The sequence below is a fragment of the Aureimonas altamirensis genome (assembly GCF_001463885.1).
Lineage (GTDB): Bacteria > Pseudomonadota > Alphaproteobacteria > Rhizobiales > Rhizobiaceae > Aureimonas > Aureimonas altamirensis.
In genome coordinates this window covers 112,424-167,407 of record NZ_BBWQ01000001.1, presented here as the reverse complement: position 1 = coordinate 167,407, position 54,984 = coordinate 112,424, and the positions used below count along the sequence as shown (strand labels likewise).

Sequence of the window (54,984 nt, the reverse complement as noted above, 5' to 3'; positions counted from 1 at the left end):
GCTACCGCATCAGCGGCGCCAAGATGTGGATTTCCAATTCGCCCATCGCCGACGTCTTCGTGGTATGGGCCAAGTCCGACGCCCATGACGGCGCCATACGCGGCTTCGTGCTGGAAAAGGGCATGGCGGGCCTTTCCGCGCCCAAGATCAACGGCAAGCTGTCGCTTCGTGCCTCCGTTACCGGCGAGATCGTCATGGACGGGGTCGTCGTTCCCGAAACCGCGCTCCTGCCGCATGTCAGCGGGTTGAAAGGGCCCTTCGGCTGCCTCAACCGGGCCCGCTACGGCATCTCCTGGGGCGTGCTGGGGGCTGCGGAAGACTGCTGGCATCGCGCCCGCAACTATACGCTGGAGCGCATCCAGTTCGATCGTCCGCTGGCGGCCACGCAACTGGTCCAGAAGAAGCTAGCCGACATGCAGACCGAGATCACGCTGGGCCTGCAGGCCTCGTTGCGCGTCGGGCGCCTGTTCGACGAGGATGCCCTGGCGCCGGAAGCGATCAGCCTCGTCAAGCGCAACAACTGCGGCAAGGCGCTGGACATCGCCCGCATGGCGCGTGACATGCATGGCGGCAACGGCATCATGGGCGAGTACCACGTGATGCGCCACCTGCAGAACCTCGAGACGGTCAACACCTATGAGGGCACGCACGACGTGCACGCCCTTATCCTGGGTCGCGCCCAGACGGGATTGCAGGCCTTCGCCTGATCGGCACAGCCTTGGCCGGCCGGGCCGCAGATTTTTTGCCCGGTCGTCGCCACTGCGCCCTATCTGGACCGGATAGAGCAGAAGGACGCGATCCATGGACACACCCATTCCCGATCTTAAGCTGAATGACGGCACGCAGCTTCCGGCTATCGGCTTCGGCACTTACAAGTTGAACGGCCAGGCTGGCGTCGAAACGATCGTGCGGGCCATGCGCAACGGATACCGCCTGCTGGATTCGGCGTTCAACTACGAAAACGAGGGGGCCGTCGGCGCCGCCGTCAGGGCTTCCGGCCTTGCACGCGACACGATCCGTGTCACGTCGAAGCTGCCCGGCCGCAGGCATCGCTACGCGGAAGCGCGCGCCACGGTCGAGGAATCCCTGTTCCGCACCGGCCTCGACCATCTGGATATCTACCTTATCCATTGGCCCAACCCGAAGACGGGCCTTTACGTGGAAGCGTGGCAGGCCCTCGTGGATGCCCAGAAGGCCGGCCTTATCCGCACCATCGGCGTCTGCAACTTCCTGCCGGAGCATATCGAGCGCATCATCGCGGAAACCGGGGTGGCGCCGGCTATCAATCAGGTAGAACTCCACCCGTATTTTCCACAAGCCGGGCAGCTTGCCTTCGATCGTTCGAAAGGCGTCGTGACACAGGCATGGAGCCCGCTCGGGCGCGCCAACGACATCATCACCAACGAAACGATCGGCGAGATCGCCGGGCGGCACGGCAGAACCATTCCGCAGATCATCCTGCGCTGGCAGGTGCAGCAGGGAGCCGTCCCGCTGCCCAAGGCGACATCGGATGAGCGCCAGATCGAGAACCGCTCCGTCTTCGATTTCGACTTGTCGCAAGGCGACATGGAAACGATCGCATCGCTGGCGCGGCCGGATGGCAGGCTGGCCGATCAGGACCCTGCCCGCTACGAAGAGTTCTGAGCGCCATGGCGGAAGAGGCCGCCGCATGCTGGCTGTGCGGCCGCCCGCTGGGCCGCCGCGTGGAGTGGCATCACCCCGTCCCGAAAAGCCGCGGCGGCCGGCAGATCGTGCCGGTCCATCCGATCTGCCACCGCACCCTGCACGCGCATTTCACCAACACCGAACTGGCGCGGATGGAGTTGGAAGGGCAAAGCCTGCGCGAGCGGCCCGAGCTTGCCGGCTTCCTGAAATGGATTGCCCGCCGCCCGCCCGACTTCCATGCGCCGACGCGCCGTAAGGTCTAGCGCGCAGCCGCCTGCCGGGCGGCCGCGAAGGTTTCGTCCAGCGCATAGCCGGCACCGCGGACGGTGCGGATAGGATCGCGCTGGCGGCCGCGGTTGATGGCCTTGCGCAGGCGGCCGACATGCACGTCGACCGTGCGCTCGTCGACATAGATGTCCCGGCCCCAGACGCCGTCCAGCAACTGCTCTCGCGAGAAGACCCGACCGGGCGCCTGCAGCAGGAACTCCAGCAGCTTGAACTCCGTCGGCCCCAGCTTCACCTCGCGGCCGGCACGGCGCACGCGGTGCGTCTCGCGGTCGAGGTCTATGTCGCCGGCCGTCAATTGCGACGAGATACGCTCCGGCTTCGCCCGGCGCAGAAGGCCCTTCACGCGGGCCATCAGCTCCGGGGTGGAGAAGGGTTTCACCACATAATCGTCGGCGCCGACCGACAGGCCGCGCACGCGCTCGCTCTCTTCGCCGCGCGCGGTAAGCAGGATGATCGGCATGCGCTCGGTTTCCGGCCGCAGACGCAGGCGGCGGCACAGCTCGACACCGGAGAGGCCCGGCAGCATCCAGTCGAGAATCAGGAGGTCGGGCACCTCTTCCTTGAGGCGCAGATCGGCTTCGTCACCGCGCATGATGGTGTCGACGGTGAAGCCCTCGGCCTCCAGATTGTAGCGCAGGAGGACGCTGAGGGCCTCCTCGTCTTCGACAACGGTAACCCTGGCGTTCATCCCGGCGTCCTCACTTGTCCGTAGCGGCGTTCACCGGCAGCACCATGGAGGTGGTGCGGTCGCCCTTCGGACGCTCGTCCTCGATCTGCTGGCCTGTCTTGATGTAGTAGATCGTCTCGGCGATGTTTGTCGCGTGATCGCCGATGCGCTCGATATTCTTGGCGCTGAACAGAAGATGCGTGCAGGCCGAGATGTTGCGCGGATCTTCCATCATGTAGGTCAGGAGCTCGCGGAAGATCGACGTGTACATGGCGTCGATATCTTCGTCGCGGGCACGCACCGCTTCGGCGCGGTCGGTATCGCGCGTCGCATAGGAGTCCAGCACGTCCTTCAACTGGTCGAGGGCCAGCTCGGCCATATGCTCGATGCCGCGCGTCAACTGGACCGGCTGCCCGAACTCGTGCACCGCCATGACGCGCTTGGCGATGTTCTTGCCAAGGTCGCCGATGCGCTCCAGGTCGGAGGCGATGCGGATCGAGCCGACGATCTCGCGCAGGTCCTGCGCCATCGGCTGGCGCTTGGCGATCGTCAGGATGGCGCGCTCTTCCAGCTCCCGCTGGGCTGCGTCCAGGAGAACGTCGTCCGCCACCACCGATTGGGCAAGCGAAAAGTCGCTGCGGGTCAGGGCGCGCACCGATTGCTCCACCATGCGCTCGGCCTGGCCGCCCATCTCGGAGATGCGGCGCATGATGTATTTCAGCTCTTCATCGTAAGAGCGTACGATATGGTCTTCCATGGTTTTCCCTCCCCCGGTCAGCCGAAGCGGCCGGTGATGTAATCCTGCGTGCGCTTGTCGTCCGGGTTGGAGAACATCTTCTCCGTCGGTCCGACTTCCACGATCCGCCCGAGGTGGAACATGGCCGTGCTTTGCGATACGCGCGCCGCCTGTTGCATGGAGTGCGTCACGATGACGATCGTGAAGTTCTGCTTCAATTCGTCGATCAGCTCTTCCACGGTCGCGGTCGCGATCGGGTCGAGCGCCGAGCACGGCTCATCCATCAGGATCACCTCGGGCGACACGGCGATGGCGCGCGCGATGCAGAGGCGCTGCTGCTGGCCGCCCGACAATCCGGTGCCGGCTTCGTGGAGGCGATCCTTCACCTCCTCGAAAAGGCCTGCCCGCTTGAGGCTGGTGACGACGATTTCCTCAAGGTCGGCCTTGTTGCGGGCCAGGCCATGGATCTTCGGTCCATAGCCGACATTTTCGAAGATGGACTTCGGGAAAGGGTTCGGCTTCTGGAACACCATGCCGACGCGGGCGCGCAGCTCCACCACGTCGAGATCGCGGTCGTAGATGTCGTCGCCGTCGAGCGTGATCCGCCCTTCGACGCGGCAACCCTCGATCGTGTCGTTCATGCGGTTGAGTGTCCGCAGGAAGGTCGACTTGCCGCAACCGGACGGGCCGATCAGCGCCGTCACCTGCCGCTCCGCGACATCCAGGTCCACCTCGTACAGCGCCTGCTTGGCGCCATAGAAGACCGAGACTTTCTCACCGCGCATCTTGATGGGCATGTCGAGCTTTCCTGCTGGCCGGGCGGCCGTGATGTGAAGATGTTCCATCATGATCTGCTCCTGCCGCTCCTACCAGCGACGTTCGAACCGGCGGCGCAGAAGCACCGCAGCGATATTCATGAATGCAAGGAAGGCAAGCAGCACGATGATCGCGCCGGAGGTGCGCTCCACGAAGGCGCGGTCGGCCTCGTTGGCCCACATGAAGATCTGCACGGGCAGCGCCGTCGCCGGGCTCATCGGACCGGACGGGAAGTCGGCGACGAAGGCAACCATGCCGATCAGCAGCAGCGGCGCCGTCTCGCCCAGCGCCTGGGCAAGGCCGATGATGGTGCCGGTGAGGATGCCGGGCGCGGCAAGCGGCAGGACGTGTTGAAACACCATCTGGTTGCGTGAGGCGCCAAGGCCCAGCGCGGCCGCGCGGATGGAGGGCGGCACCGCTTTCAACGCCGCGCGTGTGGCGATGATGATCGTCGGCAGGGTCATCAGCGTCAGCACCAGCCCGCCCACCAGCGAGGCCGAGCGCGGCAGGCCGAACCAGTTGATGAACACGGCAAGACCGAGAAGTCCGAAGACGATCGATGGCACCGCCGCCAGATTGTTGATGTTCACCTCGATGAGATCGGTCAGCTTGTTCTTCGGCGCGAACTCTTCGAGATAGATCGCCGCGGCGACGCCGATGGGCAGCGACAGCACCAGCACGATCAGCATCATGTAGAGCGAGCCGAGGATGGCGACGCCGACGCCGGCCGTTTCGGCACGGCTCGAGGCGCCGTTGGTGAAGAAGTCCGTGTTGAAGCGCTGCGCAAGGTCGCCGGCCTGCTCGAGCTCGTCCATCCAGCGCAACTGCATGTCGTTCAGCGGCCTGCGGCCTTCCTCCACGGACAGGTCGAACTGGCCTTTCAGGGCGCTGTCTACCGTGGAGTTGGCGAATATCCAGACATCCTGCGTGGTGCCGATGATGGAGGGATCCTCCAGCACCATCTGGCGGAGCTGCAATCGAACGCCCTGCGATACAAGCCCCGCGGCGCGCTGCACCTCCGGCCGGTTGGACGGGTCGATGCCGAGGCGCTGCACGATGGCGTCCTGCGCCAGGCGCGGATAGTTTGCGCGCATCAGGGCTGAAGCGTCCTGGCCTCCCGTATTGTCGGGGTCGATCACCTCCTGCGAGAAGCTGATCGGCAGCCGGATCTCGGTCTGCCAGAAGGCCGTATAGCCCTGCGAGATGACCGTCCAGAGCAGCGTGCACAGGAAGATCAGGCCGATGGCGATGGCGGTGATGCCGTAGGCCTTGAACCGGCGTTCGGCGGCATAGCGACGCTTGATGCCGATGTCGCGGCGCGGGGGCGCCTTGCTGACGGCGCCGGCCTTGTCCATGGAAATGTCGGTCATCAGTCGTACTGCTCCCGGTATTTGCGCACGATGTAGAGGGCGACGACGTTGAGGATCAGCGTCATGACGAAAAGCGTGATGCCGAGCGCGAAGGCGACGAGGCTCTGCGGCGAGGTGAAGTCGAGATCGCCCGTCAACTGGCTGACGATCTTGATCGTCACCGTCGTCATGGCCTCGAAGGGGTTGATGGTGATGTTGGCGGCGATGCCCGCCGCCAGCACCACGATCATGGTTTCGCCGATGGCGCGTGACGCGGTCAGCAGCAAGGCCGATACGATGCCCGGCAGCGCCGCCGGCAGGACGACGCGCTTGATCGTCTCCGACCGCGTCGCGCCCAGCCCCAGCGATCCATCGCGGAGCGAACCCGGAACGGCGGTGATGATGTCGTCCGACAGCGACGACACGAAGGGGATCAGCATGATGCCCATCACCAGGCCCGCCGTCAGCACGCTCTGCGCCTGGATGAAGGCGGTGTAATCACCGGTCGCCAGCCCGGCAAGCTGCGCCGACAGGTCGCGCAGGAACGGGCCGACGGTGATGAGGGCGAAGAAGCCGTAGACGATGGTGGGAATGCCGGCCAGCACCTCCAGCAGCGGCTTGACGAAGGCGCGCACGGGGTTGCTTGCGTATTCCGCCATGTAGATCGCCGCGAACAGGCCCACCGGCACCGCGAACAGCATGGCCACGAAGCCGATGTAGAGCGTGCCGAGCAGCAGCGGGATGAGGCCGAACTGCCCCTGCACGGTGGAGCCGGCGGCAGCGAAGCGCGGCTCCCAGACCGTTCCGAAGAAGAAGTCGGCCGGCGGAATGCGCGAGAAGAAATCCAGGGATTCGAACAGCATCGAGAACACGATGCCCACCGTCGTCAGGATGGCGAGCGACGAGGCGAGGATCAGAAATCCCCGGACGACGCCCTCGACCGCGTTGCGCGCCCTCAGGCGCCGATGGATGCGCGACAGCGCGAAGACAAGACCCGCCACGGCGACGGCCAGCACCGCGATGCTCATGCCGAGGCGGCTGTAATCGTCGAGGGCGATCTGCCGCAAGGCCAACGGAACCATGAAATCCTGCGTCTCGGCGGCCAGCGGAATGCCGCGGCGCTGCAGGATGGGGCGCAACTCGGCCACCGTTGCCGTATCGAGGTTCTGCTTCTCGTCGTCCGGCAGTACGCGGATACCCGCGGCAAGCGAACTCACCATGTTTGCCGCCAGATGCGGCGGCAGGGTGGTCTCGACCTCGGCGAGGCGGCCGGAAATGTCGTTGGCGGTCAGCACCGGCGCGAAGGCCACCCAGGCGGCCAGAAGCGCGATCGCCGGAACGGCCACGAAACTGAAGACATAGGAGCCATGGTAGACGGGGCGCGAATGAAGCTTGACGCCCTCTTCGCCCGACAGGCGCATGGCGCGGGCCCGGCCCATGAAATATCCCGCCAATGCAATCAGCAGGACGGTAGCAACGATCGAAAGTGTGGACATCGTTTCACGCTCGTCGAAGGCCGGGAGAGCGCGCGGGCAGAATTGCGCCGCGGGCAGGCGATGACCGGGCGCGTGAGCGCCCGGTCGTTATGCGGGCATCAGCCTTCGATGATGGTGCCGGCCGTGAACTTCTCGCGGACGGCGTCACGCTCGGCGTCCGGAGCCGGAACCAGGCCGTACTGCGCCAGCGGGCCGTCGGGGCCGACCATCTGGTCGTCGAGGAAGAATTCGACGAACTCCTGCAGGCCCGGCACGACGCCGACATGCGCCTTCTTGACGTAGAAGAACAGCGGGCGCGAAACCGGGTATTCGCCGGCCGAAATGGTTTCGACGCTCGGCGTCACGCCGCTGATCGTCGCAACCTTCAGGCGATCCTGATTCTGCTCGTAGAAGGCGAGACCGAAGACGCCGACGCTCTGCGGGTTTGCGTCGATGCGCGACAGGGTCTCGGTGTAGTCGCCGGAGATGTCCGTGGTGATGTTGCCGCCGCGGACCGAGATGCACTGGTCGTGCGCGGCCTTCTTGTCCATGCCGGAAGCCGTGAAGGCCTCGAGCGCGCCGGAAGCTTCGCAGCCTGCGGCCAGCAGCTTTTCGTCGAACACTTCGCGCGTGCCGTGGTTTTCGGCCGGGATGAAGGCCGAGATCGGCTGAGCCGGCAGCGAGGCGTCGACGTCGGCCCAGGTGGCGGCGGTGTTGTCGACGATCTGGCCGTCCTTCACCACCTTCGCGGCCAAAGCGTTGAAGACCAGCTCGGGCGTCAGGGCGAAGTCGGGGCCGGAAGCGGCCGAGGCGAAGACGATGCCGTCATAGCCGAACTGCACTTCCTGGATATCGGTTACGCCGGCGTCCTGGCAGGCCTTGCGCTCGCTGTCGCTGATGCGGCGCGAGGCATTGGCGATGTCGACCGTCTGCGAACCGACGCCCTGGCAGAACTGGCGGAAACCGCCGGACGTGCCGCCCGATTCGACGATCGGCGTCGGGAAATCGGGGTAAACCTCACCGAAGTTCTCGGCGACGATCTGTGCATAGGGCAGTACGGTAGAGGAGCCGGCGATCTGGATCTGTTTGACCGACTGGGCATGCGCCCCGGCGGACATGAAGAAGGCTGCGCCGAGCGCGAGGCTCGCTAGGGTCTTGGTCGTCACGGGTTCTACTCCTTCGGGAGTTGTCTTTGGAATTTGCCTCGACCCGCGCAGTGCTGTCGCGCCGCCGTCTTCGGGTCGGCTAACCCTCTACCGGTTTGCCGCGAATGATATATGACGGCTGGGTTTCCAATTTATGACAGCGCAATATACTGAACTATAACGATTTTTACGTTATGTGCGATTCTTCGTCATGCTCGGGAAGCGCATTGCGAAGGTGGAACCCTCGCCAGGGCGCGACTGAATCAGCAGTCGCGTGTTGTGGCGCTGCAGGATATTGCGCACGATCGACAGACCAAGACCCGTCCCATCCGCCTTCGCGGCCTTCCCCTCTTCGACGCGGTAGAAGCGTTCCGTCAGGCGCGGAACATGCTCGGCGGGGATGCCCCGCCCGAAATCCTGCACGAAGGCTTCCACGGTCGACTGCATCTTCGGCACGGGACGTATCCCGAGGATGATGCGTTCGCCGCCGCCGGCATATTTGATGGCGTTTTCGACGAGGTTCGAGAAGACCTGCGCCAGTTCGTCATGGCTGCCGTTCACCTCGACGGCGGTGTCCGGCACGTCGAGTTCCAGTGTCAGGCCGGCCGCGCGGGCACGTGCCTCGAGCGCATCCCGAACCTCCTGCAACATGCGGCACAGATCGACGCGCTCCGCCGGGCCGAGCGCGGGCCGCGTCTCGATCCGCGACAGGGACAGAAGGTCGTCGATCAGCCGGGACATGCGGCCGGCCTGCTCCCGCATGATGGCCAGGAAGCGCTCGCGGGCGGCGGTGTCGTTGCGCGCCGGGCCCTGAAGCGTTTCGATGAAGCCGATCAGGGATGCCAGCGGCGTGCGCAACTCATGGCTGGCATTGGCCACGAAGTCGGTGCGCATCCGCTCTATCTGACGCTCGGCGGTGCGGTCCTGCATGGTGAACAGCAAAAGCTCCGGCGCGCCATCGGACGTCTTGCGGATGCCCACGATCTCCACCCCGAAGGAGCGTGCGCGCGGCGCCCTCTCGGCCAGTTCCACCCGCTTCGGAGTGCCGGTTTCCAGCACCGACTGCGCGGCCGACAGAAGTTCCGGAGCCCGGAACCGGATGGACAGGGGGTCGCCGACCGCCATGGGCCCAAAGGTCGCCTGGGTCGTCGAATTGCAGAACCGTATGACGAGCGCCTTGTCCACCAGCAGGGCCGGTTCCTGCATGGCCTCCAGAACGGCCTTCATCCCTGCGTCCGGCCACTGGGCCTGCGCGCGCGGCTTGCCCGGACCGCCGTGCCCTTCCGCACCGAGGCGCGAGGCCAGGCGGGCCGTGGCGCGGGACAGGAAGGAGCGGTCGTCCGCCATGAAAAGCCGGCCTTATCCGATAACGCGCATCCGCACGGCGAAGAGATCGAGGTCGGAGCCTTCGCCGCCGACACCCGGGGCAATGGCCAGCGTGGCCGGGCTGGCGGCATCGCCAGGCACGGCGATATCGAAGACGAAGGCCTCTTCCTGCATGCTGGTCACGAATCGCTGCCGGTCGCAGATGCTGTTGCTGGCGAAGAGGCAGCGCACGCTGAACTCCCGCGCGCGGGAATCGGGCGAGCCGGCCGTCAGCTCCACCCGCACGGTTGATCCGGCGATCTCGCCGACGAGCCCTGGCCCGACGGCCAGCATCACTTCGCTGGTCTGGCCGCTGGGAGATTGCATGCGCACCGCCTCGCGCCCATTGGCGGTGATGGCCTCGACGCGGCCGCCCTCGGGCGTCGACAGCGTCTCGATATTGGCGCCGGAGAAGACATTGATCCACGAGATGTTCGTCGGCGACGCGGCCTCGCCGGTCTGGGCCGCATTGCCGCCGTCGCCCGCCGGGACGGTTTCGCCGGACTGGAAGATCGTGCTGAGGACATAGAGCGCGATGACGAGGAAAAGCGCGACGCCGATGCCGATGAGGGTCGGCATCGATACAAGGCCGCGCCGGGGCGGATGCCTGTCCAGGCTGGACTCGTAATCGGCATGCTGGTCCGACGGCCGGTGGCCGGCGTCTTCATCGGCGAAGTCGATATCGTGGGCGTCATGCGCCGGGGCAGAGCCGTCGGCCTGTCCGGCCGGCAGGGCGCCGGCCTCGAAATCGTCCTCGATGCGCGAGATCGCTTCGGCCAGCGCAAGACGGCGCTCCTGCGCCTCGTTTCCCGGCACGGCCTTCTCGGCCAGCATCTTTTCGAGGGCGCGCTCGGATGCCTGATAGATGGAAAGCCTGTACTCGGGGTCGGCTGCGTCGCCAAGGTTCAGCGCGCGCCGCAGGCTTTCTTCCAATGCACTCATTACACCTCCGCTCGGGCTTGCAGCCCAGCGCATCATGCACCACCGGCATGACACGAACCTTGTGTCTCATAGCCGACACCGGCTTGCCAAGTCGGAACTGCCCACGGCGAAGAAGCTTTATTAGGGTGCAATGCGTGGGTCATCCGCGCGCCCGTCCTTCCGCACCGTCCCGTCCAGTCCGCGAGGCACTCCGCATCATGAACGCAGCATCCAGCGCCACCGTGCCCAACCGCATCGCAGACCATGGGATAATCGGCGATATGCGGACGGCGGCGCTGGTGGCGGTCGACGGCACCATCGACTATTTCTGCCATCCGGATCTGGACTCGCCCAGCCTGTTCTGCAGCCTTCTGCATCCGGGCGCCGGCTTCTTCAGCCTTTGCGTGGACAATGATGGGTTCGATACCCGGCAGATCTACCTGCCCGACACCAACATCCTCCTGACCCGCTTTCTGGATGACGGGGCCATCGGCGAAGTGTCGGACTTCATGCCGACCGATGGTTCGGGCCGTATCGTGCGCCGTGCGAAGGCCGTGATCGGCAAGGTCACCTTCGCGCTCAGGATCGTACCCCGCCCGGATTACGGACGGATCGTGCCGGCGCTGGAACCCATCGAGGGCGGATTTTCGGTTTCGTGGACACAGGACGGCAAGGACCACCAACTCTATTTCTACAGCGACCGTCCGATGACGATCGAAGACGACGGCGCAACCGGCCGATGGACCCTTCAAGAAGGCGAAACGGTTCACGTCGTCTTCTGCCCCGGCCGGGCCGACATGCCGAAGATCGACAAGGTCTATGTGCGCGAGGCCTTCCAGCAGACCAGCGAGTACTGGCACAAATGGGTTGGGCAGGGCAGCTACCCCGGCAACTGGCGCGAGCTCGTGGTGCGCTCGGCCCTGACACTGAAGCTTCTGACCTCGCAGAAGCACGGGTCCATCGCAGCGGCCGCCACCTTCGGCCTGCCGGAGGTTCTGGGCGGGGAACGCAACTGGGATTACCGCTACTGCTGGGTCCGCGATTCGGCCTTTACGCTCTATGCCTTTTCGCGCCTGAACTATTACGACGAGGCGGAGGCCTTCACCCATTTTCTGCTGGAGCGGATGATGGAACAGCCGGAAGACGGCGGGCCGGGCCTGCAGATCATGTATGCGATGGACGGCAACGACCATCTGCACGAAACCACCCTCGACCATATGGACGGCTTCGAGAACTCGCGCCCGGTCCGGATCGGCAACGAGGCGTATACCCAGCGGCAGATGGACATTTTCGGCGAGTTTATGGACGCCGTCTACATTTCCACCAAGGCGCGCGGCAAGCCCACCACCAGTGCCTGGAAGAAGATGCGCCGCATGCTGGACTGGGTCGCGGCCAACTGGCACCTGCCGGACAAGGGTATCTGGGAAAGCCGCGGGGAAGACGAAGACTATCTCTCGTCTCGCCTGATGTGCTGGGTTGCGCTGGACCGCGGCCTGCGCATCGCCATGCGGCAGTCGCTTCCGTGCGACATGGAGACGTGGCGCAAGGCGCGCGACACCATCCAGGAAACCATCCTGGAAGAGTTCTGGAACCCGGATATCGGCGCCTTTACCCAGGTCAAGGGCGGTGTCGCGCTGGATGCGGTGGTGCTGTTGATGCCGCTCGTACGCTTTATCAATCCGCGCGATCCGATGTGGGTGTCGACGCTCAAGGCGGTGCAGGAAAACCTTGTCCATGACTGCCTCGTCCACCGCTACAACAACGACGAGGCCAGCGATGACGGCCTTGAGGGACGCGAAGGCTCATTCACCATATGCTCCTTCTGGTATGTCGAGGCCCTGGCACGCACCGGCCATGTCGCGGAAGCGCGCCTGATGTTCGAGAAGCTGCACTCCTACGCCAACCATCTCGGCCTTTATGCCGAGGAGCTCTCTTCCTCGGGCGACCATCTCGGCAATTTCCCGCAGGGGCTGACGCATCTGTCGCTGATCTCGGCGGCCATCTGGCTGGATCGCGCTTTGGGTGACGGCAGCGGCGGCGAGCATAGGCACATTTTGGAGGATCCGGATGGCATATCCTGACTTGCACATGTTGAAGGGGCAATCCGCCCTCGTCACCGGTGCTTCGTCCGGCATCGGGCGCGCCGTCGCACTTGCGCTGGCCGAGGCCGGCGCACACGTGGCGGTCAACTATCATGGGTCGCAGGAAGGCGCGGAACAGACGGTGGCGATGGTTCAGGCGATCGGCGGCAAGGCTGTCGCCATAAAGGCCGACGTCGCCTCCGAAAGCGATGTGAAGGCGATGTTCGATACGGCGGAGCAGGCGTTTGGGCCGCTGGATATCGTGATATCCAATGCCGGGCGTCAGAAGGACGCCGCCATCGGCGACATGACCCTGGACGACTGGAACGCGGTCATCTCCACCAATCTGACGGGCGCATTCCTTGTCGGGCGGGAAGCGATCCTGCGCTTTCGCAGGAAGGGAATGAGGCCCAATGTCAGCCGGGCACTCGGCAAGCTGATCTTCAACTCATCGGTACACGAGCGGATTCCCTGGGCCTTCCGCGTCAATTACGCGGCATCCAAGGGCGGCCTCAAGCTCTTGATGGAATCGCTTGCCCAGGAAGTTTCGCAGGAGCGGATTCGCGTCAATGCCGTCGCGCCCGGTGCCATCGCCACCGAAATCAACAAGGCCGAGCGTGAAAAGGACGGTGGGGAACAGGCGATGCTGGAGCTGATCCCCTACAAGCGGATCGGCGATCCGGAAGATGTCGGACGCACCACTGCATGGCTTGCGTCCGACGCTTCGGATTATGTCGTGGGCCAGACGCTGTTCATCGATGGCGGCATGACCCTGTATCCCGAGTTCCGGGGCAACGGCTGATCGGCCGGCCCCGTCACCCGTTTGCGGCAGGACAGCTCAGTAGCTGTCTTCCTCTTCGTCTTCCTTCGGCGCATTGCGCATCGAGCTGAGCTTGGCGAAGACGGCAGCGGCGTCCAGCTCTTCGCTGTCGGCGCCCGAACGGCCATCCTGATAATCCTGCGTCTGGGCGGCAGCCAGCAGACGCTCTTCCTCGTCCTGCTCGGGGCGGGGCAGCCCGCGCGATGCCTTCTCCACCTCGAGGTCCAGGTCGATCTGCGAGCAGAGGCCCAGCGTCACGGGGTCCATCGGCTGCAAATTGGCCGAGTTCCAGTGGGTCCGCTCGCGGATCTGCTCGATCGTGTGCTTGGTGGTGCCGACCAGGCGGGAAATCTGCGCGTCCTTCAATTCCGCATGGTTGCGCACCAGCCATAGAATGGCATTGGGCCGGTCCTGCCGCTTGGAAACCGGCGTGTAGCGCGGCCCCTTCTTCTTGGCTTCCGGCACACGCACCTTCGGGGGCGCCAGCTTCAGGCGGTAATTCTCGTCATCTTCGGCGCGCTTGATCTCCTCGCGGGTCAGCTGGCCGGTGATGATGGGGTCCATGCCCTTGATGCCTTGCGCCGACTCGCCATCCGCGATCGCCTTGATCTCGAGCGGATGCATCTTGCAGAATTCGGCGATTTGGTCGAACGACAGGGCGGTGTTGTCCACCAGCCAGACTGCGGTCGCCTTCGGCATCAGAAGCTGCTGGGCCATGGGATAAAGGTCTCCTGTTCGCCCGCTCGGTCGAGCGGGCCGTGGTCAAGCGCCACATGTAGGGAAATTCGGGCGTAGTATAAGCATGCGGTTGCCGCTCCGCAAGGAAGCGTCGGCGAATTCCGCAGCAACGCTTAACGATCGGCGTGCCGCGCCGTGGTCAGCACGATCTTGCCGAAATGGTCGGCGTCGATGGCCCGGTGCGCGTCCGCCGCCTGTTCCAGCGGGAAGGTCCGGTCGATGATGGGGCGCACCCTTCCCTCCTCCACCAGCGGCCAGACATGCGTTTCGATCGCCTGGGCGATACCGGCCTTGAAGGCTGCGTCCCTTGCTCGCAGCGTCGATCCCGTAACCGTGATGCGCCGTGCCATCAGAAGCGCGATGTCGAGTTCGGCTTTCTGGCCGCGCAGGAAGGCGATCTGGACGATCCGCGCATCGGCGGCGGCAGCTTTCAGGTTCCGTGCCAGATAATCGCCGCCCACCATATCCAGGATGACGTCGGCCCCGCGCCCGCCGGTTGCTTCGCGCACGACCTCGACAAAATCCTGCGTGTGGTAGTCCACCGCCCTGTCGGCGCCAAGCTCCACCAGCCGCGCACATTTTTCGGCGCTACCGGCCGTTGCCACCACGCGCGCGTTGCGGGCGCGGGCCAACTGGATGGCCGTCGTGCCGATGCCGGAAGAGCCTCCATGCACGAGCAGGGTTTCCCCCGCCATAAGGCCGCCGCGCTCGATGACATTGTGCCACACGGTGAAGAAGGTTTCCGGCATGGCCGCCGCCTCGACCATCGAAACGCCGGCCGGCACAGGCAGGACGGAGCCTGCCGGCGCCACGGCAAATTCGGCATAGCCGCCCCCCGGCAGAAGCGCCATGACCGGTTCGCCCTCGGCGAAGCGGTCGACGCCCTCGCCGAGTTCCGCGACAAGGCCGGCCACTTCCAGGCCCGGCCAAGCGGGTGCGCCGCTGGGCGGCGGATAGGCCCCCATGCGCTGCAAGACATCCGGCCGGTTCACCCCGGCAGCGTGAACCTCGATGAGGACTTCGCCGGGGCCGGGCCGTGGCCGCTCAACCTTGGCCGGCTTCAGAACCTCGGGCCCACCGAACCCATCCAGTACGACCGCCGTCATCTCTGCCACGAGTGCCATCTTCCCCTCTTGTCCGCAGAAGCTTAACGTGAATTAACCAAGGACATAGTCCATCCTTGCCTTATGGACAGCATCGCCGCACTTTCCGTGCCAGGTCGATGGCGATTCCGCCAGGCGGCTGCAACTTTCAACACGAGTTTGCCGTTTTCGACACCATGAACACTGGCTTCCACGACGACCGTTCTGTCCAAGGCCCGATCCGGCTTGCGGAGCGGCATGCCTGCGGTCAATCTTTCCAGAGCCTTTTCCGCGAAGGCATGGCTCTCGTGGACGAAACGGCCACCTATCTGGATGGAGAGGGCCGCCGCGACAGCGAGAAGCTGAATCGCTCGGGCGCCACGCTCTATGCCGCGGAATCGATGCGGCTTACGACGCGGTTGATGCATCTGGCCTCGTGGCTGCTTTTGCAGCGCGCGGCGATCCAGGGCGAGATGTCGGCAGAGCAGGTCGCGGCAGAAAAGGCCAAGGTGCGGCTGGACGGGACGTCCGCGGCGCAGGATTCGGCAAACTTCGCGGAACTGCCGGAGCCCTTCCTGCATCTGGTGCGCCGCACCGACCGGCTCGAAGACAGGGTCCGCCAGCTCGACGCCGGCCTGACCGGGCACGCGCAGCAGCGCGAGGCGCCCCGTAACGCCGTGGCCGAGCAGATCAACCTGTTGAAGACCGCGTTCTCCTTCTAGATCGCCTGCCTTCCCTGACCATTCATCGCCGACGATGATTCGATCCGGCGCCCGTACCCTTGCGAAAACGCGTTGCGACGCCTGCCCCGACAATTCCTGCCCATACACGCAAAAGGCCCCGTCGACGGAGTGACGGGGCCTTTTGACGAAATGGATGCAGGTAGTGCGGAGGCTTAGATGCCCAGGCCTTCGTAGCGCTTCTTGAAGCGCGACACGCGGCCGCCGCGGTCCATAAGCTGCTGATTGCCGCCCGTCCAGGCCGGATGGCTGGTCGGGTCGATGTCGAGGTTGAGCTTGTCGCCCTCGCGGCCATAGGTGGAGCGCGTCTGGTACTCGGTACCATTGGTCATCACCACGGTAATGGTGTGGTAATCGGGATGAATCTTGGCTTTCATGCTTCCTGATCCTTTAGGCGTCGGCAGTGCGTCATGACCTGGTGCCACCCGGTGGCGGCAAAAGGCCGGCTCCCGAAGAACCATTGCGCAAATGCTTCCAAATTCGAGGGTGAGCCTATACATCAGCGGCCCATGGGGCACAAGGGTCTGATACAGGAGAGTTGAGCTTGGCTGAAACGTCCGTGGCGCCGGGAGGGGCGAAACGTCGAAACCTGCGCCCGTTGCGCAAGCTGTTGCCCTATCTTGCCGCCAATCGCGGCCTGGTCGCGGGCGCAGTCTTCTTCCTGGCCCTCGCCTCGCTGACCACCCTGTCCCTGCCACTGGCCGTGCGCCGTGTCATCGACCTCGGCTTCGATACGCCGGACACCCGCTTCGTCGATACCTATTTCGCCATGCTCGTCGTGCTGGCCGGGCTGTTGGCCGTGGCCAGCGCCGGCCGCTATTACTTCGTCGTCACGCTGGGCGAGCGCGTCGTCGCCAGCCTGCGCAAGGACGTCTTCGCGCAGGTGACCCGGCTCTCGCAGGATTTCTACGACAGGACGATGTCCGGCGAAATCGTCTCGCGACTCACCGCCGATACGACGCAGGTCAAATCCGCCGTCGGCTCGACGGCGTCGCTGGCCTTGCGCAACGCCATTCTGGTCACCGGCTCGCTGGCGATGATGGTGTTCACCGCGCCGGCGCTTTCCTTCATCGTCATCGCGGTCATCCCGGTCATCGTGGTGCCGCTGATCGCCATCGGCCGCCAGGTTCGACGCAAGTCCCGGGCGGCGCAGGATACGCTGGCCCATGCCAGCGCCTATGCCACCGAAGCGATCGGTGCGATGCGCACGGTGCAGGCCTTCACCGCCGAGGATATGGCGACGAGCCGCTATACGCAGGCGGTGGACGATGCATTCGAAGCCGCGCGCGGCACCATCAAGGCGCGGGCCTTCCTGACGGCCTTTGCCATCTTCCTCGTCTTCTCGTCCATCGTGGCGGTGCTCTGGATCGGCTCGCAGCAGGTGATCACCGGAGAGATGACCGCCGGCACGCTCGGCCAGTTCATTCTGTACGCCGTCTTCGCCGCCAGCGCGCTCGGGCAGTTGTCGGAAGTCTGGGGCGATCTCGCGCTGGCCGCAGGCGCAACGGAGCGCCTGACCGAATTGCTGGTCGAGGAGCCGTCGGTGCCGGAAGCCGTTCCGGCGCTGCCCATGCCGCAACCGGCGCGCGGCGCCATCGCCTTCCACGATGTCAGCTTCGCCTACCCGGCGGGCGGCATGCCGGCCGTCTCGGGCCTTTCCTTCACGATCCGGCCGGGCGAAACGGTGGCCATCGTCGGGCCTTCCGGTGCCGGCAAATCCACCGTCTTTTCGCTCATCGAACGGTTTTACGACCCGACATCCGGCCATATCGAGATGGATGGAAGCGATATCAGGACGGTAAGCAAAAACGCGCTCAGAAGCCGGATCGCGCTGGTGCCGCAGGATGTCGCCGCCTTTGCCGCAAGCATCGCCGACAACATCGCCTTCGGCCGCGCGGATGCGACGCGCGACGAGATCGAGTCGGCGGCGCGTTCGGCCATGGCGGAAGGCTTCATCCGCGATTTGCCGGAGGGCTACGATACCAAGGTGGGAGAGCGCGGCGTGACGCTGTCCGGCGGCCAGCGGCAGCGGCTGGCCATCGCCCGCGCAATCCTGCGCGATGCGCCCGTGCTGCTTCTGGACGAGGCGACGTCCGCGCTGGACTCGCAAAGCGAGCGGGCCGTACAGGAGGGGCTGGAAACGTTGATGCGGGGTCGCACCACGCTTGTCATCGCACATCGGCTGGCAACCGTCCTGAAGGCGGATCGCATCCTGGTCATGTCCGGCGGCCGCATCATCGAGGAAGGCACCCATGCCAGCCTGTCCGCTTCGGGTGGCCTCTATTCGGAGCTTGCACGCATGCAGTTCCGCGATGCTGCAGAGCGGCCGTTGCGCGGGGCGGCCGAGTAACGAACCTGATTATCGAGGCTCTGCCGTCTGAATGCCGCAGTCTTGGATAGTATGCCCGTCGGATACGAACGACAGGGTGACATGGCGGTTTCGACCAAGCCTCTCCAATTCTGCTTGCTAATGGCTTTGCTGGCGCTGACCGCGCCGGCGCGCGCCGACGACTCGATGGCCATCGCACGGTGCGAGGCGGGCGTGGTCGCCGCAATCCAGAACCCGGCCAGCTACCGCCGTGGCGCGGTGGAAAGCAAGCGCGAACCCGGTTCGGACAATTACGTGATGGTGGTCAATTTCGAGGCCGCCAACATCTATGGCGAGCCCATCGCGGCCAAGGCCTACTGCTTCTTCCGCCAGATGCCGCCTTCCCCGCGCGAGAAAGAGAATTGCCCGGAATGCCAGGTTTATGTCCTGGACGGGCTCAGCATCGCTGGCGCCTTCCGGCCCGGCGACACCGAAGAACCCAGGATCGTGTCCGGCGGATCGTAACGTTCGTCAGGGCGCCCTCTTGCCCCTGCCTGAGCCGCCGGGCTTGTTTCCGCCCCCGTCCTGCTTGTTGACGGTCGCCCAGGCGCGGCGCTCCGCTTCCTTTTCCGACAGGCCCTTGTCTTCATAGCCCTCGGCGATGTGTTCCGCCTTGCGCTCCTGCTTGTCGGTATATTTGGACTTGTCGCCCTGTGGCATCGCAACCTCCCGAGCCGATGGCCTGTCTTACATCAACGAGAGCCCATGGCAGGTCGTTCCCGCCGGTCAGCCCTGCCGCCCTGCCTGGCCCATGCGGCGGGCGACCAGGCGTTCGGCTGCCGATAAAAGATCCGACAGAAGCACCGCAAGCACGGCGACGATCAGCCCGCCCTGCACGATATAGGCAAGGTTGTTGGACAAAAGCCCGGCAATGATGACCTCGCCCAGCGTGCGCGCCGCCACGGTGGAGCCGATGGTGGCGGTGGCCAGCCCGATGATGACCGACAGCCGGATGCCCGCCAGGATGACAGGCAGCGCAAGCGGCAGTTCCACCCGCCATAGCCGCTGCCAGTTGGTCATGCCCGTGCCGCGTGCCGCTTCCACCACGGCGGGCGGCAAGCCGGTCAGGCCTGTCATCGCATTCTCGAAGATCGGCAGCAGTCCATAGAGAAACAGCGCGATCAGCGTCGGCGCCTCGCCGAAGCCCACCGCCGGCACAGCCAGCGCCAGCACGGCAACGGGTGGAAAGGTCTGGCCGATGTTCACCACGCTGCGCGACAGCGGCAGGAAATCCCGGCCACCCGGCCGGGTCACCAGGACAGCCAGCGACAGGGCAACCAGCGTTGCCGCAAGGGTGGCGATGGCGACGGTGCGCAGATGCAGCAAGGTGAGCTGCATGAGGCTGCCCTGCGCGTAGATCGCCGGGGCTCCGTTCTGCGTCAGCGGCCGCAGCAGCGGTGCGAACATGTCCGGCCGCAGCAGGAAGGCCAGAAGCAATCCCAGCAGGCAGACACGCCAGAGAAGGGAGGCCAACCGCCTCATGCCGGACGCGCCGCCTCCGCGATCAGCCGCGCGCGCCGGATGATGCCCAGCGTCGCGCCCGCGCTGTCGGCCACCGGCGCAACGTCGCGGCCCGACCACAGAAGTTCGGCCAGCGCATCCCTGCGGCTGGCGTCGCGCGCAATGGGCGCGCCGCTGGCTTCTCCCTGCTCGACAAGGTCGCCGACGCCGCTGAGCGACAGATATCGGAAGGGCCTGTCGCCGGTGCCGATGAGCCGGTCGACGAACATGTTGGCCGGCCTGGACAGGATTTCCTTGGGTGACGCGTACTGCACCACCTTGCCGCCATCCATCACGGCGATCCTGTCGCCGAGGTGGATCGCCTCCTCCATGTCGTGGGTCACGAAAACGATCGTGGTTCCAAAGCGTTTCTGGATGGCCAGAAGGTCGGCCTGGGCCTTCGTGCGGATGATCGGATCGAGCGCGCCGAAGGGCTCGTCCATCAGCAGGATGTTGGGTTCCGCCGCCAGCGCCCGCGCCACGCCGACGCGCTGCTGCTGCCCGCCGGACAGCTCATGCGGGTAGCGGCCGGCAAAATCGGAAGGGTCGAGCTGAAACAGCTCCAGGAGTTCGGAAACACGCGCCGCGATGCGCTCTTTGTCCCAGCCGATCAGATTGGGCACCGTCGCGATGTTTTCGCCGACCGTGCGGTGCGGGAACAGGCCATGGTTCTGGATCACATAGCCGATGCGACGCCGCAGTTCGTGCGGCGGCAGAGAGCGGTTATTCTCTCCGTCGATCAGCACCGCCCCGTCCGTCGGCTCCGTCATGCGGTTGATCATCCGCATCAAGGTGGTCTTGCCGGAACCGGATGTGCCCACGATGGCCGTCACGCTGCGCGGCTGCATGGTGAATGAGACGTCGTCCACCACGGCGACGTCGCCATAGCGCTTGGTGAGGTTGCGAAGCTCGATCATGCCCGTGTTCCCGATCTTCGGTGGCTGGATGCCTCCACGGCGGCATCCAGGATGATGGCGGAGCTGAAGGCCATGACGACGGTGGGCAGGGCACCCAGCAGGACCAGATCCATGGCGGTCTGGCCGATGCCCTGGAAGACGAAGACGCCAAGCCCGCCGCCGCCGATCAGGGCTGCGATGGTGGCCAGGCCGATATTCTGCACCAGTACGATCCGGATGCCCGTCAGGATCACGGGAAAGGCCAACGGCAGCTCCACGCCGAACAGGCGTTGCCGGTCCGTCATCCCCACGCCGCGGGCGGCATCGTCGGCGTCGGCCGGTATGCTGGCAAGGCCCACCACGGTATTGGCGACGACGGGCAGCAGCGAATACAGGAACAGGGCTACGAAGGCCGGCGCCACGCCGATGCCCCGGATGCCGATGGCGTGCGCCAACGGCACGTTGGCCGCCAGCCAGCCCAGCGGCGCGATCAGAAGGCCGAACAGCGCTATGGACGGAATGGTCTGCACGATATTCAGGCCGTTCAAGATCGGCGCACGGATGGCGCCGATACGATGGCAGACGATACCAAGCGGAATGCCGACGACGACGGAGGCGACGAGCGAGCCAAGCGCCAGCACGAGGTGACGCCCGACCTCACGCCAGAACGAGTCGGCACGGCTGCCATATTCGCGCATCAGGGACAGCCCGTCCCACCGCCCGGACCAGAGCACCAGCGCCAGCACGCCGAGCGCGCCGACAAGGATCAACACGCGGACCAGCGGTGGCGGCTTCAGGCGCGCCAGCGCGTCGGTGGCCAGCAGGGCGTAGGCGAACAGCAGGACCCAGAACCCTGAGGCAGGCGACACGCGTGCGAACGTATTTTCCGGCGGTGTCAGATGGCCAGGCACCATGCCGATGGCAAGGATAAGCGCAAGAAGCGCGATCAGGCTGCCCGCCAGCTTCGGAACCGGCCCGGTGCGCAGCAGCGCCAGCGCGCCGACGCCCACAAGGATGGCCATCGTCACGGTTGCCGGCGCCGGCGGCAGGGCGTCGAGCAGCGTGCGGCCTTCGCCGGCAACGATGCGGTTGGCCCGGAAGGTGGCGAACGGCAGCGTCAGCAGCGCCGCCGATGCCATGGCGGCGATGACGAGACCCAGCTTGTCGAGCCTGCGCACCGAGGGCCCTGCCCCGTCCGCTTACTTCAGCAGGCCCTTGGACGTCAGATACTCTTGCGCAACGGCGCGTGCGGGTTCGCCGCCAAGCTGGACGCGGCCATTCAGCTCCTGCAGCGTCGTCAGATCGAGGCTGGCGAAGATCGGCTGCAGGATTTCGGCGATATTCGGATGCTCCTGCAGCACGGCCTCGCGGACGATCGGCGCCGGCTGGTAGACGGGCTGCACGGCCTTGTCGTCTTCCATCACCTTCAGGCCCGACGCGGCGATACCGCCATCGGTACCGTAGACCATGGCCGCATTGACCCCGTTTGTGCCCTGCGCGGCGGCGGCGATGGTGGCGGCCGTATCGCCGCCCGACAGGGTCAGTAGCTGATCGGGGGTCAGGGTGAAGCCGTAGGTCGTCTGGAAGGCCGGCAGGGCGGCCGCCGAATTGACGAACTCGGACGATGCCGCAAGCTTGACGTCGCCGCCGCCGGCAACCCATGCGCCGAACTCGGTCAGCGTGTTCAGGGAATTCTCTTCGGCCACCGGGCCCGCCACGGCGATGCCCCAGGTGTTGTTGGCCGGCGACGGGGCCAGCCAGACGATCTTGTTGGCATCGTAGTCGAGCTGCTTGGCAGCCTCATAGGCCTTCGTGGCGTCCTTCCACGTATCGGCCTCGCCTTCCTTGTTGAAGAAGAAGGCGGCGTTGCCGGTATATTCCGGATAGATGTCGACCTCGCCGGCGATGATCGCCTGCCGCACCACCGGCGTTCCGCCGAGCTGGATGCGATCCGTCGTCTCGATGCCGGCATTCTGCAACGCCAGCAGGATCATGTTGCCGAGCACGCCGCCTTCGGTATCGATCTTGGACGATACGACCACGGGTGCGGCAAGGGCCGGGCCGGCCGCTGCGCTTGCGGCCAACGCCGCTGCGAAAAGAATGGAACGCATGTTTCTTAAAAACCCCTTGCGGCTTGCCTTTCCGGAAAACTAGGTCCGAGGCCGCGATAGGGAATGGCTGTTGCGCTTCAGCGCTCAGGCAGGTTCGGGAAAATTCTCGCGGATCTGGCGCGCAACGGCTTCATCCGCGTCCAGCCGCTGCAGCAAGCTCTGAAGTTCCGGCTCCAGCACCATCAGCGCCGCCTGTGACGGTGTCACCCAAACCTGCCTGCGCTGCCCCTTTTCCTTCCAGGTCGGACGCCGCCCTGCAACGATGAGCAGGTAGACGTCGACGACGGCGAAGGCGAAGGCGCGCTTGCCGCGCTTCCAGTACTGGAAACTGTCATAGGGCTTCTTGATCGTCTTGCCGACGATGCCTGCTTCCTCGATCGCCTCGATGGCGGCGGCGCGCGCCGGTGTCTTGCCCTTCATCAGATTGCCCTTGGGCAGCACCCAGCGCCGCGTCTCCCGGGACGTGATCAAAAGGACGAGCAGATTGCCGTCTTCATCTACCCGTACCGGTAGCGCCGCAACCTGACGCTTCTCTCCCTTGCGCTCGCGGCGAGCCTTCTTGTCACCCATCGCTGCCGTCCTTCCCGGCCTCGACCGGAATGATCATCAGCTCGCCATGGCGCACGCTGCGCTCGGCGATGACATGGTCCGCAAAGTGGCGCACGGCCTGCGCCTCGCCCCGCAAGACCGACAGTTCCATGCAGGTATCGTGGTCCAGATGCACATGCATGGACGCAACCGACAGCTCATGGTGGTCGTGATAGGCATTGGTGAGCCGGCGTGACAGCTCGCGCGCATTGTGATCGTAGACGTAGACGAGGGCGCCCATGCAAAGGCCGGTTTCCGGGCCCTCCACCTTGGCGTCGCGCAGCCCGGCGCGCACCAGATCGCGCACCGCCTCGGACCGGTTCTGGTAGTTCCGCTCTTCCATGATGCGGTCCAGCTCGACCATCAGGTCGTCGTCCAGGGTCACCGTAACGCGCTGCATGTCCACTCCCTGCGCATTCGCGCGTATGATGTTTTTACATAGACCTCATACACACCCGATTCTATTATCCCGGCGATTCGCCCGGTTCGGAGTATGGTGCATGCGTATTGCCGCTTTTGTGGGGTTGGTTGCAATCTGTTGCGGGGTCCTTGCCGCCCCGGCGGGCGCCGCGCCACGCGAGGATCTCGTTCTTGCCATCGGCGGCGAGCCGGAAACCGGCTTCGATCCGGTGCTCGGGTGGGGTGCGTACGGGCACCCGCTGTTCCAGTCCACCTTGCTTGCCCGCGATGCCGGGCTTGCCAGCCAGCCCGATCTGGCAACGCGCTGGTCCTTGTCCGACGACCGTTTGACATGGACGGTCACGATCCGGACGGACGCCCGCTTCTCGGACGATACGCCGCTGACTGCTGAGGACGTCGCCTTTACCTTCAACACGGCGCGGGATGCCGCCGGCGCCCTCGACCTGTCCGTGCTGGAAGCGGCAACTGCGGTGGATGCCGAAACGGTCACCTTCCGCCTGCGCGAGCCGGCCATCGCCTTCACCGAGTTCTTCCACACGATCGGCATCGTACCGGCCGCATCCTACGGTCCGGGCTATGCGCGCCAACCCGTCGGATCGGGCCCGTACAAACTGGTGTCGTGGAGCGAGGGCGAGCAGCTCATCGTCGAGCGGAACCCGCTTTATTACGGCCCGGCGCCGGCCTTCCGCCAACTGACCTTCCTGTTTACCGGCGAGGACGGCGCGCTCGCCGCCACCCGTGCGGGGGCGGTGGATATGGCGTCCGTGCCCGGCATGCTCGCCGGCATCGTGCCGGAGGGTTTCCGCCGCCAGGAAGTCCGCTCGGTAGACAACCGCGGCATCAGCCTGCCGATGCAGGCGCCCGGCAAGACCACGCCGGACGGCCTTCCCATCGGCAATGCGGTGACGGCGGATGACGCCATCCGCCACGCGATCGACATGGGCATCGACAGGCAGGTTCTGGTGGAGGTTGCGCTGGGCGGTTTCGGCAGCCCGGCAACCGGCCCCGCCGACGGACTGCCCTGGGGCAATGCCGACGAAACGGTCGCCTACGATGCGCAGGCCGCCGCGCGGCTGCTGGATGAGGCCGGCTGGCAGCCCGGCACGGACGGCATACGGGTCAAGGACGGCCTGCGCGCCAGCGTCCCCCTGTACTATCCCGCCAGCGACAGCACCCGGCAGATCCTGTCTGAAACGGTGGCCACCCTGCTCCGCCCGCTCGGCATCGAGATGCGTCCGCAGGGCGCGCCCTGGTCGGCGATCCGCCGCGTCATGCATTCGGAGCCGGTGATGTTCGGCTTCGGCAGCCATTCGCCCTTCGAAGTCTACAGCCTCTACCACTCCTCGCTGGCCGGGCGCGGCTACATGAACCCCACCTTCTACGCCAACGCCACCGTCGACGGGCATCTCGATGCGGCGCAGGCCGCCCCCAGCATGGAAGCATCCTATCCGCATTGGCGTGCCGCCGCATTCGACGGCGTCACCGGCTATGGCTCGCGCGGCGATGCCGCCTATGCCTGGCTGGTCAACCTTACCCATGTCTACCTTGTCGGCGCATGCCTCGACCTCGGCGAAACGCAGATCGAGCCGCATGGTCATGGCTGGCCGATCACGGCCGGCATCGCCGGGTGGCGCTGGACGTGCGACTGATAGCACCGCTGATCTCGGCGCTCGCAAGGCTGGCGGCCCTTCTGGCCTTCGTGGCCCTTTGCGCCTTCCTGCTGGTCAAGCTGTCGCCCATCGACCCGGTGGATGCCTATCTTGGCCCCGCCATCGGCCGCGTCGGCGAGGCGCAGCGCGCCGCCATCGCCGCGGCATGGGGGCTGGACCGCCCCTGGCCCGCACAGTTTCTTCTGTGGCTGGGCAACCTCCTGTCGGGCGATGCCGGCTACAGCCTGTCCTATAATGCGCCGGTTGCGGAGGTTATCGCCGCCCGGGCCGGGCCCAGCCTTGCGCTTGCCGGCACAAGCTGGTTTTTGTCCAGCCTCGTCGGCTTCGTGCTCGGTATCCTGGCCGGTGTCTACGAGAATACGCCCCTGGACCGCTTCGTGCGCGGCTGGAGTTTCGTGCTGGCGTCGACGCCCACCTTCTGGCTGGCGATCCTGATGTTGACCGTCTTTTCGGTCGGCCTCGGCTGGGCGCCCCTGTGTTGCGCAGGCCCCATCGGCGTGCGTCCGCAGGATGTGTCCCTGATGCAGACCCTGTCCCATCTGGCGCTGCCGCTCGTGACGCTCACCCTGTTCGGCGTCGCGCAGATCGCCCTTCATACGCGCGCCAAGGCCATCGTCATCATGCGGTCCGATCATGTCCGCTTCGCCCTGGCTCAGGGCGCGGGGCGGGCCGATATCGCAATGCGCCACGTGGCCCGCAACGCGGCCCTGCCCGGGATCGCGCTGATGCTGGCGTCCATCGGGGAATTGTTTGGCGGCGCGATGCTGGCCGAGCAGGTCTTCGCCTATCCCGGCCTTGGCCGGGCGGCGGTGGATGCCGGGCTGCAGGGCGACGTGCCGTTGCTGCTGGCGATCACGCTTCTGACCGCGCTTGTCGTCGGCCTGGGCGGCATGGCCGCGCGGCTGGTGGCCAAGGCGGTGGACCCGCGCCTTCGCGATGCGGATCTGGCCGTGGTTCCATGAGCGGATCCGGGATCATCCGTTACTGGCCGCTCTACGCGCTCGTGCTGGCCGTCGCCGCCCTTGCGGCGTTCGGCGGGGCCGGCCCGGCGCCCGATTTCGCGCAGCGTCTGATGCCGCCCTCCATGCACGCGCCCTTCGGCACCGATGCGCTCGGCCGCGACATGGTGGCGCGCAGCCTGGCCGGCCTTTCGCTCAGCCTGCGCATCGGGCTTGCCGCGTCGCTCGCCTCCACGGCCATCGCCCTCTGCCTGACCATGGTGGCAAGCCTGCACAAGGCCGCGGGCGGGCTCGTTTCCTTCGTTACCGACGCGGTGCTGAGCCTTCCGCACCTGGTGCTGCTGGTGCTGATCGCCTTTGCATTGGGCGGTGGCGCGGACGCCGTCGTCGCTGCCGTGGCCCTGTCCCATTGGCCGAGGCTGACCCGGCTTCTGCGCCTGGAACTGGAGCAGGTCTTGGCATCCGACTTCGTCGCCGCATCCAGAGCTTTCGGCCGGTCGCCGCTCCATGTGGCGACGCGGCATGTCCTGCCGCATCTGTTGCCGCAGCTCTTGGTGGGCGCCGTGCTGATGTTGCCGCATGCCATCCTGCACGAGGCCGCCCTCACCTTTCTCGGCTTCGGCCTGGAGCCGACGCGCCCGGCCATCGGCATCCTCCTGTCCGAGGCGATGCGCACCTTAAGCGCCGGCTATTGGTGGCTCGGTCTGTTTCCGGGCCTCGTGCTGGTTGCCACGGTGCTGCTTGTGGAGAGCATCGGCGCCCATCTGCAGCGACAGCTTACCCCCTTGCCGGAGGCTGCCCGATGATAGAGGCGCAGGAACTGGCAATCCACATGGACGGACGCCCTCTCGTTTCCGGCCTCTCCTTTACCGTCGAACGAGGACAGATCGTGGCGCTGGCGGGAGAGTCCGGCATCGGCAAATCGCTGATCGCCGCCGCGCTCGTCGGCATGCTGCCGGGCGGCGCGCAACGCAGCGGGACGCTGGTCCTCGATGGGGAGGCGATGACCGACGCCCGCCTGCGCGCCATCCGCGGACGGCGCATCGCCCTTGCACCGCAACCTTTGTCCAGCCTGGACCCGTCCGCCTGCATCGGCGACCAGTTCCGTTGGGCGGCGCGGCGCGCCGGCCTGGCGGGGATGGCCCGCAAGGCGGCCGGTGCCGCGTCGCTCGCGCGCCTGGGCCTGGCCGAAGAAACCTGCGATCTCTACCCGCACCATCTGTCCGGCGGCATGGCGCGGCGGATCATTCTAGGCATCGCCACGGTCGGCCGTCCACAAGTGCTGATCGTGGACGAGCCCACCAGTGGCCTCGACGGGGCCAGCATCGGCCATGTCGCCGGCGACCTGCGGCGTCTTGCATCGGAGGGATGCGCGCTCATCGTCATCACCCACGATCTCGTCTTCGCAAGCGGCGTCGCCGACGCGATCGCCGTCCTGTCGCCCGGCGGGTTCGCCGCGCCGATGCCGGCCTCGGCCTTTACGGCCGATGGTGCGGAGATACCCGATGCGCACGCGCGCCGCCTTTGGCGCGCAACCCCGGCAAACGGGATGACCATCGATGCTTGAGGCGCACTCCATAACGGCCTCGCGCGGGGGCAGGACGCTTTTCGAGGGTATCGACCTTACCGTGCGGCCGGGCGAGATCGTCGGCCTTGCCGGTCCGTCCGGCTGTGGCAAATCCACCCTGGGGCGCATTCTTGCCGGCTTGCTGCGCCCGGTCGGCGGCGCCGTCCATATCGATGGCCGCCCCTCGCCCGTGCGGGGCCTGCGCCCCATCCAGTATGTGGCGCAGCATGCCTTCGGTGCGGTCAACCCGGCCTGGCGCATCCAGCGCATCCTGACCGAGGCGCACCAGCCATCCCGGGACATGCTATGCCGCTTCCGGGTCGATCCGGCCTGGGCCGGCCGGTATCCGCAATCGCTGTCCGGCGGAGAATTGCAGCGCGTGGTGCTGGTGCGCGCCCTGGCGCCGCAAATCCGCTTTCTGGTGCTGGACGAGGCGACCGCCTCGCTGGACCCGGTCACGCAGGCAGAGGTGTGGCGCGGTTTGCAATCCCTGTGCGCCGAGCGGGGAACGGGCATAGTGGCCATCAGCCATGACGAAGCGCTTCTGGCGCATGTCGCGGCGCATACGGTGCGCCTGCCGCTCAAGCCCGTCCGGTAATGCGCACCGCCTTGGCGACCAGATCGGGCAGCGTCTTGGCGGCCAGCTTGACCTTGAGCGACGAGCAGGCGTTGGCCACGGTCTTGTAGCTGATGCTCAGCCCTTCCGCGATTTCGGCGTAGGACCGGCCCGCCGCCAGAAGACCCAGGATCTCCAGTTCGCGGTCGGTCAGCCTGTCGCGGTCGGACCCGCCGGACGGCCGGTTCAGGAAGGCCACGCGCGCGGCCATGTCCGGGGGCAGATAGGGCTTCCCCTGCCGCACCGTGTCGAAGGCCTCGCCGATCGTATCGGGGCTGGCGTCCTTCTGCACATAGCCCGTCGCACCGAGGGCCAGCGCACGCCGGACGATGACGGGGTCGTCATGCATGGAGAAGATCAGGATGGGCGTGCGCCCGTCGCGGGAGCGGAACCGCTTGATGAAGGCGAAGCCGCCGAACATGTTGGGCCCGAAGGAAAGGTCGAGCAGGATCACGTCCGGGTTCAAACGCCGATAGGCGCGGAACCCCTCCAGCGGCGACAGGGCACCGAACACTTCGCTGGCGCCATAATCGCTGATGGTCTGCCGGCATCCCTGGAAGACGACGGGATGATCGTCGATGACAAGCGCGCGCGTCATGGCCGTGCACCCTCGGCCGCGCCGTTGCCGGCCGCGCGCACCGGAATGGCGATCCGGCAGGTCGTCCGTCCCCCCGCCACGCCCGGCGCCGTCGCGAAGCCGCCCAAGGCTTCGACCCGTTCCGCAATTCCGATCAATCCGTAACCCTCCCTGTTCGATGCCACGGGCATCGTCCCGTCATTGGCGACGGTCGCTTCCAGCACCGCATCGCAGGACGCGTTGCCCGGACGCAGCGCGATCGACACGTCTACGTGCCGGGCCTTGCCGTGCTTGAGTGCGTTGAGAACGCTTTCCTGCACGAAACGATAGACGGTCAGGTCCACCACCTCGCCGAATGTGGCGTCCGCCGTTTCCGTGCGACACGCAAATTGCGTGTCGGGCGACGACCGGCGAAACGACTCCACCGCGCCCTCCACCGTATCGCGCAGAGGCACGCCACCCACCGACATCGGCCGCAAGCCCGCCAAAAGCCGCCGCGTTGCCGATTGCAGCGTCGCGACCTCGTCTTCCAGCATGTGAAGCGGCGTTTCCAGCCCGTCGCCGCCGTCGGCGCGGGCAGCCTTGCGCTTCAGCATGGCCACGGCGGCCCGCAGGCTGAAGAGGTGCGGCCCGAGCTCGTCATGGAGATCGTTGGCCAGGGCCCGCCGTTCGGCCTCGTGGGCGTCCAGAAGTCGGCGGGCCAGATTGCGGTTGAGGCGCTTTTCCTCGCAAAGGTGGCTCGCAAGATCGTTGAAGCCGCCGGTGACACGGCCGAACTCGGCAAAGTCGGCGTCGTCCAGCCGCGTCTCCAGCGCCCCTTCGCGCAGGCGGTCCAACGCGTCCTCGATGCGCCGCAGCCGCGCGAACACGAGGTTGACCAGCAGCATCGACAGAAGCGAAAGGATGGCGCCATAGAGGATGGTGACGGGCAGGATGAAGCTGAAATCCTGCCACACCTCCGCAATCTCGTCGGCATCGTTTGCCGCCAGCATCAGGGTGGCGGTCGATCCGTCGTCCAGCGTCAGGGTGAACAGGCTGTCGATCGGCTCGTTCTCGATCAACGCCGTAAACCAGCGGGGCGCCTCCTCTTCGTCGTCGTCGCCCGTGGCGGCGTCGTCGTCCGGCCCCGCCAGCGGATGCGACAGCGCGGCGCTGACATGGCGCATCTCGCTCAGTTCGGCCACCAGCCGGCGATATGCCTCCAGTGTCCCGGCCGGGCCGATGGAGGCGATGCGTGCTTCGGCGAAGCGCTCCGCAATGGCGAAGGAGGCCGAAACCTCGGCGCGTGTCGCCAGCCGCGCGTTGACCACCATGCCGAAGGCCAAAAGCAGCCACAAGACGGCGCTCAGCCCCACGACGCCCAGCATGATACGGCTGCGCAACTGCGGCAGGCGCCGCCCGGCGGCCTGCGTCCCGGCCGATATCGCGGGCGAAAGGCTCAGGCCGTTTCCGTCGCGCACGGTCATTGCGCCACCCCGCCCGGCCCGGTGCGCCGCAGCTCCGCCACGGCCGAGCCATGGTCGACGCCCTGACGTCTCAGGTTCAGATAATGATGAAGCAAGGTCGCGAAGGACAAATGGTCGCCTCGGGGTGCGAGCGCCAGGAAATCGTTCAGGAGGTCGTCCATCCCGTGCGCCTCGCCCATGGCCTGCAATGTGTCCTGCGCCTGAACGAGGCGATTGGCGATCATGCGCGGCGATTCGGTGAAGCGGCTTGCGGCATGGGTCAGCAGCGCGTCGTAATCGCGGACGCGGGCGTCCTGCGGGCCGACCTCATGTCCGGTTTCCAGCATGGCCAGCCATTCGCCGGCGGGCCTGTCGGCGCCATAGGCCTGCCAATGGGCCTCAGCCTGCCGCTGCACAGGAACCGTTTCCGCCACTGGTGGCTCGTCACAGGCGGCAAGTCCGCCCGATATCAGTGCCAGCATGGCGCGGGAGACGCCATGGCTCATCCGCACACTCCGTACCTGGGTGCCCACCCTTCGCCAAGCATTTGCCGCGACAATCTTACGCGCTGCACGCAAGGCGGGTAAACCCTTCCCACCGGATGGGGCCGCCTTCCCGCCATGATCGGGAATATTTCCCGATGACTTCATCCATCCCGGCCGGGAAGTATTTCCCGACCCGTCTGCACAAATAGCCTAGAGACGTTCCCTGGTGCCTGTGTAACTCTTTCGTTCAACAGCACGTCCCCGGAGCATCGAGGCACCTGCCTCGACACGAAAAACATCCGGAAAGGGCGGCACTTGGGTAAAACCCAAGGAACGACTTGGTGGGCCTTGGCAACACGAAGTTGATGGGAGGCACAATGAACAGACTCTGGGCTTCGGCGTCAGGCGCCGCGCTTTCTTGCGCATTGATTTTGGGGGCTCAGGGCGGTGCGCTGGCCAATGACGCGTTGGTCGAGCTTGCGAAGAGCCCTGAAAACTGGGTGATGACCGGGCGCGACTACAACGCGCAGAATTTCTCCCCCAGCACGCAGATCACCAAGGAGAATGTCGGCGAGCTGCGGCCCGCATGGTCCTTCTCCACCGGCGTGCTGCACGGCCACGAGGGAACGCCGCTCGTGGTGGACGGCAAGATGTTCGTGCACACGCCCTTCCCCAACACGACGTTTGCGCTCGACCTCGATGAGCCGGGCAAGATCCTGTGGCAGAACAAGCCGCGCCAGGACCCCACGGCCCGCGCCGTGGCCTGCTGCGACGTGGTCAATCGCGGCCTTGCCTACTGGCCGGGCGACGATGAGGTAGACCCGCTGATCTTCCGCACCCAGCTCGACGGGCGCATCGTGGCGCTGGATGCGGAAACGGGCCAGACCCGGTGGGAAATGGAAAATTCCGACATCCGCGTCGGCTCCACCCTCACCATCGCGCCCTACGTCATCAAGGATACGGTCCTGGTCGGCTCGTCCGGCGCAGAGCTGGGCGTGCGCGGCTATGTCACGAGCTACGACGTGAAGACGGGCGAGCAGCTCTGGCGCGCCTATGCCACCGGTCCGGACGAGGAAGTGCTGCTGGCGGCCGACTTCAACGATGCCAATCCGCATTACGGCCAGACGGGCCTCGGCACCCGCACCTGGGAGGGCGACGCCTGGAAGATCGGCGGCGGCACCAACTGGGGCTGGTATGCCTACGATCCGGAAGAGGACCTGTTCTACTATGGCTCCGGCAACCCCGCGCCGTGGAACGAGACGATGCGGCCCGGCGACAACAAATGGACCATGGCGATCTGGGGCCGCGACGCCGACACGGGCGAAGCGCGCTTCGCCTACCAGAAGACCCCGCATGACGAATGGGACTATGCCGGCGTCAACGTGATGATGCTGTCGGAACAGGAAGACAAGCAGGGCCAGACGCGCAAGCTTCTGACCCACCCGGACCGGAACGGCATCGTCTATACGCTGGACCGCACCAATGGCGACCTGATCTCGGCTGACAAGATCGACGATACGGTCAACTGGGTGACGCAGGTGGACCTGGAAACCGGCATCCCGCAGCGCGACCCCGAATTCGGCACCCGCATGGACCATCAGGCCCGCGATATCTGCCCCTCGGCGATGGGCTATCACAACCAGGGTCACGATTCCTACGACCCGGAGCGCAAGCTCTTCTACATGGGCATCAACCACATCTGCATGGACTGGGAACCGTTCATGCTGCCCTACAGAGCCGGCCAGTTCTTCGTGGGTGCGACGCTGAGCATGTATCCGGGCCCCAAGGGCGACCGCCAGAACGGTCTCGGCCTCGGGCAGGTCAAAGCCTATGACGCCATCACCGGCGCCTTCAAATGGGAAGTCATGGAGCGCTTCGCCGCCTGGGGCGGAACCCTGGCAACGGCAGGCGGCGTCATGTTCTACGGAACGCTGGACGGCTTCATCAAGGCACGCGACTCCGACACGGGCGATCTCCTGTGGAAGTTCAAGATGCCTTCCGGCGCCATCGGCCACCCGATGACCTACGAGCATGACGGCGTCCAGTATGTCGCCATCTACTACGGTGTCGGCGGCTGGCCGGGTGTCGGCCTCGTCTTCGACCTGAACGACCCGACGGCGGGCCTCGGCTCGGTCGGCGCCTTCCGCCAGCTCCAGAACTACACGCAGATGGGTGGCGGCGTCATGGTCTTCTCGCTGGATGGCGAAGGCCCGTACAGCGACCTCGAGAAGGGCGAGTACCAGCCCCGTGTCAACGAGCCGCCCGCCCCTGTGGGCCGGGACGCCTCGCTGCAGGGCGGCGCTTCCGGACAGACGGTCAACTGAGCAGGCCTGGTGCGGAATGCCGGCATGCCGGCATTCCGCCCACCGATCGAAGGATGAGAGCTATGTTCGCAAAACTTCTCCTGACGGCGGCCGCTCTGGCCTTGGGCGCCACGGCCGGTCCGGCCCGCGCCGAGACCGTCGGCGTCATACCGCAGGTGCACGAGCCGACGGCCGAAGAAAGAGGGCCCAGCCCGACCTCGATGAGCGACAGGCTGATGGTGTGCGCCTCGGCCAAGGACGCCCCCTACTCCACCGCGGCAAAGGACGGTTTCGAAAACCGGATCGCGGATGCGCTGGCGCAGGCGATGGGCCGCGAGGTCGAGTTCGTCTTTTCGGAGCGCGCGTCGATCTACAATGTCCGCGACCTTCTGGAGCCGAAGCAATGCGATGTTGTCTTCGGCATCGACCCGGGCGATCCGCGCGTCGAAACCTCGGAACCCTATTTCCGGACGGCCTATGCTTTCGTCAGCCGGGCGGATGCCGGCTTCGACGGCCACCGCTGGCAGGATGCCGGCCGCGACGGGCTGAAACGCTTTGCGACGCGCATCCACTCTCCGGCGCAGACCATGCTGAAATATGCCGGCAAGTACGAGGACAACCTCGCGTATCTGTACGGGCTGGTGAACTTCAAATCCAACCGCAACGCCTTCACCGAGGTCGCTGCCGACAGGCTGGCGAGCGAGGTGCGCAACGGCGAGGCCGATCTTGCCATCGCCTTCGCCCCCGATGTCGCCCGTTATGTCACGGCGTCGGACGGCGAATTGCGGCTGACGCTGATCGAGAACAGCCTGGAGCGACAGGATGGCGTGACCATCCCCCTGCAGTACGGCCAGACCGTCGGGGTGCGAAAGGGCGACGATGCGCTCCTGAAGGAGATCAACGAGGGCCTCGCCAAGGCGCAGGACCAGATCCGCACCATCCTCGAGGAGGAAGGCATACCGCTGCTGCCGCTGTCCAGCTAAGGGCGGCCGCTGTCCTTGTGAAGTTGCCGGAGCCGCCCTTGTTGAGGCTCCGGTTCCCGGTGGGCAATTTCGGGTTCACAGGAACGACAGGCTCATGACGCTCAAGACGATCTTTCTTGCCGGCGGGGCCGCACTGGCCTTCACCTTCGCGGCGGCGGCACAGATGCAGTTCAGCCATACGGTCGAGGGTACGCCGCTCGACCTCTCGTTCGCCCCCGAGGAAGGGCGCGACACGGAGGCCGTGAAAGCCTTCCTGCAGACCGGTGTCAACCAGTACAACGAGCAACCGGACGCGCTGAAGGAAGGGGAAGAGCTCTACCTCACCGCCTGCTCCGGCTGTCACGGCCACGTGGCCGAGGGCAAGCTCGGGCCGGGCCTCAACGACTCCTACTGGACCTATCCCAAGAACGAGACCGACAAGGGTCTGTTCGAAACCATCTACGGCGGCGCACAGGGGATGATGGGTCCGCAATACGGCCACCTCAACCTCGACGAGATGCTGAAGGTGATGGCCTGGACGCGGCACCTCTTTACCGGGGATCCGAGCGAGGCCGTGTGGCTGACGCGCGAGCAGCGCCAGTCTTTCAAGCCCTACGGAAGCGAAGGCGGGTGAACCGCCGCACTCAGAACGGGAGGATACCGACATGCAAGCAATGACACGCAAGCTGGCCCTGGTCATGGTTGCCGCGATCGGCTTCGGCGCCGCCCCGGCGCTGGCCTATGACGGCACCAACTGCAAGGAGCCCGGCAATTGCTGGGAGCCGAAGCCCGGCTATCCCGAAAAGGTCGAGGGGTCGGAATACGATCCCCAGCACGACCCGGCGGAGTTGAACAAGCAGATGGAATCCATCGCCGCCATGGAAGATCGCAACGCCAAGCGTCTCCAGCACTTCAAGGATACGGGCGAATTCGTCTTCGACGTCAAGCGGATCGAGGAGGCGTCCGCGGAAGGCGCATCCCCGACGCCGGAGGGCGGCACGGCCAACTGAGCCGCCGTCCGGCAGGGCGCCGCGTGGCGAGGTCCGGGGGCAGCACGGCCCGGACCGGCCCCGCGGCGCCCTTGTAGCCAAGCCTTGTAGCCATGCGATTTCGAACGGTCGGGACATGCAGATTGCGATGAGGCCGGATGCGACGCCGCTCGTCATCCGCGACGAGGCCATGGAATTCCAGCGGGCGCTTGCGACGGTCGTCATCGGGCAGGACGCGGCCATTCGCATGATGACGATCGCCATACTGGCGCGCGGCCACGTGCTGCTCGAGGGCGATGTCGGCGTCGGCAAGACGACCCTTCTGCGCGCCGTCGCCCGCGCGCTCGGCGGACCGTACCAGCGCATCGAGGGCACGATAGACCTGATGCCCGGCGACATGCTCTACAGCGCCTTCGTGGGGGAGGATGGCCGCCCCCGCATGGAGCCCGGCCCTCTGCTGGCGCGAGGGGAAGACCTTGCGGTCTTCTTCTTCAACGAGATCAACCGCGCGCGGCCACAGGTCCACTCGCTGTTGCTGCGCCTGATGGCAGAGCGCAGCACCACCGCCTTCCAACGCGAGTTCGCCTTTCCGCACCTGCAGGTTTTCGCCGACCGCAACAAGGTGGAGCGCGACGAGACGTTCGAACTGCCGGCCGCCGCCCGCGACCGCTTCTTCATGGAAATTCCGGTGGAGGCCCCGGAAGATCGCGAGTTGCGACGCGCCCTCGCATTCGACACCCGCTACCACGATGCCGATACGCTGATCGGTGAGATAAGGCCGGGCATCCTGCCCTACCGCGACCTCAACCGGCGGGCCGAAACGATCCAGGCGCATGTGCGCAGCAGCCGCGCCGTGGAAGATTATGTCGTCTCCCTGTGGGATGCCGTCCGGCATCCGGCGCGGCACGGCCTGGCCGTACCCGGCGTCGACATGGAGCGGCTGGTGGATGGAGGCGTCAGCCCGCGCGGCGTTTCGGCGCTGGTGCGGGCGGCACGCGTGAACGCCTTTCTGGAGGGGCGGGACGCGCTGGTGCCGGAAGACATTCGCGCCGTATTCCCCTGCGTCATGGGCCACCGCATCTTCCTGGCGCCGATGTACGAAATCCGGCGCGATACGATCGTGCCGGCGCTGATCGACGCGCTGTTCGGCCAGGTGGCCGCCCCCGCATGAACGGCGCCGGGCCTGTTTCCGACGGCCTCCTGCCGGACGGGGTCGAGCGTTTCGCCGAACTCGCCTATCGCCTGCGGCTTCCGGCACGCGGCCTTCGCCCCGGCGGTCACAAAGGCCGCCTGCCCGGAACACAGGGCCTTTTCGATGTTCATGTACCCCTGACCGAGCGGCCCGATCCACGCCGCATAGACCTTCGCGCCTCGCTGCGCGATCCGTTCGGAACGCTTCTCGTGCGCCGCGATCGCATGCTGGCCGAAAGCGATGTCCATGTCATCGTCGACAGCTCCGCCTCCATGGCCGCCATCGGCCGCGTCGACCGATGGCAGGTAGCCACCCATCTGGCCGCCGGCCTTGCCCATATGGCGCGCCGCTCCGGCGACCGCGTTTCGCTGACGGCGGGCAGCGACGGCGCACCGCTGCACCTTGCCTTGAACAGGCGGCGCTCCTTTGCCGGGGAGGTGCTGAGCGCGCTGGGCGGGATGACGCCGGCGGGCCATCGGTTGGACGGCCTTCTGGCAGGCATCGCGACGCTGCCGACACGGCCGGGCATCGTGTTCCTGATCTCCGATTTCGCCTTTCCGCCGGCCATGACCGACAGCCTGGCCGGCGCGCTTTCGCGTCGCGACCTGCGGCCCTTCTTGCTGGCCGACAGCCTTCTCGACGCACCGCCGCCCCGTTTCGGGCTGGCGCAACTGCGCGATGCGGAAACCGGCCGGCGCTCCACCGTGCTTATGCGCCCCACACTGGCCGCGCGCTGGCACCGGGCGGCCGAAGCGCATGCGCGCGGCCACAGACACGTATTCTCGGCGCATGGCGTGTCGCCCGTCATCATCCGCGACCAGATCGACGTGGAGCGCCTGCTGGAAGCGCTGCTAGTCCAGGGGGCGGCGCCATGACCCGGCATTTGCTGGCCGCCGTTCTGGCGGTACTGCTTGCAACGGCGTACGGCGCGGCCTACGGGCAGGAGGCTACCCCGACGGTCGAGACGCGCCTGCCCCGCGCCTTCGGCTATTTCGTCGGCGACACGCTCGACTACCGCGCAATCATCGTACCGCCACCGGGATACGAACTGGATGGCGCGTCGCTGCCGCAGGTGGGCGCGCTCGATTACTGGCTGGACCTCGTCGCGATGAATGTCACCGATGCGGACGGCATCGTGACGGTCGATATTCGGTATCAGACATTCTACGTGCCCCTCGAACCGTCCGAGCGGGTCTTGCCGCCGCAACGGCTGCGCTTCCTTGCCGACGAGGGCGATGGCGCTCCGGTCGAGGCGGCGCTGCCCTCCTTCACCTTCGTGATGTCGCCGCTGCGCCCGATCATGCAGCGTTCCCGGCCCGAGGCCATGCAGCCGGACATCCTGTCCAATGCCATCGACACGCGTCCGCGCCAGTGGCAGGTCGCCGGTGCGTGGGCCTTCTTCGCGGTCACGCTGCTGGCGCTGCTGCGATATCGCGGCATCGGCCCCTTCGCGCAGCGCAGGCAGCGCCCGCTGCACCGTGCGGCACGCCATCTGCGCGCTTTGTCCGGCAGGCCGCAAGCCTATGCCCAGTCCCTTGCGGTGCTGCATCGGGCGCTGGATGCCACCCATGGACGCCGCCTGTTCGCGGACGACCTCGAGGCGTTGGCCGCGCATTCGCCCCGGTACGGGGAAGGGCGCGCCGACCTCGAGCGGTTCTTTGCGGCGTCCCGCTTGTTCCACTTTTCCGAACGGCCCATAGAGGCGGCCCGGCTGCTGCCGCTGGAAGAGCTGCCCGCCCTGGCCCGGCGCCTGTCCGCGCTGGAGCGCGCGCCATGATCCCCCTGTCCTTCGACCGTCCCGAGGTTCTTCTGGCGCTGCCGTTGATGCTGCTGCCTTTTCTCCTGCCGCTGCTGCACGCCGTGTCCGTGCCGCAGGCGGCCATGGTGCCGGCCGATATCCTGTCCCGTATTGTCGCGGCGGCGCTGCGCGTCGTCGCGGCGCTGGCCATCGCCGCGCTGCTTCTCGGCCTCGCCGGGCTGAAGCGAACGGACATGCAGGAGACGAGAACAGGGCTCGGTGCGCATCTGGTGCTGCTGCTGGACCGGTCCAGTTCCATGGACAATACCTTCGCCAACCGCCGGCCGGACGGCGCGGAAGAATCCAAGGCGACGGCGGCCAAGCGCCTGTTGAGCGAGTTCGTTGGCGGGCGCGCGCAGGATAAGGTCGGCGTCGTGGCCTTTTCGACCGCGCCGATGCTGGCCGTGCCGCTGACCGACCGGATGGATGCGGTGCACGCCGCAATCGCCGCCATGGACGAGCCCGGCCTCACGCAGACCAATGTCGGCCGGGGCCTTGCCATGGCGCTGTCACTGTTCGAGGACGAGCCGGCCACGGCATCGCGCGCCGTGGTGCTGGTATCCGACGGGGCCGGGGTCATCAGCCGCGACGTGCAGGAAGAGTTGACGGACATGGTCGCCCGCCAGCCGGTCAACCTGTACTGGCTCTTCCTGCGGACCCAGGGCTCCAAGGGGATATTCGAGCCGCCCGCAAGAGGAGAGATGGACACGCCGCAGGTGCGGCCGGAGCGCCATCTCAACCTGTTCTTGCAGCGGCTGGGCGTGCCCTATCGCGCCTTCGAGGCCGAAAACCCCGATGCCGTCGCGGCGGCCATCGCCGAAATCGACCGCCTGGAAGCCCGGCCGCTGACCTATCTGGCGACCATCCCGCAGAAAAGCCTGGCGCCATTCGCCTATGGCATTGCGGCGCTATCGCTTGCCCTTCTGGCTCTGGCCAAGGCGGTCGAACGCTCGCCCTTTCCGGGCCGGCCACTGCCGCCTTTCCCGGCCAGGGAGGTGGCATGACCCGGCTTTCGCATCGGCTCCGCGACCGGATCGCAACCGGGGTGCTCATCGCCGCGCTTTTTGCGAGCCTCGCCATCGCCGTCTGGGCCAGCCTGCAATTGATGGAAGAGCGGCGCGACAACCGCGCCATCGCCGCCCTCGGCTCCGGCATGCCGGTGGAGACAGGCAGCCAGCGGGCCGAAGTGCTGTTCGCGCAGTCTCGCCAACTCCTGCGGCAAGGCCGCCCGGACGAGGCGGAAGCCCTGTCGCCGGCCCTTGCCATGGCCGGCAATGCCGGCCTTGCGGCGGCGCACGCCTACAATCTCGGCAATGGCCGGTTGCGGCAGGCCTTCACGATGGTGGAGGACAATCGCATCGACGCTGCCATCCCGGTGGTGCGCGTGGCGCAGGAAGATTATCGCCGCGCCCTGCGCCTGAATCCGGCGGATTTCGACGCCAAGTGGAATCTCGATCTGGCCAGCCGTCTGGTCCGCGCCTTTCCCCGTGCCGCGCCGGATGAAGAGGAAGACGGCACCCGCCCCCGCAACATATGGACAGACCTGCCCGGCCTGCCGCGTGGCCTGCCATGAAGGCCGGCCTGGCAATACTGGCGCTGGGGGCCGGGCTGGCCGCGATTGCCGCAACCACGCCGTCCATGCCGGCGCAGACGTCGGTGCGCAATATCCTCTTCACGGTCGACATCACCGGCAGCATGAACGTTCGGGATTATGGCCCACCGCAGGCGCCGCACAGCCGGCTCGAAGCGGTGCGTCGCCGGTTGCCCGCCCTCATTCGCGGCCTGCCCTGCGGCTCCCGCGCCGGGCTGGCCGTGTTTGCCGAGCGCCAGAGCTTCACCTTCTTCCGGCCGGTGGAGGTCTGTGCCAACTACACGCCGCTTGCCGAAACGGTGGAAAAGCTCGATTGGCGGATGGGGTGGGACGGAGACAGCCGGATATCCTCCGGCGTCAACAGCGCGCTGCGCTTCGCGGCGGCCGACGACGCCGACCTCGTATTCCTGACCGACGGGCACGAGGCGCCGCCCCTGCCCCATGGCGGCCGCCGGCCCATGCGGAACGAAGGGGATGTCGGCGGGCTCATCGTCGGCGTCGGTGCGGACAGGCCCTCTCCCATCCCCCGCCATGACGAGCGCGGACGCGAAATCGGCTTCTATCGCATGGAAGACATGGTGCATGGCGCGCGCATCGGGGCGCCCTCGCCCACCGCCTCGGCCGAACCCGGCTTTCATCCCCGCAACAACCCCTATGGCGAAGCCGACCTCAGCGGGTCGGAACATCTGTCGGCGCTGCGCGCCCCCTATCTGGAGGCCATGGCCTCCGAAGCGGGCCTCGGTTTTGCGCGGCTCGACGATCCGTCGCTGTCCGCGCGCCTGATGGCCGACACGCGCGCCATTCCGCTGGCCGGCCGCCGCGACCTGTCGCCCTTCTTCGCCATCGCGTCGCTGGCCGCCCTCGTTTCAACCCTGCTCGTCAATCGGAGAGCCTGATGATACGAACGATCCTCATTCCCGCCATTCTGGCGTTCGCCGTCATGGCCGCGCCCGCCATGGCCCATGGGCCGACACCACAGAAAGTGGACGAGACTGTCGTCATCGACGCACCACCCGAAAAAGTCTGGGCGGTGATGGGCGATTTCGGCTCCATTGCAGACTGGAACCCGGCCGTCGGCAGCGCCACCGTCTCCAACGGCAACGAGCGGGGATCGCACCGCACGCTGACATTGCCGTCCGGCACGGTTACGGAAGGGCTGGATGCGCACCGCCCGGATTCCATGCGGTATCGCTACCGCCTGCAGGGCGAAACCGACGCCCTGCCGGTCAGCTCCTATACCGCCGAGATGAAGCTGGAGCCGGATGGTCAGGCGACGAAGGTCACCTGGCTCGGCCGCTTCTATCGTGCCGACACCAACAACGATCCGGCCGAAGGCAAGACCGACGAGGATGCCGTGCGCGCCATGACCGACTTCATCCGCACCGGTCTGGATGGCCTGAAACGGAAGGTCGAGGGCGATGGCTAAAACTTGACATCTTTTGTCTAGTTAAATAGCCCTTCGAGCCATTATCGGGTCCGGAGGTCGAACGATGATATTGCAGGCCTGGTCGCGCATCGAGGTGGCCGAATCCCGGCGCCTGCTGGACGCCTTGTGCGACCATTATTCCGAGCATGGGGAAGTCACTTATGCCGATGGGGCGGCGCGCATCGTCGTCAGCTTCGGCGAAGCCCGGCTGAGTGTGGTGGATGGGGCGCTTCATGCCATCGCGCAATCGCGCGACGAAACCGGCCTTGCCTACATAAAGATGGGCGTGACCAGCCATGTGCTGGAGTTCGCGCCGCAGCCTGCCCCGACCGTGCGGTGGCAGGGCGACGGGGTCAGCGGGGTGCAGCCGCCGTTCTTCCGCGTCATGCAGGTGGTTTCCAGCCGGCGCATCACGCCGCATATGCAGCGCCTGACGCTGTCGGGGCAGGATATCGGGCGGTTCGCTGCCGGCGGCCTTCATATCCGGCTCGTCTTTCCGCCCAAGGGGCGCGTACCCGTCTGGCCTATCATGGGAGAGGACGGCATGCCGGTCTGGCCGCAGGGCGAAGACAGGCTTGTGCTGCGCGTCTACACCATCCGCTCGATCGACGTTGCCGCCGGCACGCTCGAGGTGGACATGGTGCTGCATCCCGGCGCCGATACGCCGGGCGCCAGCTTTGCCGAAACGGCGATGCCCGGCGATGTCGTCGGCATGACCGGGCCGGGCGGCGGCTTCCTGCCCCAGGCGCGGCGCATGCTTCTTTTGGGCGACGAGACCGCCCTGCCCGCCATGGCCCGCATTCTGGAAAACGCGGCGCCGGATGCCTCGGCCACCGCCTTCATCGAGGTCGATGGCCCGGCGGAAGAGCAATCCATCGCCGCATCCTGCAAAGCCGACATCCGCTATCTGCACCGCCACGGCGCCCCGGCGGGCACGACCCGGCTGCTTCAGGATGCGCTGGACAGCGTTGCCGCCGCAGGCATTACGGAGGATCTCTATATCTGGGCCGGCTGCGAATTCGATGCCTTCAAGGCCATTCGCCGCAGCGTCCGGAAGGATCTGAAAGTGGCCAAGGATCGCCATCTCGTGGCGGCCTACTGGCGGCGCGGGGCAGCGGGAGACGAAGCGCGTAAAGGCGCACGCGGTGAAGACTGAGCGCCTGCCCGCTTCCAGCGGGGCGGCGCGCAGCCTATAAGGGCGGTCCGAAGGAAGGAGCCGTCCATGAACCGCATGGTCAACGATCTCGGATCGCGCATCGAAGCCATCGTAGCGGAAGACGAGGCGCGGCTGATCGCCATCCGGCGCGATCTGCATGCCCATCCCGAGACGGGTTTTGACACGGTGCGCACGGCGGCGATCGTGGCGGACGAGTTGCGAGCACTGGGCCTTGCCCCGCAGACGGGCGTCGGTGAGACCGGCGTCGTCGCCGAAATCGCCGGCGGACGGCCGGGCCCAATGCTGGTGCTGCGCGCCGACATGGACGCGCTGCCCATCACCGAAGAAACCGGGCTGCCCTTCGCCAGTTCGGTGCCGGGCAAGATGCATGCCTGCGGGCACGATCTGCATACGGCGACGCTGCTTGGCGCGGCGCGCGTCCTGCGCGACATCGCACCCGGCCTCGCCGGCACGGTCCGGCTGATGTTCCAGCCGGCGGAAGAGACCCCCGTCAGCGGAGCGGCGGCGATGATCCGCGACGGCGTGCTGGACGGCGCGGACATGGCGCTCGGCTTCCACAACTACCCGGAAGTGCCCGTTGGACGCTTCTGTTACGTTCATGGTGTCGCCAACGGGTCGTCGGACGATTTCGACATCGTTCTGCAGGGTCGGTCCGGCCATGCCGCAAGCCCGCACCAGACCGCCGATCCCATCGTCGCGGCGGCGCACCTGGTGCTGCAGATCCAGACCATCGTCTCGCGCGAGGTGGATCCGATGCTGCCGGCGGTCGTCACCGTGGGTGCGCTGCTGGCCGGCGACACTCACAACATCATCCCCGAGCGCGCGGTTCTGCGCGGCACGGCCCGCACCCAGTCCGACGCGGCCCGCGCCACCATCGAGGCGGCCCTGCGCCGCCTTTGCGCCGGCATCGAAGCTTCCATGCGGGTCAGTGCGACTTTGGACTGGCAGCCCGGCACGCCCTGCCTCACCAGCGACGCGGACATCCTCGCGGCCACGGTGGACGCGGTGGAAGCCCATTACGGCGCGGTCGCCGACGAAAAGCCGGCCGACCTCGGCGCCGAGGACTTCGCCTTCGTTTCGCAGATCGTGCCCGCCTTCCAGCTCGGCGTCGGCTCCGGCCAGCCCGGCCGCCAGGACAGGCTGCACAATGCCGACTACCAGCCCGACGAAGGCTGCATCCGCCACGGGGTCGTCGCGCTGTCGCTGGCGGCATCCCGGCTTCTTTCCTGACGGGGCCGCACTCATGGAAACGCCCCGTATCGGCCCGATCCTGCAGCGCGAGCGCAAGGCGCGCCGCCTGTCGCTGGAGCAGTTGTCGGCGCTTTCGGGCGTATCCCGCTCCATGCTGTCGCAGATCGAGCGCGGCAGCGCCAACCCCACCTTCGCCGTTCTCTGGAGCCTGACACGCGCGCTCAAGATCGATTTCTCCGATCTTGTCGGCGGGGCCCGCGCCGCACCGGTGGAGGAGCCGGCCGTCGAGGTGGTCTCTGCCTTCAACACGCCGGAAATCCGCAGTCCGGACGGTTCGTGCCGGCTGCGCATCCTCAGCCCGCCACGGCTGGCCGGCCTGACCGAATGGTACGAGGTGGAGATCGCGCCGCGCGGGCGGCTGGACAGTGCCCCGCATGCACCCGGCGCGTTCGAGCATCTCACCGCCCTGACCGAAGGCCTCAGCGTCACCAGCGGCGGGGTCACGCGCCCGTTGGCGCTGGGCGAAACCGCGCGCTACAAGGCCGACATCCCGCATGCCATCGACAATCTGTCCGACGCCCCGGCGCGCGCATTGATGGTACTGCATTACGGCTAGGGCGCATGCGAATTCAACCGATGCTGCCTTGTGATATTTCCGATATACTGTAATTTCCAATATCTTGGAATTCTAGGAGAAGCGATCATGGCAACCGGCTTCGAAGACCATCTGAGGGCAACGCTGGCCGAGATCGAGGCCGATGGCCTCACCAAGCGCGAGCGCCTGATCGCCAGCCCGCAAGGCGGACGCATCACCATCGAGGGCAAGGATGGCCCCCGCTCGGTCATCAACCTCTGCGCCAACAACTATCTGGGCCTTGCCGACCACCCGGACGTCATCGCCGCCGCCCATCAGGGGCTGGACGCGTTCGGCTTCGGCATGGCCTCGGTCCGGTTCATCTGCGGCGCACAGACCCTGCATCGTGAGCTGGAGCAATCCATCGCCCGATATCTCGGCAAGGACGACGCCATCCTGTTCGCCGCGTGCTTCGACGCCAATGGCGGCGTCTTCGAGCCGCTCCTCGGCGCCGAGGACGCGATCATCTCGGATTCGCTGAACCATGCGTCCATCATCGACGGCGTCCGCCTGTGCAAGGCGGCGCGCTATCGCTTTGCCAACGGCGACATGGACGAGCTGGAAACCCGCCTCAAGGAGGCCGATTCCGCCGGCGCGCGCTTCAAGCTCATCGTCACCGACGGCGTCTTCTCCATGGATGGCTATGTGGCCGACCTGCCGTCCATCTGCGCCCTCGCCGACCGCTATGGCGCCCTGGTGATGGTGGATGACTGCCATGCCACCGGCCATCTCGGAGCCGAGGGACGCGGCACGCCGACGCTGACGGGTGTCGGAGACAAGGTGGACATCATCACCGGCACGCTTGGCAAAAGCCTCGGCGGCGCCATGGGCGGGTTCGTCGCGGCCTCGCAGCCGGTGATCGACCTCCTGCGCCAGCGTGCGCGCCCCTATCTGTTTTCCAACAGCCTCGCACCGTCCGTTGCCGCCGGCTCGCTGAAGGCGATCGAGATCGCGCGGCAGGCGGACGACCGGCGGGCGCTGCTGGGCCAGCATACCGAACGCTTCCGCAACGGCATGGCCGAGGCCGGTTTCGAGCTTCTGCCCGGGTCCACGCCGATCATTCCGGTGATGCTGCACGACGCGCGCAAGGCGCAGGACATGGCCGCCGCCCTGGACGCGCGCGGCGTCTACGTTGCCGGCTTCTTCTTCCCCGTCGTGCCCAAGGGCAAGGCGCGCATCCGCACCCAGATGTCGGCGGCGCTGACGCCGGACGACGTCTCATTCGCCATCGACGCATTCAAGGATGCCGGCAAGTCGCTCGGCATCATCTGAGGTATCACCCATGAAAGCTCTCGTGAAATCCCGGCCCGAGCCGGGCCTCTGGCTGGAAGAGCAGCCGGTGCCGACCATCGGCCCCGACGAGGTTTTGATAAAGGTCAACAAGACCGGGATCTGCGGCACCGACATCCACATCTACGCATGGGACGACTGGGCCAGCCGGACCGTGCCGGTGCCCATGGTGGTCGGCCATGAATATGCCGGCGAGATCGTCGAAACGGGCGCCTCCGTCCGCAGTCTCAAGGTTGGACAACGCGTTTCCGGCGAGGGACATGTCATCGGCATGCAAAGCCGGGCAGCCCGTGGCGGCCGGTTCCATCTCGATCCCGAAACGCGTGGCATCGGCGTCAACATTCCGGGTGCCTTTGCGCAGTATCTCAAGCTGCCGGCCTTCAATGTGGTGCCGCTTCCCGACGATATCGACGACGAGCTGGGCGCGATCCTCGATCCGCTCGGCAACGCCGTGCATACCGCGCTGTCTTTCGACCTCGTCGGCGAAGACGTGCTCATTACCGGCGCCGGCCCCATCGGGATCATGAGCGCGGCGGTGGCCCGCCATGTCGGCGCGCGCCACGTCGTCATCACCGACATCAACCCGGCGCGGCTGGAACTGGCCGGGCGCGTTGCCGACGTGACGCCGGTCAACGTGGCGGAAGAGGATTTGCGCTCCGTCATGTCGCGGCTGGGCCTCAAGGAAGGGTTCGACGTAGGGCTGGAGATGAGCGGCTCGCCGGCCGCCTTCGACCAGATGGTCGACCAGTTGTTGATGGGCGGCAAGATCGCGATGCTCGGCATTCCGCCCCGCCCCGCCCCGGTGGACTGGACGAAGATCGTCTTCAAGATGCTGACGATCAAGGGCGTCTACGGGCGCGAGATGTTCGAGACATGGCACAAGATGCTGGCCATGCTGCAAAGCGGCCTCGATGTGCGGGGCGTCATCACCCATCGCATGGATGTCGCCGATTACGGCACGGCCTTCGACACCATGATGAAGGGCGAAAGCGGCAAGATCGTCCTCGACTGGACCAAAGCCTGACGCTGCACTATCGCCGATGGTCGCAGCGGCATCACCGCGGCCATCGCAATCCGGGTTGCGCATGGCCGCCGCGCAAAGCGCGGCCATGCACCCTCCATCGGCGGTCCATGGTTCAGTCCAGATGGTCGAAGCCGATGTCCAGGATCGCCGCCGAATGGGTGATCCACCCGCATGAGATCAGGTCCACCCCGCTGGCCGCGATGGCCGGGGCGGTTTGCGGCGTGATCCGCCCCGACGCTTCGCTGATCGCGCGCCCGGCGATGATGCTGACGCCTTCCGCCAGCATCTCCGGGCCCATATTGTCCAACAGCACCGCGTCGACGCCGATCTCCATGGCCTCGCGGAGCTGATCGAGGCTGTCGACCTCGAGCTCGATCTTTACCATATGGCCGGCATGGTTGCGGGCGCGCTGCAAGGCTGGGCGGATGCCGCCCGCAATGGCAACGTGATTGTCCTTGATCAGGATCGCGTCATCCAGTCCGAAGCGGTGGTTGCCGCCGCCGCCGGCACGCACCGCGTATTTTTCCAGCGCGCGCAGGCCGGGCGTCGTCTTGCGGGTGCAGACGATGCTGGCGCGGTGCCCCCTGACGGCGTCCACCAGCCCGGCCGTTGCCGTCGCGATGCCGGACAAGCGGCACAGAAGGTTGAGTGCCGTGCGCTCGGCCGTCAGCAGGCCGCGCGTTGGCCCGCTCAATGTTGCAATCGCCTCGCCGGCCCGGACAAGCGCGCCATCCGGCCGATGCACGATCATATCGATGTCCGGGTCCATGAGCCGGAAGGCGATGCGGGCAAGGTCGAGGCCGGCGACGACGCCGTCCTGCCGCGCGCCCAGGGCCAGGCGCGACCGGTGGTCCGGCGGCACGATAGCGTCGGTGGTGATGTCGCCGGCGCGTCCAAGGTCTTCCAGCAGCGTGGCGCGCACCACCGGTTCCAGCATGATGTCGGGCAAGGGTATCAGCATGGTCTCTACGGCGTTGTCAGGCAGTCAGAAGGAGCGGCTGGGCAACATGCTCGGCCGCTGTGCGGATGGCTGAAATGTCGAGGCACGTATGACGCGCCTGCGCTGCTTGTGCCGGATAGTCCGAGCGCCAGTGCCCGCCGCGGCTTTCGCGGCGCTCGAACGCACCGACGGCCATGGCAAGCCCCACAAGTGCAGGGTCGCTGGTTTCGGCAAGCGGCAGCAACTGGGTGACGGCGCGTGTCAGCCCGGCCTCGTCGCGGATCAGGGCAAGGTCGCGCCCCAGGATTCGGCGCACCTGCTCCAGTGCGGCATCCCCGGTATCGACGCTTGGTGCCGCGTCACCGACAGGGCTGTGGGCAGGCGCGCCGGCAACGCTGTCGGCGACGCGCGGCGCCATCACCGCCGCCTCCAGCAACGAATTGCTGGCCAGCCGGTTGGCGCCGTGCAGCCCTGTCGACGCCACCTCGCCCACCGCCCACAGGCCCGGAACCGTCGTGCGGCCGGACAGGTCCGTGGCCAGACCCCCCATATGGTAATGCACGGCCGGACGCACCGGGATCGGATCATGCGACGGGTCCACCCCAAAGGTGTGGCAGATCGCGGCGATGGCCGGGAAGCGCTCGGCGAAGGCCCCGTCGCAAAGCCCGCGCGCATCCAGATAGACCCTTCGTCCAAGGGCGATCTCGGCATGGATGGCGCGCGCCACGACGTCACGCGGGGCAAGCTCTGCGCCCGGCACATCGGCCATGAAGCGCCGCCCATCCTCGTCCACAAGGATGGCGCCCTCGCCCCGCACGGCTTCCGAAATGAGCGGCAGCGGAAAGCGCCCGCAATCGAGCGCGGTCGGATGAAACTGCACGAATTCCGGGTCGCGCACCTGCGCGCCGGCCCGCAGGCCGAGGGCAAGCCCGCCGCCTATGCTGCCCGCCGGGTTGGTCGTCGCCAGGAACAGCCCGCCGACGCCGCCCGTCGCAAGCACGACGCGGGCGGTCGGCACGAATGTATCGTCAAGCCAGAGGCCCACGATCCGCCCGTCCTCTGTCCGGAGCCGGCGCACCCGATGGCCTTCGGCAAGGCGGATATGCGGCGCTTGCCGCACCGCGGCGGCAAGCGCGCGGTGGATTTCCGCACCCGTGCCATCGCCGAAGGCATGCACGATACGGCGCCGCGCGTGGGCGGCCTCCAGGCCCAGCGCCGGCGCACCATCCGCGTCGCGGTCGAAGCGGACGCCGAGGCTGGCCAGACGCGCAATTGCCGCCGCCGCGCCGCCGAGGATCGATCCGGCGGCATCGGGCTGCACCAGCCCGTCGCCCGCCGCAAGCGTATCGGCCAGATGCAGCATGGCGTCGTCGCCCGCACCGATGGCTGCGGCGACACCGCCTTGCGCCAGCCCGGTCGACGACTGCGCCGCCGTCAGCGATGGGCAGACAAGGATGCAGGGCTCGTCCAGCGACAGCGCCGTCAGCATGCCGGCAAGCCCTGCCCCCACGATCACGGCAGGCTGGCGGGGGCCTGTCATATCGCCAGCATCCGCTCGACGGCGATGCGGGCCCGGTCGGCCACCGCCGGGTCCACCGTCACCTCGTGACGCCCGAACTCCAGCGCCTCGCGGATATTGGCCAGCGTGATCCGCTTCATATGCGGGCAGAGGTTGCAGGGGCGGATGAAATCCACTTTCGGATGGTGGACGGCGATATTGTCGCTCATGGAGCATTCGGTCAGAAGCACCACGCGTGCCGGCTGCTTTTCTTCCACATAATCCGACAGCATGGCCGTCGAGCCCGAAAAATCCGCCGCTTCGACCACTTCTGGCGGGCACTCCGGATGGGCCAGCACGATCACCCCGGGGTGGCTGGCGCGCAGTTCGGCGATATCGCCGGGCGTGAACTGCTCGTGCACCTCGCAATGGCCGGCCCAGGTGATCATCTCCACATGGGTCTCGCGGGCGATGTTCTGCGCCAGGTACTCGTCGGGCAGCATGATGACGCGCGGCACCCCGAGCGCCTCCACAACCTTGCGCGCATTGCCGGAGGTGCAGCAGATGTCGGACTCTGCCTTCACGTCGGCGCTGGTGTTGACGTAGGTCACCACCGGCACGCCCGGGTAACGCTGCCGCAGCAGGCGGATGTCCGCCGCCGTGATGCTGTCGGCCAGCGAGCAGCCCGCACCCATGTCCGGGATCAGAACCGTCTTGCCGGGGTTCAGCAGTTTCGCGGTTTCCGCCATGAAGTGAACGCCGGCCAGAACGATGATGTCGGCATCCACGTTCATGGCCTCACGCGCCAGGGCCAGGCTGTCGCCCACGACGTCCGCTACGCAATGGAAGATTTCCGGCGACTGGTAGTTGTGCGCCAGGATGATGGCGTTCTTCTCGCGTTTCAGCCGCAGGATCGCGTCCACGTCGCCCGCCATGGACGGCCACTCGATCTTCGGGATGACGCGGGACACGCGCTCATAGAGCGGCGCTGTGCGCTCGAGGACATCTGCGTTCAGGGCCATTATAATGCTCATAGTGAGTATATGTTCGTCATATGCTTACTATGAGTATAAGCGTTGTCAAGAGCGTGTGAGCGGCAGCTTCGTTCCTACGGCATCGCGCTCGGCAACCACCGCCCGTCGAAACCGGAACAGTTTCGCGGGCCGGCCACCCGTATCGCCGGCCATCGCGCCGGTTTCCTCGACCAGTTCCTGCTGCTCGATCAGCCGACGAAAATTCTGCTTGTGCACCAGCCGTCCCGACAGGGCCTCGACACTGCGCTGCAACTGCAGAAGCGTGAAGTCCGGCGGCATCAGCTCGAAAACCACCGGTCGGTATTTGATCTTGGCACGCAACCGCGCAATGCCCGTCGCCAGGATGCGACGATGGTCGGCATCCATGGCGCAGCCGGTTGCAAACGCCAATCTGCGGTTCTCGCCCCGGTCGCGCCATGCTTCGTCGACGAGGCCTGCCTCATACAGAAGCTCATAACGCTGCAGGGTCAGTTCCTCGTTCCAACCCTGCCCTTCCATGGCGAAGGCCGTTGCCGCCCGCTGGCGGAAGGCGTCGTCGGCCTGTGTATCGGCCAAGGCATGCCGGATACGGGCAAGGATTGCCGGCACACCGGTTCGATGATCCTCCCATGGGAAGTACCGATACCAGTCCGTCCAGCCGGCGCCGCCATCCAGCGTCGTGTTGCCCTGCCGCGTAAGGCCCAGATAGCTGATCGAGATGACCCGCCCGCCCGCAACATCGCGATCGCGGTCGGCGAAGGTGTAGAGCTGTTCGAGATAGCCGAGCGGATGGTGGGTCTGTTCTTCCACCCAGGCGCGCAGGCCAAGCTGCAGCGAGCGGTGCCCCGATTCGAATGGGCCCGAAGGAAGGGACCGGCCGTCATCCGTCGTCAGGACGGCGGGCGCACCATCGGTGACTGCGGCCAGCACGGCGATCAGATCCGCGGTAACGGCGTTGGATGCGGCCAGAGCTGGCGATTGAGGCATGCGCTTCCCGTCGGTGAACAGTGCCGCATGACATAGCGCACAAGCGCCGCCGAATGAACCGGCCATTGCGCCATGACCGCGGCCGGCGCATACAGGAGCAAAAATGGCAGCGCTGCCAAAACAGAATCAGTCCCTGGGAGATATCCAATGTCGTTGTCGCTTTTCGACCTTGCGGGCCGCCGCGCCCTGATCACCGGCTCCAGCCAGGGCATAGGCCTGGCATTGGCCGAGGGCCTTGCGGCTGCCGGTGCGGCCATCGTGCTCAACGGGCGCGATGCGGACCGCGTCGAGGCGGCGGCGCAGGCGATGCGCGGACGTGGCTTCGACGTGACGGCGGCCGCCTTCGACGTGACCGACCCCGGCGCGGTGCGGGCCGGCGTCGACCGGATCGAGGCGGACACCGGCCCGATCGACATTCTCGTCAACAATGCCGGTATCCAGCGCCGCGCCCCGCTGGAGGATTTCGCGGTCGATACATGGCGCGAGATCGTCAGCGCCAATCTGGACAGCGTCTTCTACGTTGGGCAGGCGGTGGCCCGCCACATGATCGCGCGCAAGCGCGGCAAGATCATCAACATCGCCAGCCTGCAAAGCGAGGCGGCCCGCTACTCGATCGCGCCGTATACAGCCACCAAGGGCGCGGTGAAGAACCTAACCAAGGGCATGTGCACCGACTGGGCGCGGCACGGACTGCAGGTCAATGCGATCGGCCCGGGCTATTTCGATACGCCGCTGAACAAGGCCCTGGTGGAAGACCCTAAATTCGACGCCTGGCTTCGCACCCGCACCCCGGCCGGCCGGTGGGGAGACGTGAAGGAGTTGCAGGGCGCGGCCATCTTCCTGGCTTCGTCGGCCTCCGACTTCGTCAACGGGCAGACCATCTATGTGGACGGCGGCGTGCTGGCGACGCTGTAACGCGCGCCGCCCCGTGCGGAGTTGAAGTCGGCACGCCTCTTTGTGTAGTAAAAGGCTCCAGTTTACGGGGGAGCGCTCTTGGCGGTGTTGCAGACGACCAGCGACGAAGCGGCGGCGATACCGGTATCGGTGGCCGGCCTGTCGCGCCGCATCGGCGCGCTGGACATCCTGTCCGATATCAATCTGGAGGTCGCCGCAGGGGAAATCCTCTGCCTTGTCGGCCATTCGGGTTGCGGAAAGTCCACGCTTCTGCGGCTGCTTGCGGGCATCGATGCACCCAGCGCCGGGCGCATCGCCTTCGGTGGCGAGGTCATGGCCGGCCCCGGCCGCTTCGTCGAGCCCGAGAAGCGCGGCGTCGGGCTGATGTTCCAGGACTATGCGCTGTTCCCGCATCTGACGGTGCAGCAGAACATCGCTTTCGGGCTGCGGGGCCGGGCCCGGGGCGATATCGCGGCACGCGTACAATCCACCCTGCAACGGCTGGGCATCGCGCATTTCGGTACGCGCTACCCGCATATGCTGTCCGGTGGCGAGCAGCAGCGCGTGGCTTTGGCCCGCGCCATCGCCCCGCGCCCCGGCGTCCTGCTGATGGACGAGCCCTTTTCCAATCTGGACAGCCGCCTGCGCGAGGCGGTCCGCATGGAGACGCTGGCCCTGGTACGTCAGGTCGGCGCGACCGTCGTCCTGGTGACGCACGATCCGCAGGAAGCCCTGATGGTCAGCGACAGGATCGCCCTCATGCACCAGGGGCGCATCATCCAGGCCGGTACCGGCCGTGACCTCTATTACAAGCCACAGACGCCTTTCGTGGCGCGCTTCTTCAGCGATTTCAACGAAGTGCGCGGCACGGTGCGCCATGGCGCCATCGATACGCCCTTTGGCCGCGTGGCGGCAGGCCATGGCGCCGCCGAGGGAAGCGAGATGCTGGTGCTCGTCCGTCCTGGCGGACTGCGCCCCGGCAATGGCGATGGCAGCATAGAAGCTCAAATTGTGCATCGCCGATTCTGCGGCGAAGTGGAACAACTCGAACTTAAGCTGGATGCACACCCGCAACTTGTAACCATTCGAAGAAACATCGGCGATTTTGCTTCGGACGCGGACCGTATCCGCATCGTGCTGGACCGTAAGGAAACCTTTGTATTTCCCGTTTCCTCGTGACAATTTCGAGAGGAGCGGATTTAAACTTGACTATGCAAGTCATGTTGGGTTTCTAGCGGGATCATCAAGGTCATCACTGGAGGCATGGTCATGCGCGTGGTCAATTCAACTCTCGGCAAGGCGCTTTTGTGCGGCGTCTGTCTTTCGGCGGGCGTCGGCTCGGCACTTGCAGCCGAGGTCAATCTGTACACCACCCGCGAGCCGGGGCTGATCCAACCGCTGATCGAAGCCTTCCAGACCGAGACGGGCAACACCGTCAACACCATCTTCCTCAAGGACGGCCTTGCGGAGCGTGTCGCGAGCGAGGGTGAAAGCTCCCCCGCCGACCTTCTGATGACGGTCGATTTCGGCAACCTCGTCGACCTCGTCGACAAGGGCCTGACGCAGCCGATCGAGTCCGAAGCGCTGGAAAGCGCCATCCCGGAAAATCTGCGCGATGCAAACGGCAACTGGTTCGGCCTCTCGGCCCGTGCCCGTGTGCTCTACGCCGCCAAGGACCTCGACATCGACAGCTTCACCTATGAACAACTGGCCGATCCCGAATGGCGCGGCAAGGTGTGCATCCGCTCGGGGCAGCACCCGTACAACACGGCGTTGTTCGCGGCCTACGATGCGCATCACGGCAGCGAAGCCACGCAGACCTGGCTCGAAGGCGTCAAGGCCAACCTTGCCCGCAAGGCCGGCGGCGGAGACAGGGACGTGGCGCGCGACATCATGGGCGGCATCTGCGACATCGGCATCGCCAATTCCTACTATGTCGGCCTGATGCGCAGCGGCGCCGGCGGGCCCGAGCAGGAAGAATGGGTCAAGGCCATCAAGGTTATCCTGCCCACCTTCGAAGGCGGCGGCACGCAGGTGAACATTTCTGGCGCGGCGGTTGCCGCGCATGCGCCGAACAAGGACGTCGCCGTCGACTTCCTGGAATTCCTGGTTTCGGAAGAGGCCCAGAAAATCTACGCCCGCGCCAACTATGAATACCCGGTGCGCGCCGGTGTCGAGGTCGATCCGATCATCGCCGAGTTCGGCACGCTTGAAATCGACCCGACGCCGCTGGCGACCATCGCCACGCGCCGCGCCGATGCGACGAGCCTTGCGGAAAAGGTCGGCTTCGACGATTAAGCGGGCTCAAACCCCCGCCGTCGCCGGATGGTTCCGGCGGCGGCGCGTATCCGCGCACTGGAAGCGAGCATGACGACGCCGACCTTTCCGGCACGGGCCATATCCGGCGCCCGCCCATGGCGTCGCGGCCGCGCCCTGTGGATTGCCGCCGCGGGCATCGTCGCCGCCCTGGCGATGATGCCGATCGTGGCCCTGACCGTGCTGGCGCTGGGCGGCTCGCTCGATGTCTGGCCGCACCTTTTGTCCAATGTCCTGCCGCGCGCAACGTGGAACACCCTTCTGCTGCTTGGCGGGGTCGGTACGATCACCGGCATCGTCGGTTGCGGAACCGCATGGCTGGTGACGGCGTACGACTTTCCGTTGCGGCGCCAGATGGAATGGGCGCTGCTGCTGCCGCTGGCGGTGCCGACCTACATCGTCGCCTATGCCTATCTGGATCTCCTGCATCCCGTCGGCACCATTCAATCCACGATCCGGCTGATCCTCGGCTATGACAGCCCGCGCGATTTCCGTCTGCCGGACGTGCGCTCCATGGCAGGCTGCATCCTGATCGTTTCCTCGGTCCTCTACCCTTACGTCTACATCACCACCCGCGCGATGTTCATGACGCAGGCCGCCAACCTGATCGACGTATCGCGCACGCTCGGCTGCAGCTACCGCGCCGCTTTCTTCCGGGTGGCGCTGCCG

57 protein-coding genes and 1 pseudogene (2 of these 58 only partly in view) are annotated in these 54,984 nt (G+C 66.4%); 33 read left to right on the top strand and 25 right to left on the bottom strand.

Features of this window, described 5'->3' with window-relative positions:
- The 3 genes from AUL31_RS00815 to AUL31_RS00805 form a co-directional block, all read left to right on the top strand.
- Window positions 1-707 carry the 3' portion of an acyl-CoA dehydrogenase gene (locus tag AUL31_RS00815; RefSeq protein ID WP_060600479.1) on the top strand. 508 nt of this gene lie to the left of the window's left edge, so 707 of the gene's 1,215 nt are visible here — the last part of the coding sequence; the start codon falls outside the window, past its left edge; the stop codon is at window positions 705-707.
- A gap of 94 nt (window positions 708-801) precedes the next feature.
- Entirely contained in the window at window positions 802-1,644 is an 843-nt protein-coding gene (locus AUL31_RS00810; protein ID WP_060600035.1) for an aldo/keto reductase, read from the top strand.
- Window positions 1,645-1,649: 5 nt separating this feature from the next.
- Window positions 1,650-1,928 (top strand): HNH endonuclease, encoded by a 279-nt coding sequence (locus AUL31_RS00805; protein ID WP_060600032.1) that lies wholly within the window; start codon window positions 1,650-1,652, stop codon window positions 1,926-1,928.
- On the opposite strand, the gene phoB is transcribed toward AUL31_RS00805, so the two are convergent.
- The 8 genes from phoB to AUL31_RS00765 form a co-directional block, all read right to left on the bottom strand.
- Complete coding sequence (gene phoB / locus AUL31_RS00800) at window positions 1,925-2,641, bottom strand: phosphate regulon transcriptional regulator PhoB (RefSeq protein ID WP_060600030.1); 717 nt, start codon at window positions 2,639-2,641, stop codon at window positions 1,925-1,927. The two genes, AUL31_RS00805 and phoB, sit on opposite strands and share 4 nt — an antisense overlap.
- Window positions 2,642-2,651: 10 nt before the next feature.
- On the bottom strand, window positions 2,652-3,377 hold the full coding sequence (phoU, locus tag AUL31_RS00795; RefSeq protein WP_060600028.1) for a phosphate signaling complex protein PhoU: 726 nt from the start codon (window positions 3,375-3,377) through the stop codon (window positions 2,652-2,654).
- Between the two features lie 17 nt (window positions 3,378-3,394).
- A complete protein-coding gene (gene pstB, locus AUL31_RS00790) occupies window positions 3,395-4,204 on the bottom strand; it encodes a phosphate ABC transporter ATP-binding protein PstB (protein WP_060600026.1) in 810 nt (269 codons plus the stop codon).
- Window positions 4,205-4,222: 18 nt separating this feature from the next.
- Window positions 4,223-5,542: a phosphate ABC transporter permease PstA gene (gene pstA / locus AUL31_RS00785; protein ID WP_060600024.1), complete on the bottom strand. Its 1,320-nt coding sequence runs from the start codon at window positions 5,540-5,542 to the stop codon at window positions 4,223-4,225.
- Window positions 5,542-7,017, bottom strand: a complete 1,476-nt coding sequence (gene pstC / locus AUL31_RS00780; RefSeq protein WP_060600020.1) for a phosphate ABC transporter permease subunit PstC — start codon at window positions 7,015-7,017, stop codon at window positions 5,542-5,544. Before pstC ends, pstA begins: the two co-directional genes overlap by 1 nt.
- A gap of 98 nt (window positions 7,018-7,115) precedes the next feature.
- Window positions 7,116-8,114, bottom strand: a complete 999-nt coding sequence (locus AUL31_RS00775) for a PstS family phosphate ABC transporter substrate-binding protein (RefSeq protein WP_060600477.1) — start codon at window positions 8,112-8,114, stop codon at window positions 7,116-7,118.
- A gap of 219 nt (window positions 8,115-8,333) precedes the next feature.
- Complete coding sequence (locus AUL31_RS00770; protein WP_060600019.1) at window positions 8,334-9,488, bottom strand: ATP-binding protein; 1,155 nt, start codon at window positions 9,486-9,488, stop codon at window positions 8,334-8,336.
- Between the two features lie 12 nt (window positions 9,489-9,500).
- Complete coding sequence (locus tag AUL31_RS00765) at window positions 9,501-10,448, bottom strand: hypothetical protein (protein WP_060600018.1); 948 nt, start codon at window positions 10,446-10,448, stop codon at window positions 9,501-9,503.
- A gap of 197 nt (window positions 10,449-10,645) precedes the next feature.
- Here AUL31_RS00765 and AUL31_RS00760 point away from each other — a divergent pair, with 197 nt between their 5' ends.
- Together AUL31_RS00760 and AUL31_RS00755 are read left to right on the top strand one after the other, a co-directional pair.
- Entirely contained in the window at window positions 10,646-12,508 is a 1,863-nt protein-coding gene (locus AUL31_RS00760) for a glycoside hydrolase family 15 protein (RefSeq protein WP_060600016.1), read from the top strand.
- Window positions 12,495-13,310: an SDR family oxidoreductase gene (locus AUL31_RS00755; protein WP_073468954.1), complete on the top strand. Its 816-nt coding sequence runs from the start codon at window positions 12,495-12,497 to the stop codon at window positions 13,308-13,310. Before AUL31_RS00760 ends, AUL31_RS00755 begins: the two co-directional genes overlap by 14 nt.
- Before the next feature lie 36 nt (window positions 13,311-13,346).
- Here AUL31_RS00755 and AUL31_RS00750 read toward each other — a convergent pair whose 3' ends face one another.
- Together AUL31_RS00750 and AUL31_RS00745 are read right to left on the bottom strand one after the other, a co-directional pair.
- Entirely contained in the window at window positions 13,347-14,045 is a 699-nt protein-coding gene (locus AUL31_RS00750; RefSeq protein WP_060600012.1) for a DUF1013 domain-containing protein, read from the bottom strand.
- A 134-nt stretch (window positions 14,046-14,179) separates the two neighbouring features.
- Window positions 14,180-15,190 carry an NAD(P)H-quinone oxidoreductase gene (locus AUL31_RS00745; protein ID WP_060600010.1) on the bottom strand — a complete coding sequence of 337 codons (1,011 nt, stop codon included), beginning with the start codon at window positions 15,188-15,190 and terminating at the stop codon, window positions 14,180-14,182.
- Between the two features lie 257 nt (window positions 15,191-15,447).
- Between AUL31_RS00745 and rcdA the strand changes: the two genes are divergently transcribed.
- The gene (gene rcdA, locus AUL31_RS00740; RefSeq protein WP_244489284.1) at window positions 15,448-15,870 is read left to right on the top strand and encodes a protease adaptor protein RcdA; all 423 of its coding nucleotides are present in this window, start codon (window positions 15,448-15,450) and stop codon (window positions 15,868-15,870) included.
- Between the two features lie 173 nt (window positions 15,871-16,043).
- On the opposite strand, the gene rpmE is transcribed toward rcdA, so the two are convergent.
- Window positions 16,044-16,265 carry a 50S ribosomal protein L31 gene (gene rpmE, locus AUL31_RS00735; RefSeq protein ID WP_060600008.1) on the bottom strand — a complete coding sequence of 74 codons (222 nt, stop codon included), beginning with the start codon at window positions 16,263-16,265 and terminating at the stop codon, window positions 16,044-16,046.
- A 167-nt stretch (window positions 16,266-16,432) separates the two neighbouring features.
- Between rpmE and AUL31_RS00730 the strand changes: the two genes are divergently transcribed.
- Window positions 16,433-18,238 (top strand): ABC transporter transmembrane domain-containing protein, encoded by a 1,806-nt coding sequence (locus tag AUL31_RS00730; protein WP_060600005.1) that lies wholly within the window; start codon window positions 16,433-16,435, stop codon window positions 18,236-18,238.
- An 81-nt stretch (window positions 18,239-18,319) separates the two neighbouring features.
- A complete protein-coding gene (locus AUL31_RS00725) occupies window positions 18,320-18,721 on the top strand; it encodes a hypothetical protein (RefSeq protein WP_143190089.1) in 402 nt (133 codons plus the stop codon).
- An 18-nt stretch (window positions 18,722-18,739) separates the two neighbouring features.
- On the opposite strand, the pseudogene AUL31_RS00720 reads toward AUL31_RS00725, so the two are convergent.
- From AUL31_RS00720 to nikR, 7 genes and pseudogenes are all read right to left on the bottom strand, one after another.
- Window positions 18,740-18,916 (bottom strand): annotated as a pseudogene (locus tag AUL31_RS00720) (plasmid stabilization protein); the annotation flags it as partial.
- A 66-nt stretch (window positions 18,917-18,982) separates the two neighbouring features.
- Window positions 18,983-19,738: an ABC transporter permease gene (locus tag AUL31_RS00715; RefSeq protein ID WP_060600000.1), complete on the bottom strand. Its 756-nt coding sequence runs from the start codon at window positions 19,736-19,738 to the stop codon at window positions 18,983-18,985.
- Complete coding sequence (locus AUL31_RS00710) at window positions 19,735-20,673, bottom strand: ABC transporter ATP-binding protein (RefSeq protein ID WP_060599998.1); 939 nt, start codon at window positions 20,671-20,673, stop codon at window positions 19,735-19,737. Before AUL31_RS00710 ends, AUL31_RS00715 begins: the two co-directional genes overlap by 4 nt.
- Complete coding sequence (locus AUL31_RS00705) at window positions 20,670-21,791, bottom strand: ABC transporter permease (protein WP_060600473.1); 1,122 nt, start codon at window positions 21,789-21,791, stop codon at window positions 20,670-20,672. The genes AUL31_RS00710 and AUL31_RS00705 overlap by 4 nt, the downstream gene beginning before the upstream one ends.
- Window positions 21,792-21,851: 60 nt before the next feature.
- A complete protein-coding gene (gene osmF / locus AUL31_RS00700) occupies window positions 21,852-22,763 on the bottom strand; it encodes a glycine betaine ABC transporter substrate-binding protein OsmF (protein WP_060599996.1) in 912 nt (303 codons plus the stop codon).
- 84 nt (window positions 22,764-22,847) lie between these two features.
- Window positions 22,848-23,333: an NUDIX hydrolase gene (locus AUL31_RS00695; protein WP_060599994.1), complete on the bottom strand. Its 486-nt coding sequence runs from the start codon at window positions 23,331-23,333 to the stop codon at window positions 22,848-22,850.
- On the bottom strand, window positions 23,326-23,751 hold the full coding sequence (nikR, locus tag AUL31_RS00690; protein WP_060599993.1) for a nickel-responsive transcriptional regulator NikR: 426 nt from the start codon (window positions 23,749-23,751) through the stop codon (window positions 23,326-23,328). The genes AUL31_RS00695 and nikR overlap by 8 nt, the downstream gene beginning before the upstream one ends.
- A 100-nt stretch (window positions 23,752-23,851) precedes the next feature.
- Here nikR and AUL31_RS00685 point away from each other — a divergent pair, with 100 nt between their 5' ends.
- Genes AUL31_RS00685 through AUL31_RS00665 form a run of 5 tightly spaced genes read left to right on the top strand, consistent with a single transcriptional unit; the run spans window position 23,852 to window position 28,565 of the window.
- Window positions 23,852-25,420 (top strand): ABC transporter substrate-binding protein, encoded by a 1,569-nt coding sequence (locus tag AUL31_RS00685; protein WP_060599991.1) that lies wholly within the window; start codon window positions 23,852-23,854, stop codon window positions 25,418-25,420.
- Window positions 25,411-26,403, top strand: coding sequence for an ABC transporter permease (locus AUL31_RS00680; RefSeq protein ID WP_060600471.1), 993 nt, complete (start codon window positions 25,411-25,413; stop codon window positions 26,401-26,403). The genes AUL31_RS00685 and AUL31_RS00680 overlap by 10 nt, the downstream gene beginning before the upstream one ends.
- Window positions 26,400-27,206, top strand: a complete 807-nt coding sequence (locus AUL31_RS00675) for an ABC transporter permease (RefSeq protein ID WP_060599989.1) — start codon at window positions 26,400-26,402, stop codon at window positions 27,204-27,206. The genes AUL31_RS00680 and AUL31_RS00675 overlap by 4 nt, the downstream gene beginning before the upstream one ends.
- Window positions 27,203-27,967, top strand: coding sequence for an ATP-binding cassette domain-containing protein (locus tag AUL31_RS00670; protein WP_060599987.1), 765 nt, complete (start codon window positions 27,203-27,205; stop codon window positions 27,965-27,967). The genes AUL31_RS00675 and AUL31_RS00670 overlap by 4 nt, the downstream gene beginning before the upstream one ends.
- A complete protein-coding gene (locus AUL31_RS00665) occupies window positions 27,960-28,565 on the top strand; it encodes an ABC transporter ATP-binding protein (RefSeq protein ID WP_060599985.1) in 606 nt (201 codons plus the stop codon). Before AUL31_RS00670 ends, AUL31_RS00665 begins: the two co-directional genes overlap by 8 nt.
- Here AUL31_RS00665 and AUL31_RS00660 read toward each other — a convergent pair.
- The 3 genes from AUL31_RS00660 to AUL31_RS00650 are packed head-to-tail and all read right to left on the bottom strand — an operon-like array spanning window position 28,549 to window position 31,111.
- The gene (locus AUL31_RS00660) at window positions 28,549-29,181 is read right to left on the bottom strand and encodes a response regulator transcription factor (RefSeq protein ID WP_060599983.1); all 633 of its coding nucleotides are present in this window, start codon (window positions 29,179-29,181) and stop codon (window positions 28,549-28,551) included. The two genes, AUL31_RS00665 and AUL31_RS00660, sit on opposite strands and share 17 nt — an antisense overlap.
- Window positions 29,178-30,626 (bottom strand): HAMP domain-containing sensor histidine kinase, encoded by a 1,449-nt coding sequence (locus tag AUL31_RS00655; RefSeq protein ID WP_060599981.1) that lies wholly within the window; start codon window positions 30,624-30,626, stop codon window positions 29,178-29,180. The genes AUL31_RS00660 and AUL31_RS00655 overlap by 4 nt, the downstream gene beginning before the upstream one ends.
- Window positions 30,623-31,111, bottom strand: coding sequence for a hypothetical protein (locus AUL31_RS00650; protein WP_060599979.1), 489 nt, complete (start codon window positions 31,109-31,111; stop codon window positions 30,623-30,625). The genes AUL31_RS00655 and AUL31_RS00650 overlap by 4 nt, the downstream gene beginning before the upstream one ends.
- 356 nt (window positions 31,112-31,467) lie before the next feature.
- On the opposite strand from AUL31_RS00650, the gene AUL31_RS00645 reads away from it, so the two are divergent.
- From AUL31_RS00645 to tdh, 16 genes are all read left to right on the top strand, one after another.
- The gene (locus AUL31_RS00645) at window positions 31,468-33,414 is read left to right on the top strand and encodes a methanol/ethanol family PQQ-dependent dehydrogenase (RefSeq protein ID WP_082646708.1); all 1,947 of its coding nucleotides are present in this window, start codon (window positions 31,468-31,470) and stop codon (window positions 33,412-33,414) included.
- A 62-nt stretch (window positions 33,415-33,476) separates the two neighbouring features.
- Window positions 33,477-34,376 carry a methanol oxidation system protein MoxJ gene (moxJ, locus tag AUL31_RS00640; protein WP_060599977.1) on the top strand — a complete coding sequence of 300 codons (900 nt, stop codon included), beginning with the start codon at window positions 33,477-33,479 and terminating at the stop codon, window positions 34,374-34,376.
- 94 nt (window positions 34,377-34,470) lie between these two features.
- Complete coding sequence (gene moxG, locus AUL31_RS00635) at window positions 34,471-34,989, top strand: cytochrome c(L), periplasmic (protein WP_060599975.1); 519 nt, start codon at window positions 34,471-34,473, stop codon at window positions 34,987-34,989.
- Between the two features lie 40 nt (window positions 34,990-35,029).
- A complete protein-coding gene (locus AUL31_RS00630; RefSeq protein WP_060599971.1) occupies window positions 35,030-35,365 on the top strand; it encodes a methanol dehydrogenase [cytochrome c] subunit in 336 nt (111 codons plus the stop codon).
- Between the two features lie 115 nt (window positions 35,366-35,480).
- Window positions 35,481-36,515 carry an AAA family ATPase gene (locus tag AUL31_RS00625; protein WP_060599969.1) on the top strand — a complete coding sequence of 345 codons (1,035 nt, stop codon included), beginning with the start codon at window positions 35,481-35,483 and terminating at the stop codon, window positions 36,513-36,515.
- Entirely contained in the window at window positions 36,512-37,411 is a 900-nt protein-coding gene (locus AUL31_RS00620; protein ID WP_060599967.1) for a DUF58 domain-containing protein, read from the top strand. Before AUL31_RS00625 ends, AUL31_RS00620 begins: the two co-directional genes overlap by 4 nt.
- Entirely contained in the window at window positions 37,408-38,313 is a 906-nt protein-coding gene (locus tag AUL31_RS00615) for a hypothetical protein (RefSeq protein WP_060599963.1), read from the top strand. The genes AUL31_RS00620 and AUL31_RS00615 overlap by 4 nt, the downstream gene beginning before the upstream one ends.
- A complete protein-coding gene (locus tag AUL31_RS00610; RefSeq protein ID WP_060599961.1) occupies window positions 38,310-39,338 on the top strand; it encodes a vWA domain-containing protein in 1,029 nt (342 codons plus the stop codon). Before AUL31_RS00615 ends, AUL31_RS00610 begins: the two co-directional genes overlap by 4 nt.
- Complete coding sequence (locus tag AUL31_RS00605; RefSeq protein ID WP_060599959.1) at window positions 39,335-39,907, top strand: hypothetical protein; 573 nt, start codon at window positions 39,335-39,337, stop codon at window positions 39,905-39,907. The genes AUL31_RS00610 and AUL31_RS00605 overlap by 4 nt, the downstream gene beginning before the upstream one ends.
- Window positions 39,904-40,821, top strand: a complete 918-nt coding sequence (locus AUL31_RS00600) for a vWA domain-containing protein (RefSeq protein WP_200801658.1) — start codon at window positions 39,904-39,906, stop codon at window positions 40,819-40,821. The genes AUL31_RS00605 and AUL31_RS00600 overlap by 4 nt, the downstream gene beginning before the upstream one ends.
- Window positions 40,821-41,351, top strand: a complete 531-nt coding sequence (locus tag AUL31_RS00595; RefSeq protein WP_060599957.1) for an SRPBCC family protein — start codon at window positions 40,821-40,823, stop codon at window positions 41,349-41,351. The genes AUL31_RS00600 and AUL31_RS00595 overlap by 1 nt, the downstream gene beginning before the upstream one ends.
- Window positions 41,352-41,415: 64 nt before the next feature.
- Entirely contained in the window at window positions 41,416-42,507 is a 1,092-nt protein-coding gene (locus tag AUL31_RS00590; protein ID WP_060599956.1) for a siderophore-interacting protein, read from the top strand.
- Window positions 42,508-42,573: 66 nt separating this feature from the next.
- Window positions 42,574-43,758 (top strand): M20 metallopeptidase family protein, encoded by a 1,185-nt coding sequence (locus tag AUL31_RS00585; RefSeq protein ID WP_060599954.1) that lies wholly within the window; start codon window positions 42,574-42,576, stop codon window positions 43,756-43,758.
- Window positions 43,759-43,771: 13 nt separating this feature from the next.
- Entirely contained in the window at window positions 43,772-44,335 is a 564-nt protein-coding gene (locus tag AUL31_RS00580) for a helix-turn-helix domain-containing protein (RefSeq protein ID WP_060599952.1), read from the top strand.
- An 87-nt stretch (window positions 44,336-44,422) separates the two neighbouring features.
- A complete protein-coding gene (locus AUL31_RS00575; protein WP_060599950.1) occupies window positions 44,423-45,625 on the top strand; it encodes a glycine C-acetyltransferase in 1,203 nt (400 codons plus the stop codon).
- A gap of 10 nt (window positions 45,626-45,635) precedes the next feature.
- Window positions 45,636-46,667 carry an L-threonine 3-dehydrogenase gene (gene tdh, locus AUL31_RS00570; protein WP_060599948.1) on the top strand — a complete coding sequence of 344 codons (1,032 nt, stop codon included), beginning with the start codon at window positions 45,636-45,638 and terminating at the stop codon, window positions 46,665-46,667.
- 112 nt (window positions 46,668-46,779) lie between these two features.
- On the opposite strand, the gene nadC is transcribed toward tdh, so the two are convergent.
- Genes nadC through AUL31_RS00550 form a run of 4 tightly spaced genes read right to left on the bottom strand, consistent with a single transcriptional unit; the run spans window position 46,780 to window position 51,105 of the window.
- On the bottom strand, window positions 46,780-47,628 hold the full coding sequence (gene nadC, locus AUL31_RS00565) for a carboxylating nicotinate-nucleotide diphosphorylase (protein WP_060599947.1): 849 nt from the start codon (window positions 47,626-47,628) through the stop codon (window positions 46,780-46,782).
- 16 nt (window positions 47,629-47,644) lie between these two features.
- Window positions 47,645-49,147, bottom strand: a complete 1,503-nt coding sequence (locus AUL31_RS00560; protein WP_060599946.1) for an L-aspartate oxidase — start codon at window positions 49,145-49,147, stop codon at window positions 47,645-47,647.
- Entirely contained in the window at window positions 49,144-50,127 is a 984-nt protein-coding gene (nadA, locus tag AUL31_RS00555; RefSeq protein ID WP_060599944.1) for a quinolinate synthase NadA, read from the bottom strand. The genes AUL31_RS00560 and nadA overlap by 4 nt, the downstream gene beginning before the upstream one ends.
- A 57-nt stretch (window positions 50,128-50,184) precedes the next feature.
- Entirely contained in the window at window positions 50,185-51,105 is a 921-nt protein-coding gene (locus tag AUL31_RS00550) for an NUDIX hydrolase (protein WP_060599942.1), read from the bottom strand.
- Window positions 51,106-51,252: 147 nt separating this feature from the next.
- Here AUL31_RS00550 and AUL31_RS00545 point away from each other — a divergent pair, with 147 nt between their 5' ends.
- The 4 genes from AUL31_RS00545 to AUL31_RS00530 all read left to right on the top strand — a co-directional run.
- Window positions 51,253-52,020, top strand: a complete 768-nt coding sequence (locus AUL31_RS00545; RefSeq protein ID WP_060599939.1) for an SDR family oxidoreductase — start codon at window positions 51,253-51,255, stop codon at window positions 52,018-52,020.
- 84 nt (window positions 52,021-52,104) lie between these two features.
- Window positions 52,105-53,178: an ABC transporter ATP-binding protein gene (locus tag AUL31_RS00540; protein ID WP_159439775.1), complete on the top strand. Its 1,074-nt coding sequence runs from the start codon at window positions 52,105-52,107 to the stop codon at window positions 53,176-53,178.
- Between the two features lie 90 nt (window positions 53,179-53,268).
- A complete protein-coding gene (locus AUL31_RS00535; RefSeq protein WP_060600463.1) occupies window positions 53,269-54,297 on the top strand; it encodes an extracellular solute-binding protein in 1,029 nt (342 codons plus the stop codon).
- 69 nt (window positions 54,298-54,366) lie between these two features.
- Window positions 54,367-54,984, top strand: partial view of an ABC transporter permease gene (locus tag AUL31_RS00530; protein ID WP_082646726.1) — the 5' end (the start) only. Its footprint extends 1,059 nt past the window's final position; only the first 618 of its 1,677 coding nucleotides appear in the window; its start codon is at window positions 54,367-54,369; the stop codon falls past the right edge of the window.

Bases quoted from the DNA above. Each gene is read 5' to 3' on its own strand.
- AUL31_RS00810 (WP_060600035.1), top strand. From the start codon at position 802: ATGGACACACCCATTCCCGATCTTAAGCTGAATGACGGCACGCAGCTT.
- AUL31_RS00805 (WP_060600032.1), top strand. From the start codon at position 1,650: ATGGCGGAAGAGGCCGCCGCATGCTGGCTGTGCGGCCGCCCGCTGGGC.
- phoB (WP_060600030.1), bottom strand. From the start codon at position 2,641: ATGAACGCCAGGGTTACCGTTGTCGAAGACGAGGAGGCCCTCAGCGTC.
- phoU (WP_060600028.1), bottom strand. From the start codon at position 3,377: ATGGAAGACCATATCGTACGCTCTTACGATGAAGAGCTGAAATACATC.
- pstB (WP_060600026.1), bottom strand. From the start codon at position 4,204: ATGATGGAACATCTTCACATCACGGCCGCCCGGCCAGCAGGAAAGCTC.
- pstA (WP_060600024.1), bottom strand. From the start codon at position 5,542: ATGACCGACATTTCCATGGACAAGGCCGGCGCCGTCAGCAAGGCGCCC.
- pstC (WP_060600020.1), bottom strand. From the start codon at position 7,017: ATGTCCACACTTTCGATCGTTGCTACCGTCCTGCTGATTGCATTGGCG.
- AUL31_RS00775 (WP_060600477.1), bottom strand. From the start codon at position 8,114: ATGTCCGCCGGGGCGCATGCCCAGTCGGTCAAACAGATCCAGATCGCC.
- AUL31_RS00770 (WP_060600019.1), bottom strand. From the start codon at position 9,488: ATGGCGGACGACCGCTCCTTCCTGTCCCGCGCCACGGCCCGCCTGGCC.
- AUL31_RS00765 (WP_060600018.1), bottom strand. From the start codon at position 10,448: ATGAGTGCATTGGAAGAAAGCCTGCGGCGCGCGCTGAACCTTGGCGAC.
- AUL31_RS00760 (WP_060600016.1), top strand. From the start codon at position 10,646: ATGAACGCAGCATCCAGCGCCACCGTGCCCAACCGCATCGCAGACCAT.
- AUL31_RS00755 (WP_073468954.1), top strand. From the start codon at position 12,495: ATGGCATATCCTGACTTGCACATGTTGAAGGGGCAATCCGCCCTCGTC.
- AUL31_RS00750 (WP_060600012.1), bottom strand. From the start codon at position 14,045: ATGGCCCAGCAGCTTCTGATGCCGAAGGCGACCGCAGTCTGGCTGGTG.
- AUL31_RS00745 (WP_060600010.1), bottom strand. From the start codon at position 15,190: ATGGCACTCGTGGCAGAGATGACGGCGGTCGTACTGGATGGGTTCGGT.
- rcdA (WP_244489284.1), top strand. From the start codon at position 15,448: ATGGCTCTCGTGGACGAAACGGCCACCTATCTGGATGGAGAGGGCCGC.
- rpmE (WP_060600008.1), bottom strand. From the start codon at position 16,265: ATGAAAGCCAAGATTCATCCCGATTACCACACCATTACCGTGGTGATG.
- AUL31_RS00725 (WP_143190089.1), top strand. From the start codon at position 18,320: ATGGCGGTTTCGACCAAGCCTCTCCAATTCTGCTTGCTAATGGCTTTG.
- AUL31_RS00715 (WP_060600000.1), bottom strand. From the start codon at position 19,738: ATGAGGCGGTTGGCCTCCCTTCTCTGGCGTGTCTGCCTGCTGGGATTG.
- AUL31_RS00710 (WP_060599998.1), bottom strand. From the start codon at position 20,673: ATGATCGAGCTTCGCAACCTCACCAAGCGCTATGGCGACGTCGCCGTG.
- AUL31_RS00705 (WP_060600473.1), bottom strand. From the start codon at position 21,791: ATGGCATCGGCGGCGCTGCTGACGCTGCCGTTCGCCACCTTCCGGGCC.
- osmF (WP_060599996.1), bottom strand. From the start codon at position 22,763: ATGCGTTCCATTCTTTTCGCAGCGGCGTTGGCCGCAAGCGCAGCGGCC.
- AUL31_RS00695 (WP_060599994.1), bottom strand. From the start codon at position 23,333: ATGGGTGACAAGAAGGCTCGCCGCGAGCGCAAGGGAGAGAAGCGTCAG.
- nikR (WP_060599993.1), bottom strand. From the start codon at position 23,751: ATGCAGCGCGTTACGGTGACCCTGGACGACGACCTGATGGTCGAGCTG.
- AUL31_RS00685 (WP_060599991.1), top strand. From the start codon at position 23,852: ATGCGTATTGCCGCTTTTGTGGGGTTGGTTGCAATCTGTTGCGGGGTC.
- AUL31_RS00675 (WP_060599989.1), top strand. From the start codon at position 26,400: ATGAGCGGATCCGGGATCATCCGTTACTGGCCGCTCTACGCGCTCGTG.
- AUL31_RS00670 (WP_060599987.1), top strand. From the start codon at position 27,203: ATGATAGAGGCGCAGGAACTGGCAATCCACATGGACGGACGCCCTCTC.
- AUL31_RS00665 (WP_060599985.1), top strand. From the start codon at position 27,960: ATGCTTGAGGCGCACTCCATAACGGCCTCGCGCGGGGGCAGGACGCTT.
- AUL31_RS00660 (WP_060599983.1), bottom strand. From the start codon at position 29,181: ATGACGCGCGCGCTTGTCATCGACGATCATCCCGTCGTCTTCCAGGGA.
- AUL31_RS00655 (WP_060599981.1), bottom strand. From the start codon at position 30,626: ATGACCGTGCGCGACGGAAACGGCCTGAGCCTTTCGCCCGCGATATCG.
- AUL31_RS00650 (WP_060599979.1), bottom strand. From the start codon at position 31,111: ATGAGCCATGGCGTCTCCCGCGCCATGCTGGCACTGATATCGGGCGGA.
- AUL31_RS00645 (WP_082646708.1), top strand. From the start codon at position 31,468: ATGAACAGACTCTGGGCTTCGGCGTCAGGCGCCGCGCTTTCTTGCGCA.
- moxJ (WP_060599977.1), top strand. From the start codon at position 33,477: ATGTTCGCAAAACTTCTCCTGACGGCGGCCGCTCTGGCCTTGGGCGCC.
- moxG (WP_060599975.1), top strand. From the start codon at position 34,471: ATGACGCTCAAGACGATCTTTCTTGCCGGCGGGGCCGCACTGGCCTTC.
- AUL31_RS00630 (WP_060599971.1), top strand. From the start codon at position 35,030: ATGACACGCAAGCTGGCCCTGGTCATGGTTGCCGCGATCGGCTTCGGC.
- AUL31_RS00625 (WP_060599969.1), top strand. From the start codon at position 35,481: ATGCAGATTGCGATGAGGCCGGATGCGACGCCGCTCGTCATCCGCGAC.
- AUL31_RS00620 (WP_060599967.1), top strand. From the start codon at position 36,512: ATGAACGGCGCCGGGCCTGTTTCCGACGGCCTCCTGCCGGACGGGGTC.
- AUL31_RS00615 (WP_060599963.1), top strand. From the start codon at position 37,408: ATGACCCGGCATTTGCTGGCCGCCGTTCTGGCGGTACTGCTTGCAACG.
- AUL31_RS00610 (WP_060599961.1), top strand. From the start codon at position 38,310: ATGATCCCCCTGTCCTTCGACCGTCCCGAGGTTCTTCTGGCGCTGCCG.
- AUL31_RS00605 (WP_060599959.1), top strand. From the start codon at position 39,335: ATGACCCGGCTTTCGCATCGGCTCCGCGACCGGATCGCAACCGGGGTG.
- AUL31_RS00600 (WP_200801658.1), top strand. From the start codon at position 39,904: ATGAAGGCCGGCCTGGCAATACTGGCGCTGGGGGCCGGGCTGGCCGCG.
- AUL31_RS00595 (WP_060599957.1), top strand. From the start codon at position 40,821: ATGATACGAACGATCCTCATTCCCGCCATTCTGGCGTTCGCCGTCATG.
- AUL31_RS00590 (WP_060599956.1), top strand. From the start codon at position 41,416: ATGATATTGCAGGCCTGGTCGCGCATCGAGGTGGCCGAATCCCGGCGC.
- AUL31_RS00585 (WP_060599954.1), top strand. From the start codon at position 42,574: ATGAACCGCATGGTCAACGATCTCGGATCGCGCATCGAAGCCATCGTA.
- AUL31_RS00580 (WP_060599952.1), top strand. From the start codon at position 43,772: ATGGAAACGCCCCGTATCGGCCCGATCCTGCAGCGCGAGCGCAAGGCG.
- AUL31_RS00575 (WP_060599950.1), top strand. From the start codon at position 44,423: ATGGCAACCGGCTTCGAAGACCATCTGAGGGCAACGCTGGCCGAGATC.
- tdh (WP_060599948.1), top strand. From the start codon at position 45,636: ATGAAAGCTCTCGTGAAATCCCGGCCCGAGCCGGGCCTCTGGCTGGAA.
- nadC (WP_060599947.1), bottom strand. From the start codon at position 47,628: ATGCTGATACCCTTGCCCGACATCATGCTGGAACCGGTGGTGCGCGCC.
- AUL31_RS00560 (WP_060599946.1), bottom strand. From the start codon at position 49,147: ATGACAGGCCCCCGCCAGCCTGCCGTGATCGTGGGGGCAGGGCTTGCC.
- nadA (WP_060599944.1), bottom strand. From the start codon at position 50,127: ATGGCCCTGAACGCAGATGTCCTCGAGCGCACAGCGCCGCTCTATGAG.
- AUL31_RS00550 (WP_060599942.1), bottom strand. From the start codon at position 51,105: ATGCCTCAATCGCCAGCTCTGGCCGCATCCAACGCCGTTACCGCGGAT.
- AUL31_RS00545 (WP_060599939.1), top strand. From the start codon at position 51,253: ATGTCGTTGTCGCTTTTCGACCTTGCGGGCCGCCGCGCCCTGATCACC.
- AUL31_RS00535 (WP_060600463.1), top strand. From the start codon at position 53,269: ATGCGCGTGGTCAATTCAACTCTCGGCAAGGCGCTTTTGTGCGGCGTC.